The sequence below is a fragment of the Donghicola eburneus genome, assembly GCF_900115865.1.
Lineage (GTDB): Bacteria > Pseudomonadota > Alphaproteobacteria > Rhodobacterales > Rhodobacteraceae > Donghicola > Donghicola eburneus.
The window spans coordinates 1-57,671 of the sequence record NZ_FOXY01000016.1 but is presented as its reverse complement, the minus strand read 5'-3'; the positions used below and the strand labels follow the sequence as shown (position 1 = coordinate 57,671).

Genomic DNA, 57,671 nt, shown 5'->3' with positions numbered 1-57,671 from the left:
CGATCCTGATCATCAACCCGAACAGTTCGGGCGAGGTGACGGATGGCATTCGGGATGCGGTCGCCGCTCTGGGGTCGCATTTCGAAGTGGTCGATATCCCGCAAAACCCGGCAACCATCGCCAGTGACGAAGATGTCGCCCGCGCGGGGCTAGAGGTTCTGGCAACGGCCCGTGCACGGCCCGATGCGTCTGCCTACATCACCGCGTGTTTTTCTGATCCGGGTCTCGACCTTTTACGCGCTGAGGGCGTTAAAATCGCGATTGGCTGTCAGGAGGCGGGCATCCTGACAGCTTTTGCACGTGCTGACCGCTTTGGGATCATTGCCCTCTCCGAGCGCTCGATCCCGCGCCATCTGCGCAAGATGCGACAAATGGGTGTTTCCGAAAGGCTGGCAGGCGAGCTGGCCTTACCCGGCGTGTCCGCGGCGGCCTCGGGTCGCGACGAGGCCGTTTATGTCTTGGTCCGAGAGAAGGCCGAAGAGCTTGGCCGCATGGGCGCGGGCGCGATCGTTCTGGGGTGTGCGGGCATGGCACCCATCCGCGCGCGATTAGAACGCGACACCGGATTGGCGGTGATTGATCCCGTGATGGCTGCGGCGAGCATCGCGCTTGGCGCGGTCCTTGGCTGAGCCAGCGGTGAAAGGGCTGTAAAGAATGGCAAAAATCGAAGACATGCCTGATGTCTCCTTGCGGCTCCTAGAGATCTTTGCCGCGATGATGCGATGCTCCACAACGGTCGAAACGGCAGAGTTCCTCGGGGTGTCGCAGCCTGCTGTTTCCGCAGGGTTGCGCCAACTCGAAAACCAGTTGGGCATCACTCTGTTTGAACGCACCGGACGGCGCCTGCAGCCCACCGCCGAGGCCCGCGATCTGTTCGAAGAAATACGTCCGCTCTTCGGGCTGCTGCGGTCCTTTTCGACACGGGCGCGGGACATGCGCTCTGGCCGTGTGGGGCGACTGCGCGTCATTGCGACCCCGCCTCTGGGGTATTCGGTCGGTCCCAAAGCGCTACGCGCTTTCTTGGCCGACCGTCCAAACGTGACCGTCTCTTATGATGTGCGGCGCTTGTCCAACGTGCTCGAGGCGATCGAGACGGGACAGGCGGATGTTGGCCTCATCCTGAACGCAGAAAAGCTAGAGACAGTGAACTCCGAAATTGTTCAGCGCAGTCAGATGGTTGTTTTGTTGCCCGAGGACGATCCATTGGCCGAGCAGAGCACAATAGCTGCAGAGGACCTGAAGGGGCGGCAAATCGTCGGGATCGATCAGGCTTCGCAACTCGGGCGTCTTGTGGCCAAGGGGTTCGCACTGGGGTCAGCGCCGTATGAGCCGCAGATTGAGGTGCGGTATTGTCAGACAGCGGCGGCCTTGGTGGCGGACGGCATGGGATTGACCGTCGTGGACCCCTACTCCGCCCAACCCTATTTGCAGCGCGGTCTTGTTGCGCGGCCTTTTATGCCTGCCTGCGAAATCCGAGCCTCTGTTCTGACCCGCAAAGGTGTGCCGCATTCCAGCACGCTGCTTGGCTTCATGGAGGCGATCCGCGCTCATATAAACGCCTGATCGCAGGAAGATGCGCGCCGCTTGGTGCGCTCAGTGCATCGGTTGCCCTTTGGCCAGCGCAAGGTGATGTGCGGGGTGGTGATTGCCTGTGGCCATCAGCCCAAAGAACCCTAAACCACGTATTTGATCTTCGGCCCCTTCTGCGCTGACGGTCCAGATCAACGTATCGTCGTTCACCTGCACAATGCTGTTCCAACCGGTTTCCGAGGCCACCACAGGGCCGTGCGCAGGCACCATGCGCCACGCAGCCTCTGCACCGGGACTTTGGCGAGAGATTGTCATTTGCAGACCGCCTGGTACGGGCACCTCGACGACGCTGACGTTCAAGACGAGCTGGTTCATGTCCTGCAAGTGCTGGCGCAGGGCACCGATATCGACCTGCGACCAGTCTGTGTGCGGATCGGCAGACAGGAGGGCGACAATCTCGGCCAGCGCGGCAAAGGCACCTTGCCCGCCTTCGGTCGGCATGGCCTGCTGCATCGCGGCGCTATGACCGGAATGATCGTGCGTTTGGGCCATCGCCCCAACGGGCAAAAGGAGCATTGCGGCTATAAGGGTCTTCATCAGCGATCTTCCTCTTTGTCGTGTCCGCCACGGCGACCGTTTGTGCGTGCGGGCCGTAATGCCAAGGCTACGCTGACCGCAGGCACCTGTCGATGGCTCGATTTTTCGCAGATCAGCCCAAGCTCAAACCCCGCACGTCATAAGTTTTATGGAACCTTCCAGCGCAGGAAGGTCGTTTCTCCCTCAAACGCTCTATCGGTGTGATTGCGCTTGCCCCCGCCGCGGAGGCGACTGCAAAGGAGATTTCTGATGCCCAAAGACACTCAAACCGCAACGCTCTATCGCATGGTGATGCCAGAGCACGTGTGCCCCTATGGCCTGAAGTCCAAGGATCTACTCGAGCGCCAAGGTTACACCGTTGACGATCATCATCTGGAGACACGCGAAGAAACAGATGCGATTATGGAGAAGCACGGGGTCAAAACGACGCCGCAGACCTTTATCAACGGAGAGCGGATCGGCGGCTATGACGACCTGCGCGTACATTTCGATATTGATCCCCCGAAAGAAGAGCAGAGCGACACCAGCTATCAGCCTGTGATCGCAATCTTTTCGGTAGCTGCGCTGCTGGCGTTGGGCCTGTCATGGCACCAGTATGGCACGTTCCTCACCATGCGGGCCGTCGAGTGGTTTATCTCGTTGTCGATGGCCATCCTCGCGATCCAGAAACTGCAGGACATCGAGAGCTTTTCGACCATGTTCCTGAACTATGACCTCTTGGCACGACGTTGGGTTCGGTATGGCAAAGTCTACCCCTTTGGCGAGGCTTTGGCCGGTATCCTCATGACGGCGGGCGCGCTGACGTGGCTGTCGGTTCCAGTGGCCTTGGTCATCGGGACGATCGGGGCGGTGAGTGTGTTCAAAGCCGTCTATATCGACAAACGTGAGTTGAAATGCGCCTGCGTTGGCGGGTCGTCAAATGTGCCGCTCGGCTTTGTGTCCCTGACCGAAAATGTGATGATGGTGGCAATGGCTCTGTGGATGGGCGGCAAGGCTCTGTTCGGCTAAAGTGCCGATCCCGTGATGATGTGCGTCTTGACCCCGCAGTCCGGCTTGCTGCAATGTCATCCGCACACCTGAATGTGGAACCCGAATGCGTTTGATCATTGCACTCTTGCTGGCTGGCTTTATGGCCTTGTTCGCCCTACCCGGCGCGAGCATGGCGCATGGCATGGCCGACGAGATGACACTGACCAGCCACGCCCCCTGCCTTGAATGTCCAGACATGTCAAACGCCGCGACGGGTCCCCACGACTGCGCCCATATGGCGTCTTGCGCGGGTGCGGTGCTGCTAACGCAACCCATGGCCCTGCCTTTCGTTCGGAACACTATGCCTCGGCACGCGATGCCGCCATCCTGCATCTTGGCGAGCGCGCACAGGCAAATCGACCTGCCGCCGCCGCGTCCGCGCGCCTGACCTTATTCGCCGACTGCCCATGATCGGGCAGTGTGACAGGATCAGCGCCAAGTCGCGCGACGACAGGATACCATTGATGAACAAGAAGATGATCTTAGGGAGCGCCGCCCTCCTTATCGCTGCGGGGGTCTATGTGTCCCTGACCCAGACGCAAGCCCAAGAGGCCGCGACCGCCACCCCACCACAGGGCAACCCGATTGTCGAGGTGACGCTGCCCGAAACCCTCTCGGCCGAGGCGCAGATGGGCAAGCGCGCCTTTGATGCTATTTGCGCTGCGTGTCACGGCACCAACGCGGCCGGAAACAAGGCCGCTGGCCCGCCCTTGGTGCACAAGATCTACGAACCGAGCCACCACGGCGACATGTCCTTTGTGCTGGCCGTGCAACAGGGCGTGCGCGCACACCACTGGCGGTTCGGCAATATGCCACCCCAAGACGGGCTGACAAAAGCCGATGTTGCTGGGATTATCACTTACGTGCGTGAACTTCAGCGCGCCAATGGCATTCACTAGGGGCGCGGCATGAAGCTTACCCGCAGAACATTTTGCGCAGGTCTCGGCGGTGTTGCCGGACTGTCCTTTATCCGGCCCGCCACGGCGCAAACGCCTACGCTGACGGCCCGCAAGGCGACCGTCCAGCTGGCCCCCGAAGGTTACCCAGCCACCGACGTCTGGTCCTATGACGGGACCATCCCCGGCCCCATGATCCGTGTCCCCCAAGGGGGCCGCGTTCAGCAAACGCTGGTCAACGAATTAGACGTCCCGACCAGCGTGCACTGGCATGGCATTCGTATCGATAACGCGATGGACGGGGTTGCTGGTCTCACGCAGGACCCTGTCGCACCGGGCGAACGGTATGACTACGACTTTGTGGTGCCCGATGCAGGCACCTACTGGTATCACGCGCACACCAACTCGATGGAGCAAGTCGGACGCGGCCTATCTGGCCCCTTGATCATCGACGAGTCTACGCCGCCGGACGTGGACCGCGACGAGGTTCTGATGCTGAATGACTGGCTTCTGGACCCAGACACGGGCGCCTTTTCCGAACCCTTTGCCCATCCGATGATGATGAGCCACGGCGGGCGGACCGGAAATCTGATCGGGGTAAACGGGCAGTTTGCCTATGCGTTGACCGCGCGCACCGGAGAACGCCTGCGGCTGCGCCTGATCAACGCCGCCAACGCCCGCATCTTCGTCCTTCGCCTGCAAGGGATGGCGGGGTGGACCGTTGCGTTGGACGGTATGCCTTTGGACGCGCCCGAACCGGCCACGAGCGAGATCATCCTCGCCCCTGCGCAGCGCGTCGACCTGATCGTGGACGTGACCGCGACACCGGACGATCCAGCGGGCATACTAATGTCCCTGAACAACGACGGTTGGGAAGCGCTGGTCGAGATGACCGTCTCGGGCAGCACCGAGCGTCGTCCCGATGCGCCCGCCCCCTTGCCCGCCAACCCGAACACTGCGCGGCCTGACCTGAATGACGCGCAGCAGTTCGAGATGGTCATGGAAGGCGGCGCGATGGCGGGCATGGACAGCGCCATGTACCAAGGCGAAACGCTCGACTTCCGCGCGCTCATTGATCGTGGCCAGTTTTGGGCGCTGTCGGGTCAGGCTGGGATGTCCGAAACGCCCTTTGCTTCGCTGAACCAAGGCGCCGTGGCGCGTGTGACCCTGATCAACCGTACCGCCTTTGCGCACGCGATGCACCTGCACGGGATGCATTTCCGCGAGGTGCGGGCAGATGGCAGCCTTGGCCCGCTCAGAGACACGATCCTATCTTATCCAGAGCAACCCCTCGAGATCGCGTTCGTCGCGGACAATCCCGGAAAGTGGCTTTTCCATTGTCACATGCTGGCCCATGCGGCTTCCGGCATGAACACATGGATCGAAGTCGTCTAAATCCCAGAAAATACTGAAATTACCAGCAGGAACCAGACTATGAAAAAGACCATGACATTCGCGCTCATCGCGTTCGGCACCGCCGCGTTGGCCCATGGCGGCGTCAAAGACAAAGATGTTATGGCGCGGATGGAGGTTATGAAAGCCATCGGGGATCAGGTAAAGGTGATCGGCACCATGGCCAAGGGCGAACGCGCCTTTGACGCAGATGCCGCCAATGCTGCACTGGCCGAACTTGCCGTGCATTCGGCGCAGATTGCCCCTCTGTTCGAAACGCCCGCACAGGACCCCAAGTCCGAAGCTCTGCCCATAATCTGGGAACAGTGGGACGACTTTGCTGCCTTGGCAATGGACACAGAGCAAACCGCGAGCGCGCTGGCGGGGACAATCACCACCGAAGTGGACCTGCGCCCCGCGCTCGGCCGCATAGGCGGGACGTGCAAGGCGTGCCACTCGACCTATCGCGAATAATCCAGACTGCGCGTCGGGGCTGCTCGACAGCGCGCAACCAGCTCTGAAGCCTTAGCAAGCCTCCCTCGCGTCACTGCGAAGGGAGGCTTACGTCTTTCACTCAGAAAACGCCGCAACAAACGCGTCAACTGCGGCATCGCTGTCCGACTGCGCCCATGCTTCCAATCCAACGGGGCCAGTGTAGCCCATGCTTTTGAGACCAGCGGCGATGGCGAGATAATTGATCTCTCCTGTTCCCGGCTCAAACCGTCCAGGGTTGTCCGCGACCTGCACTTCGCCAATCCAAGGCAAGCACTTCTCGCACCAGCGCAGCAAATCACCCTCGCCGATCTGGGTGTGGTAGAGATCGAGGTTAATCCGCAATTGCGGGCGGTCAATGGACGACACCAGCGCCAAAACGTCTTCAGTCCGGCCAAACGGACAACCAGGGTGATCCAACAAGTTCAGGTTTTCGAGCGTAAAGACCACGCCCTCGTCCTCGGCCATATCGCAAATGCGGTTCAGCGTGTCCTTTGCCTTGATCCACATGGGACCAGTGACGACATCATGCTGCCACTCGGGAATGCCCCCCTCGCCAAGGCCTGTGCCGTGCAAATTTAGCCGATCCACTCCAAGCCGTTTGCCCACCTGCGCGGTTTCTCGCGCCGATGAGATCAGCGCATCCGAACCCGCGTCATCAGCCAGACGGCCAACCAAATAGCCATTCATGATGGTGTAGTTGGCACCCACAGCCTCGAGCTTCGCGAGGTCGTGATCTGGGTAATTCCACAGCCCCACGCCAAGGCCCCGCTCGGTCAGACGGGCAGCGCGCCATTCAATCGGTTTGTCGAGCCAGAGCATTTCTGCGCAGGCGGCCAGCTGAAAAATCTTGGACATCTCTGGTTTCCTCTTAGAACATATGTTCGACTTCGGGGGCTGGGACAAAGCGCCATTTGCGCAGGGGACCTGCCATGACGTTCAGGTAATACATTTCGAACCCATAGGGCGCGCCGCAGGGGTGATGGCCACGGGGGACGCAGACCACATCGCCATCTTTGACGGCCATGGTCTCATCCAGCTGCCCGTCATCGGTATAAACGCGCTGGATGCCAAACCCATCGGCGGGGTTCAGGCGGTGATAGTAGGTCTCTTCCAGATAGGTGATGCGCGGGAAGTCATCTTCATCATGCCGGTGGCTGGGGAAAGATGACCAATGGCCCGCAGGGGTGAACACTTCGGTCACCAAGAGGCTGTCGCAGTAGTCTTCGTTTTCCATCGCGATGTTGTTGATATAGCGGGTGTTCACGCCTTCGCCGCGCTGGGTCAGTTCGATCCCATCCGGCCCGATCCGGCGCGCTTCGTGGCCGCCGATGCCAGGGGCCGAGCAGACTGCGATCGTGCACTCGGTAGTGGCCGTCGCATCCCATTTGTCGTTATTGGGAACATACAGGCAGTGCGGGGGCGTCTTTTCAAAGACACTCATGCGCTCGCCAAGCTCGCCCCAATCTTTGCCTGCTGCAGAGATGGTCGCTTTGCCCTCGACCATCACCAGAATGACCTCGCGATCCCCCGTGACCTCGGACACGCTTTCACCCTCGCGCAGGCGATACAGCGAGAAGCCCACATACCGCCAGCCCGCCGACTCCGGAGTGATTTGGTGCACCTTGCCGTGGTCGCCAAAGGGTTTCTTTAAAAGATCAGCCATCATTCTTATCCTTGTCCTCATGGGCACGGCGATATCCAGGCCCCAGCAGCTTGAACGCCGCATAGGCCCCCGCCGCCCCAAACATCAGCGCCCATCCGGGCGATCCAGTGGCCACCTCGAACAGCGCCCACCCCAGGCACAGCGCGACAATCACAATGCGCCGCCACAGCGGGGCAAAGAACGGATCGGTCGGATCAATCATCCAGTCTCTCCTCTTGGAACTCTCTGCCCGCACAGTCAGGGATCGCTCCGGCCTGTGCAACCGGAACGCCTATACGCCTCAGATCAGACCCACCTCGCGGGAGATCCGCTTGAGCGTATGCAAGCCCAGAGTTTGATAGAGCAGAGGGTTGCGCAGCTCCGGATCCTGCTCGGCCTCGATTACGATCCAGCCGTCATAGCCTGCCTCCTTCAGGAGTTGCAGCAAGGGCGCGAAATCCACCGCCCCGTCCTGATCGCCGGGCACCGTAAAGGCCCCTGCCAGAACGCCCTGCAGGAATGACAGGTTCTCGGCACGGACCTTGGCGGTCACATCAGGACGGATATTCTTGGCATGGAAATGGGCCACGCGGTTCACGTGCTTGCGCAGCACGGCCTCGGGATCGCCGCCACCAAAGGTACAATGCCCCGCATCAAACAGAAGCTGCGTGGCCGGACCAGTTGCAGCCAGAAAGGCATCAATGTCTTCGGGGCTTTCAACCACGGTGCCCATGTGGTGGTGATAGGCCAAGGTGATGCCTTCGCCCGCCAAATAGGCCGCGAATTCTTCCATTTTGGCGCCAAACGTGCGCATCTCTTCGTCCGTCAGGCGCGGACGATCATTCACGGGCACGTCAGGGCTTCCATGCACGGTGTTCGAACACTCGCACACGATGCAGACCTTGCAGTCGTTGTGCTTGAGCTTGGCCAAATGCCCTTGAACGGCGGCGATTTCATCCTCGACCGAACGGGTCAGAAGCTCCGTCGAATACCAGCCCGACACAAAGACCATGCCGTAGTCGGCCAGCAGCGCGCGCAGCGCCTCGGGATCGTCCTGCGGCCACCTGTGCCCATTCTCGATCCCGTCAAAGCCGATCAAGCGGCCTGCCTCTTGCAGAATGCGCTGGGTCGGGATGTCTTTGCCGATGGATTGGTCATCATCGTTCGCCCACGCAATGGGATTAGTTCCGAACCTGATCATGGTCGTCTCTTTCTTCATCAATGGCTTGCGGCTTCATCTTGGGAGCAAATACCTCGGGGTGCGGGGCAGCGCCCCGCGTGTCCCACCATTTGCGTCAGTTCACGCCGGTCTGTTTTGCGATCTGTGTGATGTACTCGGCATAGCGGTTGCGCTGCTTCTCGCGGTCGCTGACCTCTGGCACGGCCACATCCCAGAAGTACCCGTGCGCGCCTGCGGAGGTTTCGAGGCCGGTGCCGGGGAAGTCCTTGGCGATGGTGTCGATCACGATCACCGTCGGGATGTTGCGCCCGCGTGCCGCCTTGATCTCGGCCTCCAGCGCGTCGGTGCCGCTGGCCTTGACCGCATGAGCGCCCATGCTTGCTGCGTGCGCCACATAGTCGATCTCGGGCTGCGCCTCGATGTTGCAATCCACGTACATGTTGTTGAACGGCTCGCCCCCGCAGCCCATGGTCTGCAGGCGGTTGATGCAGCCGTAGCCGCGATTGTCCGTCAGCACCACGGTAAACGGAATACGCCGCATCACCGCGCTCGCCAGTTCCGCGTTCGCCATCATGTAGCTGCCATCGCCCACAAAGCAGATCACTTCGCGCTCTGGACGCGCCAGCTTCAGACCCATGGCGCCCGCCACCTCGTAGCCCATGCAGGAATAACCGTATTCCATGTGATAGCCGCCTTGGCTCGGCTGCCACAGCAGTTTTAGCGCACCGGGCATGGTGCCCGCGGCACACATGGCAATGGCGCTCTCGCTGGTAGCGCGCTGCACGGCGCCGATCACCTGACCGTCGGTGGGCAGGGCGTCCTGATCCTCGGGACGGGCGCAATAGGCATCCACCGCCCGCAGCCAGTCCTCGCGGGCTGCCGGATCGCAGGCCTCAGCGCGGTAGTCCCCCAAGAGATCGGTCAGCAGCTCCAGCGCGACCTTGGCGTCCGCCACCAAGGCCTCTGCCCCGTGCTTGGCCGCGTCGTAACCGTGGATGTTCACCGAGACCAGCTTGGCCCCGTCTGCGAACATAGTCCGCGAGCCGGTGGTGAAGTCCTGGAACCGGGTGCCAACCCCGATCACCACATCGGCCGATGCCGACACGGCGTTCGCCGCCGCCGACCCATCCACGCCACTCGCACCAAAGCTCATGGGATGGCTCTGGGGCAGCGCCGATTTGCCCGCCTGGGTCTCGGCCACGGGGATGTTGTGCTTGGCCGCGAAGTCCGCCAGCGTCTCTTCGGCTTGGCTATAGATCACACCGCCGCCGGCGATGATCACGGGGTTCTTGGCGCCCTTGATCACCTCGGCCACGCGGGCCAACTCGCCGGCATCAGGGGCCGGACGGCGGATGTACCACACGCGGGGTTCAAAAAACTCTTCGGGCCAGTCATAGGCCTCGGCCTGCACGTCCTGACAGAAAGCAATGGTCGCCGGACCACAGTTCGCCGGATCGGTCATCACCCGCAGGGCACGCGGCAGCGCCGACAACAGATGCTCGGGGCGCGTGATGCGGTCAAAATACCGGCTCACGGGCTTGAAGCAGTCGTTGGCGCTGATGGTGCCGTCATCAAAATCCTCGACCTGCTGCAGGACCGGATCGGGCTTGCGGTTCGCAAACACATCGCCCGCCACAATGAGCAGAGGCAACCGGTTCACATGGGCGAGCGCCGCAGCCGTCACCACGTTCGTGGACCCCGGCCCAATGGAACTGGTCACCGCCATCGCCCGTGTGCGCTTCTTGCCCTTGGCATAGGCAATCGCCGCATGGGCCATGGTCTGCTCGTTCTGGCCGCGCCAGGTGGGGAACACATCGCGGTAAGCATGCAGCGCCTCGCCGATGCCCGCCACATTCCCGTGGCCAAAGATCGCCCACATGCCGTCAATGTACCGCTCACCCTCTTCGGTCAGCTGTACACTCAGCCACTTCACCATGGCCTGCGCCGCTGTCAGCCGGATCGTGCCCATCGTCTTCTCCCGCACAAAGGACCCCTCAACGCAGGCCCCTGCTTTCAACTTTGTCTCAAATACTCCGGGGGCGCGGGGGCTGGCCCCCGCACACGCCCGATCCATCCTCAGGCCGCGTTGCGCCGTGCGCTCTCGCGGGCCGTGTCCCAGACCTGACACAGGCGGGTGTAGCGCGCCGCCATCTGTTCGATCGCCGCCTCGTCCGACATCTCGCCCTTCATCCAGGCCCGTGCCGCATCGCCAAAGATCGTCCGGCCCACGGCAAACCCCTTCACCAGACCAAAGCCAGCCGCCACTTCGAAGGACGCCGCCAACTCTGCCTCGGGGGCATCCAGACCCAGAACCACGATCCCGCGGGTGTGCAGGTCATACTCCTCGATCGCGGCCACGGCCTTGGCCCAAGCGTCTGCGGTCTTCAGCGGCTCCAGCTTCCACCAATCGGGGTAGACACCGATCTCGTAGAACTGGCGGATCAGGGTCGGCGTGGTCTCGTCATCGATCGGGCCGACCTTGGACGGGATCACCTCGAGCAGGAACTCCAGACCATTGCGGCGCGACGCTTCGAACAGGCGCTTCACGGTGGCTTCCTGATCGGCGCGGGTGGCCGCATCGTCATCGGGGTGGCAGAAACACAAACACTTCACCACGTTCTCTTTGGCCCACTGGTTCAGACCGCCAAAGTCGGTCCCCAGTTCCGGCTCCAGCGTCAGCGGGCGCGAGCCTGGCCATTCGGTCGGACGTCCGATCCACAGACCCGAGCCAGACGCCGCATGCAAAGCAGAGCGGCCAATGCGGTTGTCGCACAGAATGCCGTAGCCATCGCGGCCATCCTGCACCTGAACGGCGGCCTTCATGCAGAGTTCCTTGAACTCGCCACCTTTGGCCAGCGTGTAGCCGTCCATCTCTTCGAGCTGCAGGCGGTGGTCAAACGCGAACACACGCATGGTCGACCAGTCGCCCGCATTGCGGGTGTAGCGCGTGGTGGACCAGTGGATCTGCTCCAGATCCGCGTCGTTGCGCAGGTCTTTCTGTTTGACGCCGCGCTCCAGGAAGTACTCTAGCTCGGTCAACGAAGGGTACGCCGGCGTGCAGCCGTGACGGCTGACCGCAAAGGCCCCGCAGGCATTGGCGTACTTCAGCGCCACAGGCCAACCGGCATCGTCCATCCAGCCCTTCAGAAGACCCGAGAAGAACCCGTCGCCCGCGCCCAAAACATTGAACACCTCGATGGGGAAGCCCTCGCCGGTCTGCCCGTCATCCAAGCTGTCCGGCACATCACCTTCGAACGCCACCGCGCCAAGGGCGCCGCGCTTGCAGACCAGTGTCGCGCCAGAGTTCTCGCGCACCGCGCGCAGGGCTTTGACCGTGTCTGTCGAGCCGCCCGCGATGTGGAATTCCTCTTCGGTGCCCACAATCAGGTCGAAATAATGCAAGGTCGACAGCAGCTTCTCGGTGACCTTGGCGCTTTCCACAAAGCGGCTCTCGCCATCCCCGTGGCCCGCAACGCCCCAAAGGTTCGGGCGGTAGTCGATGTCCAGCGCCGTCCGCAACCCGTGCTTGCGCGCCAGTTCCAGCGCCTTGATCACAGCCGCTTCGGTACGCGGATGGCTCAGGTGCGTGCCCGTCACCACGACCGCCCGCGCCCGCTTGATGAAACCCTCGTCAATGTCATCCTCGCACAGCGCCATGTCTGCACAGTTCTCGCGGTAGAAGATGAGGGGGAATTGCTCTTCGTCGCGAATGCCAAGGATCACCAAAGCCGTCAGACGCTCGGGGTCAGTCACTACACCATCGGTGCACACACCCTCACGCGCCAACTGCTCCAGAATGAAGCGCCCCATATGCTCGTCGCCCACACGGGAAATCAGAGCCGTCTTCAGACCCAAACGCGCCGTCCCACATGCAATGTTCGTCGGAGACCCGCCGATATACTTCTCAAAGGACCCCATGTCCTCGAGCCGCCCGCCAATCTGCGCCCCGTACAAATCAACGCCAGCCCGACCTATCGTGATTACGTCCAAATCGCTCATAACTCTCTCCCTGCCACTTCACTTTGGCAAAAATACTCCGGGGTCCGGGGCCGCGCCCCGGCGGCGCCTGACGCCCTTTTCCCATTCAAACCTTGTCTCACAGCGCCACCGCAGTTCCGTTCGAACGTGCCATTGCGTGAATGACGCGCTCGATCTCCAGCCCCGCCGCGAAATCCGGCCCGCAGGGTGCACCACCCGCAATCGCGCGGCACAGGTCCCGTGCTTCGATGACCTTTTGTTCGTTGAAACCGAAATTATGGCCCGGTGCAGGGCAGAACACCGCAAAATCTGGCTGATCCGGTCCGCTCAGGTGACGGACAAAGCCCGCGTCACCGGCGCGATGGACCCAGAGTTCATTCATGTTCTCTTGATCAAAAACCAAGGTTCCAAGCGAGCCATGCACTTCCCACTGCAAACGGCATTTCCGGCCCCGCGCGACGCGTGATGTGGCAAAGCTGCCTTGCGCGCCGGACGCAAACCGGAGCAGCGCGAGCGCGCTGTCTTCGTTTTCAACAGCTTTTGGACCCTCAGTGCTGTGGCGCGTTGGAACCGCGATTTGGGTTTGAGCTGTCACCTGCGCAACAGGCCCCATTAGCGCGATCATCTGGCTTACCAAATGACAGCCTAAGTCACCCAAAGCACCTAGTCCCCCGCCCTCGTCCGTCATGCGCCAGTGCCATGGCAGATTGGGGTCGGCGCTGTAATCCTCATCATACACCCCGCGAAAACTGAGCGGCGTGCCAATTTCGCCATTTGCGACCATCTGCACGGCGGCCTGAAAGGCAGGACTGCGGGTGTAATTATACCCAAGGATCGTCACTTGATCCGGACACTGCTGCGCCAAATCGGCCATCGCTTCAGCGTCTTCCATGGTCAGGGCCATAGGCTTTTCGAGCCAGACATGCTTGCCTGCGGTCAAAGCCGCTTCGGCCATCATACGGTGCATTCCATTGGGCGTGGTGATCGAGACCACATCCACGGCCGGATCCGCAACCGCCGCGCGCCAATCCGTGGTCGAACGGGCAAAGCCGAACTGAGCGGCATGGCGCTCGGCACTCTCTTGGGTCGCATCGCACAGAACCTCTAGCCGCGGATGCGCGCCGCCAAAGGTTGCTGCCACAGTCCGCCAAGCCAGAGCATGGCACTTACCCATAAAGCCAGTTCCGATCAGAGCGACGCCAAGTGGCTTCTCTGGCATGTTCCTGTCCATGAGATGTCCTCACTTCGAATTGGTGCAGAGGCCGCAGCCTCTGCGTGGCGGTCAGGGAGGTTAAATCGTCCCGCCAAGTGACCCTTCGAGTTGCGCCAGCTCCTGACCGCCGGCCATCAGATCCTGCAGCTCAGCCGAGGTGATCTCGCCCTTTGCGGCAGTCCCCAAGGTCTGGCCACGGTTCAGAACGGTAAAGCGATCACCCACGGCCATCGCGTGGCGCACGTTGTGCGAGATAAAGACCACGCCGACGCCCTGCTCGCGCACGCGCGCAATAGTGGACAGAACATTCGACGTCTGACGAACCCCCAAAGCGGATGTCGGCTCGTCAAGGATCAGGACCTTGGCCCCGAAATAAACCGCGCGGGCAATGGCCACCGTTTGGCGTTCGCCGCCCGACAGAGTGCCGACCGCTTGGTCCGGTGCACGTAGGTTGATGCCCATCTTGCGCATCTCTTCCATGCAGATCTCGTTCGCACGCTCCACGTCGAACCGCTTGAAGATGCCAGAGCCTTTTTGCGGCTCGCGACCCATGAAGAAATTGCGCGTTACGCTCATCAGCGGGATCATCGCCAAGTCTTGGAACACCGTTGCGATCCCCGCCTCCATGGCGTCACGCGGGCTGTTAAAGGACAGCGGCTTGCCTTCGAAGCTGATCGTGCCGTCGGTGGGTTTGTGCACACCAGACATGGTTTTGATGAATGTCGACTTGCCCGCACCGTTGTCGCCCAAAAGGCAGTGGCACTCGCCGGGTGTCACATCAAAGGTCACACCGTTCAGCGCAATCACGTTGCCGAAGTGCTTTTTGATGTTTTCCATGTGGATGATAGGCGCAGTCATATCAGCGTTCCCCCGTCACACGTTTGCGGATCACGTTGTTGAACACCACGGCCAAGAGCAGCATCCCGCCAAGGAAGACTTGGAACCAGTCCTGATCGAAATTGGTGTAGGTCAGACCAATGGTCACCATGCCAAAGATGATCGCGCCAAAGAACGCGCCGATCGCCGAACCGTAGCCGCCTGTCAGAAGGCATCCGCCTATGACGGCTGTGATGATCGCTTCGAATTCTTTCATGAAACCGCGGCGGGCGTCGGTCGAACCAGCGTCAATCACGGTGATGATCGCGACCAGCGCCGCAGCCATTGCCGTCAGCATGAACAAAGAGATTTTGACGCGCGTGACAGGGACACCCGAGTTTTTCGCCGCGTTGCTGTCACCGCCAGTCGCAAAGATCCAGTTGCCCGCAGAGGTGCGCAGCAGCACATAGGTCGCAACCAACGCCAGCGCGATGAACCACAGGATTTCAACCGGGATGCCAGGCACTTTGGGCGCGCCGGATTTAAAGGTTTCGATCAGACCCATTTGGGCCAGCCACGAAAACAAGAAGCCGAACGCCTCGCCCGAGAAGATGGGCGCCAGCATATCGCCCTCGACCGCATCGCGCACACCGCGCAGCTGGGTGGAGCCGCCGGTAAAGAGCTTGAGACCGACCAGAGATGCGCCGCGCAGAATGAACAGCCCCGCAAGCGTCACGATAAAGGACGGCAGGCCGGTCCGGATCACAATCATCCCGTTCACGGCACCGATGGCGGCAGCGAATGCCAAGGTAAAGGGAATGGCCACGATCAGCGGCAGACCAAGGTTCACGGTGAACACACCGAAAATCATACCGGCAAAGGCGACCATAGAGCCGATCGAGAGGTCAAATTCACCGCCAATCATCAGCATCGCCGCAGCGATCCCGAGAATGCCAAGCTGCGCCGCTGGCGTCATAAAGTTCATGATCCCCGACAGGGTGAACATCGCGCTGTCAGCTGTGATCAAAAAGAAAACGGTGACAAGGATCACACCGCCGATTGCTCCCAATTCAGGGCGCTTCATCATTCTAGTTGTAAAGGACTCGGATTTGATCCGTTCGTCCGCCGAAATGCTGGCGTCCGTTGGCATGGTTTCCTCCCGGTATGAAAGACCGGGCCGCGACTATACCGCAGCCCGGCAAAAAGTGAATTAGCGGATGCCCTGCGCGGACAGGTCGATTACCTGCGCCGCAGCATCTTGGGTCACAAGGTTCGGACCCGAGGGCACGTCGCCGCCGGGCACCAGACCGTATTCCGCGTTCATCGCAAGGAAGACGACAGGCAAATAACCCTGCAGGAATTGCTGCTGGTCAATCGCGAATGCGGCGTTACCTTCGGACACGGCCTCAAGAAAGCCTGCCGACAGATCGAAAGACGCGACCAGAACGTCGTCACGGCCAATCGCCTGAACCGCAGCGACTGCAGGCTCACCAACAAGGCTCGCACCCAGACCCAGAACGGTGTCGACATCTTCATCTGCTTCCAGAGCCGCGCGGACTTTAGATTCAACTTCGGTCGGATCGTTCATGGTGGGGATGACGGTAACCTCTTGGCCGAAGCCCTCTGCGAAACCTTCGCAGCGCAGGTCGAGCGAGACGTTGCCCACTTCTTGGTTCACACAGATGCCTTTGGTGCCGCCCATTTCGGCCAGCTTCTTGCCCGCGGCAAGACCCGCGTCAAATTCGGATTGACCAACGTGCAGCAGCGCACCCAGTTCTTCGGCCACGTCCGAGCCAGAGTTCATCGAGATCACAGGGATGCCTGCCTCGACTGCGCGCTTGATCGACGGCCCAAGCGCATCCGCGTCGGGGATCGATACGACAAGCCCATCAGGCTCTTGGTTCACAGCGGCGTCGATCAGCTGGCTCATCTGGACCATGTCGAAGGTCTCGGGAGAGCGGAAATCAACATTGGCACCCGTGTGCTCGGCCGCCTTTTCCACACCGTTTTTGACCACTGACCAGAACGGGTCATTTGCCTGACCGTGGGCGACGACGATAATGTCGGTCGCCATCGCGGGCGCTGCGATCAGGGTCGCTGCGGTCGCAACAGATGCAAGTAGCTTGTTCATGTTATTCCTCCCAAATGGTGATATGGCGCATATTTCGCCGATATTCCGCACGGGTGTCTCCGTGCCGAATTCCATGGCCCACCAGCCCCCTCCTTTGGGCTGGCAGACGAATTCTCTGACTTAGTAGGTCACCTCGACAGCTTGACCGGATTTCGCGGACTCGGTTGCGGCCTCGGCCATAGCGAGCGCCGCGATGCCGTCCTCGAGCGTGACAGGCATTGGTGCGCCATCAAGCACGGCCGCGACAAACGCCTCCCACTCCACCGCATAAGCAGGCATGTACCGCTCTAAGAAAAAGTAGGTAGGTTTGGCCGACGCAACACCAGCGGTGGTCGATTTGACCACGGTGTTTTCCAACATGTTTTCTGCCTGCAGCAAGCCTTCGGACCCCAGCAGTTCAACACGCTGATCGTAGCCGTAGACCGCACGGCGGCTGTTCTTGATCACAGCAATTTTGCCGTCCGCGTAAGTCATGGTGACAACGGCTGTGTCAACGTCGCCCGCCTCGCCAATCTCGGGGTCGACAATCGAACTACCGACAGCGCGAATGGACACTGGCCGGTCGCCCATCACAAAATTCGCCATGTCAAAGTCATGGATCATCATATCGCGGAAAAGGCCGCCAGAGACCTTGATGTAGCTAACGGGCGGCGGCGCGGGGTCGAAGGATGTGATCGACAACAGCTCTGCTTTGCCAATTTCGCCCGCAGCAGAGGCGGCTTTGAGCGCGCCAAAGTTCGGATCAAAGCGGCGATTGAAGCCGATCATGACAGGCTTGCCCGTTTGCGCTGCGGCCTCAAGGCATGCTTTTGCCCGCTCTAGAGACAGATCGACAGGCTTTTCACACAGCACGGCTTTGCCCGCTGCGGTCGCCGCTTCGATCAGATCGGAATGGGTATCGGTCGAGGAGGCAATCAGGACCGCGTCAATGTCCGGATCGTTCAGCACGTCATTGACCGAGCGGGCTTCTGCACCGTATTTCGCTGCCAAAATCTCTGCTGCTTCGGGATAGACGTCCGCGACCGCCACCAGTGTCGAGCGCAGATTTCCCGCAATATTCACAGCATGCACCTGACCAATACGGCCAGCGCCGAGCAAACCAACTTTCAGCATATTTTCCTCCCGTGTGCGACTCGACGCCGCGCCTTGCTGACCAGTAGTCATACACGCCTTGCACCCGTGTGCAAACTGTTTTTGCACACGCGTGCATTTTTTTGCCAATTGCGAGCACGCGTGACCGATCTGCCGCATGCACCCCCACACTTTGCCCACTATTTTTCTGCGCCAAACTGCATTACACGCGTTTTCAATCGGCGAAGGGATGAGCATTGAAGAAGCAAGGACTGCCCGAAAACATCACTGCAGACGACGTTGCTGCCGCGGCGGGTGTGTCGCGTTGGACCGTCAATCGCGCGTTCAAACGGGATGCGTCCATCTCGCCCAAAACCCGTGAAAAAGTGATGAAGGCTGCGACGGAAATGGGCTACCTGCCGGACCTGCGGGCTGCGTCGCTCGCCTCGGATCGGTCGAACCTTGCCGCGTTGCTGATCGACGATTTCGCCAACCCACACAAGCTGGTCATGCTCGAGCGGATTACGCGTATTATGCGCAAACGGGGGTGGGACAGCTTGCTGGTAAACACCCTTGATCGTGCCGACGCCGGATCCGCGCTGCTCAATGCCAGCCAGCGGCGCGTGGACGCGACGATCCTGATTGGTATCCAGTTCGACGACGAGGTACTTTCGGCCGCTCAATCGGCGCGGCGCTTTAGAAAGCTCATCATTTTTGCGCGCACATCGAATTCGCCGGACACAATCTCTATCGCCGTCGATGACGAAGCCGCTACAACCGAGATCGCGCATTACGTCGAGAGCAAAGGCTACAAGCGCCCCCTGTATCTGGCGGGTCCCCGCACCTATTCGGCCCATCTGCGCCGCAAAGAAACCTTCTGCTGCTTTTGGAAAGAACGTCAGAACTACGCGCCAGAGGTCTTTTCCGTCAGCAAATATGACCCGATGCTATCTTCGGAAATCGTCCGCCAAGCGCTGTGCAATAGGCCCAAGGATACGCTGCCGGATATCATTGTCTGCGAAAACGACGCCTTGGCTATCGGCGCGATTGATACCATACGGCATACTCTGAAGCTACGTGTTCCCGAAGACATAGCGGTCATCGGTTTTGACGATGTTCCGTTGGCTGAGACCCTGAATTACAGGCTCACGACCTACCGCCAGCCAATCACTGAAATGGCAGAATATCTGGTTGACGTCTTGGAGAGCGAACAGGACACAAATCTTGATAAAACTTTTTTGGGGCAGCTGGTCGTTCGCGATACCGCGTGATCGATTTGGGCAACGGGTTTTGCTAGAATACTTGTTTGGCAGTTACATCTCGGGCCGGGTGACCGAGACAGGGCATTCCTGCTAGCGCTCCCGTTTCTTTCGTTGAATTCTCGACAATTCACAAATGCTTCTTGTAATAAGCACATGGAAGGCCCATGTCAGAGATGCTGAGGTTACTTCTCTTCGCTTTACCGCCGCCACAACCTTGGTTTCGGTTGATCGACTTGGATCGACGACGCCAAGCTGTCGCAGTGTAGCGGGCAGCGATATTATAGGAGAACACGGATATGGCCAATGGCACCGTGAAATGGTTCAACACCACCAAAGGCTTCGGCTTCATTCAGCCCGAACATGGAAGCAAAGACGTGTTCTTGCATATTTCTGCGGTTGAACGCGCAGGAATCAGCCACATCGAAGACAATCAGGCTGTGACCTTTGACATCGAGACCGGCCGTGATGGTCGCGAATCCGCGTCTAACTTAGCACTTGCGTGAACTCGACGTTTAAAGACCTTCTAGCAAGTGTTCCGGCGCAAGGAGGAAACGGTGGGATGCCTTTGGCACCCAGCGTTTCTGCGTCCAAGGCCAAAACGGCTGCGCCTGTCTCTGCGCTCGACAAGACTGCAGAGACTGCCAAACGGCTTCTGAACGATGAAGAGCAAGCCAGCGCCGAAAAACGTCGCGGCTGAAGGTTGCCCGCGAAAAACGCGATCAGGCCACCATGGACTGACCACGTTCACCTTGGTCTGTCCGCGACACGACCCGTACAACATTTCTAAATGTGTCCGTGCGGGAATTCCCAAACGACATAAGGAGACGGAAATGGGCTATTCCCAGCCGAAGAAGCAGCTTGATCTCAAGGATTTTCTGAGTACGCCTGCAAAAAAACGGCCTACCCGTGGCAAGTTCGGAGATTTGAAGCGCCAAGCTGTAGTGTCCGAGCAGACACCTGCATCCGAAACAAAATCGGACAAGAAAGCAACCTAGTCTGCAAATTATCGCTCCATGTGTAGACCGATGAAGCAAAGACTCCGGTGCCGTTATCGCGTGCCGACAGCCAAGCCGGATGTGACAGGGTGAACTCAACCCTGTATTCGGCACACCAGTCCTCATCATCTTGGATGACACGCAGGCTGCCCCAGCAGGCAAGCCGAAGGGGATCGTTCCATAGACCAAGGACTTGACTATGATTGAAATACAATGGGGCACCCCGATCGCCCTGCAAATTCACGATGAAAACGACTTTGAACGGTTAAGCACGATTGAAAAAGCGCGCCATTGGCTGCGCAGAAAATGGCCCGTCGCCGACGACGCGCGCCAAGTTGCGCTGGAGAAGATCGAAGCAGCGATGGAATGCATGAGTTCCGTGACCGAAGCCCGCAGAGCTTTTGTGGTTGCGGCTAAGTCAGCTGGCTACGTTCCAACCGTCGCGCCCTAAGGCGCACGCCGTTTTAACTGTGTGCGAATTTCTGCGGTCGAAGCCCACACTCGAACGCTCCTCGAGGGCGTCGGTGTGCCGCCCAAAGAGGATGCATGCGGAGCAAAGCTGCTCTGCCGCACCCGTGGTCGGACCACTGAAACAACCTCTGTCGAGGTGATTGAAAGGACTGTCTATGACTCTGGACGCGCACTTAGACCAAAGCACAAACAACACAGCGGCGTTGCGCATGCATATCGGTTGCAGGATCTCCCATACTTTGACTCAACCGACCCCGCTGATCGCTCTTCTGAACGTGCACTATTCGCGTTTCGGAGATCTGGAACGTGCAGACCATCTGGGGACTGAGCCAAGCGTCCCGATCGAAAGCTTTCGCGATGGGTTCGGCAATTGGTGCACCCGCATGATGGCTCCTGCTGGCGAGTTCACGCTAACCACGGACGGTATCTTTCGCGACAACGGCCTACCTGATCCCTATCGGCCGGACGCACAGCAGAACGCAGTTGAAGATCTGCCCTCGGACACACTCGTTTTCCTCTTGGGCAGTCGCTATTGCGACACTGACCTGCTGTCGGAATTGGCTTGGGATACGTTCGAAGAATTCGCCCCCGGCTGGGAGCGTGTTCAGGCCATCAGCGACTACGTGCACAATACGATCATCTTTGACTACATGAAGGCCGATGCGACCCGCACGGCCTCGCAAACGCTGGCTGGAGGCTACGGTGTTTGCCGCGATTTCACCCACCTCGGGATCGCTCTCTGTCGTTGCATGAACATTCCAGCCAGATATTGTACCGGCTACCTTAGTGAAATCGGGGAACCTCTGCCTCACGCTCCGGATGACTTCGCTGCATGGATGGAGGTCTATCTAAACGGCCAGTGGTGGGTCTTTGATCCGCGCAATAACAAACGGCGCATCGGACGCATTCTGGTGGCGCGCGGCAGGGACGCAGCAGATGTTCCGCTGACGCATATGTTCGGCCCGGGCAAGCTGTCTGGCTTCGAGGTCTGGACCAGAGACATCTCTTTATCGTTTGGCGTCTAACTACAAAAATTCACGTCAAAAATCACGGGCTTTGTTGCGCGACGCTAGCGCTAAGAAGCCTTGGGGCAGACGAAAGCCAGTCCCGTTTCTTCCCTTTGTTCATAGAGATACAAAATGATCCATCCACTCAATACTACCACAATACGCAGCATAGCAGCGGCGTATATCGCGACCACCTCCGCCATTTCGCACGACACCGTGGAGGGTTGCACGAAATCTGTTACGCCCAAGCGCCGTACTAAGGAACGCTCCGATGTCTATGTTGAGCGAATGCTAGCCGACCCCATGACACAGCTCGTTATGCGGGCCGACGGTGTTTCTGAGAGCGAAATCAGGACACTATATCGTGCCCGTTCTGCGATCAAACTGACCTCTCGCGCAATATGCGCACCTGAGACTGGACCCCAGCCAGGCAGTCCTCGTCCGGGTATCGGTGAATGAAGTCTGCCGATACGCTTAACTTCTATGGTGGCGCTGAAACGCAGCCAATTTCGAGGGACAAAGTAAACGATGGCAGCACCTGGCGCGACGGCAATGCTACGAAGCGGGCGCGACCAGACACCCCCGCCGAACGCCATTGCCTCAGCTGTAAAAGACCCTTTGCCAGCGAAGGCTTCGGAAATCGCATCTGCACGCGATGCAAAGGGTCGAGCGTCTGGCGCGGCGCTGTTACGGAAGGTATTTCGACGGGACGCCAACGCGGATCCAGAACTTCCTAGCCATAATCGGTTGATGTTTCCCAACAGCAACTAGGCGTTGACACATGCCCTTTCTCTGAAATAGGGCGGATCGTGCCCGCGATGGCGTCGCGATGCGCTTTTTTCAGTCAGTCCTGCACGCCCGGATCTTGAGCCGCAGCACATTCTGCGGCGAAGGAGTTCGAGATGTCTCAATTAGATCAGGCGCATCTGCGCCAACCTTCTGCGTCCTTTGTCGGCATGGGTGTCATGGCTGTTGCCATGTTTCTTTTGCCAATGGGCGATGCGATCTCGAAATATCTGACCCAGTTTCTTGCCCCCGCGCAAATCGCAGCGATCCGCGCCGTCGTTCAGACTATCTTTTTGGCGGGTGCGTTCGCCTTTCTACGCCACCGCCTGAGCGGCTCTGCGTTTTCTCTCTGGTCCTTTGTGTCCGGCCAATGCGTCGCTGTCGTAAGCCTGTGCCTAATTGCGGCCTTCAAAGCTATGCCCATCGCAACGGCGATCGCTATCTTCTTTGTGGAGCCGCTGCTCCTCACCTTGCTGGCGGGGTTCATGCTTGGGGAAAAGCCCGGCCCTCATCGCTATGCGGCGATCGGAATTGGTATGTTGGGTGTGCTATTGATCCTGAGACCGAATTTTGCGGTCTTTGGTCCTGCAGTCTTCCTGCCGATTATAGCGGCATTTGGCTATGCGCTGAACATGATCGCCACACGCCGAGCGACCCGGCAGACATCGGCTCTGACATTCCAGCTGGGGTCTTCGCTGTATGCCTGCCTCACGTTGCTGGTGACCATGCTGATCACAACAGACCTTGGCGCGATGCAAGCTGCGATGACGCCGCAAATGACGCTTGGACTTATCGGGGCAGGCGCGCTGGCAGCGGCGACGTTCCTGCTCATTGCCTATGCGTTCAGCCAGACAGAGGCGAGCATTCTCGCCCCCTTCCAGTATCTTGAAATCCTTGGAGCGATCTTCATCGGGTTTTTCATGTTTGGCGACGTACCGGATCAGCTAACGCTCTTGGGCACGATCGTGATCTTCGGGGCAGGTTTGTACATCTTTCATCGCGAACGCCGTGCAAAACTGCCTATCCGGCGCACCTAAGCGCGACAGGACCGCTAATGGAGCGCGGTTCTTGAGATGAGTTCAATACATGGACCCAGCTCCCTGCGTCGCATGGAGATGCGTTTCTAGGTGCAGCGTCATAGCTGTAGCTACCAAAGTTCCTGCCCACGTGCATTGTCCGTGTGCCTCCGTTGAGAGCCGACTTAGCGATTTGAGAAGTTAGTTTTAGGGCACTCATTATGTAGTGTCTCAGCAACTTTTCCAACGCCGAGTTGTTTATCCGCCGAATACACTCCGAGGCGCCGACCTTAGTCTATGTCGAATTCACATTTTCAGCCGCAATAACTTTAGCGCCTGCTTCAGGCATAAAGCGGCAGTTATCCAAGATCTGTTTAAGCCAATAATTTAAACACTCGCGGCAGAGATGCAGAACCGTAGCTTCAAAAAAGCTCGAAGCTTAGCTCACTATCCGCCGAACTCCATTGGCTGTCCGAGGCATTTCCACTTTCAATGTGCACTCGGCGCTGTGAATACATCACGTACTTCTGCGACAGCTTCTGGATCAGATTGTCCACACCAGCGCGGATATCGGCATTCAGGTCCGTGTCCTTGATAAACCGGTTCATTTCCTGAAGCATTTCGTCAATGGTTTCGGCTTGCTGTCGGATCACATCGCCGGACTGAGCGCTGGATATCGCAGAGCGGATCGAGTCCTCGATGTTCTCTTGGGTGGCTTTCTTCTCTTGCTGTTGCTGCATGTTCAACTTCAGTAAGTCCTGATAACTGGTTGTCATTTCTGACAGATTACTAACGGCAGCGCCCAAGGTTTCTTGCTGAACCGACAGGCTGTCCAAGATGTCTTCTTGACTTGTTGTCTCTTTTTCTTCGCCTTCGGCCACGGCTGCATGAACCGTCAGCTCTCTCAGCGCACTCTGTATCAAGGGTTCGAGGCGGTTGGTCACGCTCTCGGTCTCTGATGCCAAACGGCGCACCTCGGACGAGATGACTGAAAACTCACGGCCAGCTGTGCCGGCGCGGGCGGAAGCAATTGATGCATTAACAGCTATCATCTTGATTTCACGACTAAAATTTTCTATCTCGCGCAGCTCTTGGCGCACCCCGTCAATCGACTCCGCGATTGAGGCCATAGCACTGCGTGTTGTGCGGATCTCTTCGCTCACGAACTGGCCAACTTCGATGGCTTTCTGCAAGTCAGCCTCAAGGCGGCGCTTGTCCACTTCGTGCTCTTCCATGGCGTCTTCTAGGCCGCCAAGATGGCGAATGGCTTCATTGCACTTGTCGCGCTCTGCGATCAAAGTGCCTTCGATCTCTGTCAGGTGCGTCATGAACTGGATCGAGGACTCGTTCGTCTCGTGGGCGATGTTCTTGGTCAGATCACTCAGCAGATCCACAAAGCGCGGCAGATGCTGGACGTAGGATTGCCCTTGGACCAGATTCTTCTCCAGTTCGAATGAATTATACGTGGTCATCTCCCGTTCCTTTCACCTTAGCCGTTGGGCAGTAGTTTTTGCAGCGCGGTTTCGAGCTGCTTGTGATCAACTGGCTTGGTCAGCCAGCCGGTGGCGCCTGCCTTTTTGGCCTGGTCGCGGCGGTCCTGTTGGGAGTCCGTGGTCAACACCAGCATGGGCGTAAAGCGATGTGCGGGGTGCTGGCGCAAAAAGCCGATCAGTTCGATCCCGCTTTTGCCCGGCATGTGAAGGTCGGTGATCAGCATCTTGGGCTCTTCACCGCCGCGAAGTTTGTCCACCGCGTCTTCGGCGGTATTCGCGCTGACGACCGTGTGCCCGAACCGTTGCAGCAAGCTTTCCATGCTCATCAATACGGTGGGGCTGTCATCTACGATCATGACGTGTGCCATAAATTAAGTCCTCTTTTTTGCGTAAAACTGACGGTCTGCCAGCAGATACTGGCGCCAATCTGTGGTGTCTGCGGCCCCTTGGATCGATGCCCCGCAAGCGATCAGAACCTGCACCACAGCGGTGTGCGCGCCGGTGCAGTCTGTGACATCGACAGGGGTTTCGGGGTGGTCTTGCAACCAAGGATACAGCGCGTCCACCTCGGTGATATCGATGTAGCCATCCAGCACTGCGGCCTCGGAGGTTAGTGATATTGGCATTCGATGATCTCCCTCAGGTTTAGAGCCAGCAGGATCGAGCCATCGCCCAAGAGAGCGGTGCCCGAATAGCAGGGGTAATTGCTGAGAACGCCGGTCATGGGCTTGATGATGGCGTCGACGCCGGGGTGGAATTTGTCGACCACAAGGCCGGATTCCCGTCCGTCCACATCCACGACCATCACGCTCAGGATGTCATCGGCGTCGCTGCTATCGCAGGCAAACAGCTTGCGCATCCGCACCAAAGGAATGAGCCTGTCACGCATGACCACCATCTCGGCATCGCGGTGTCTGCGAATGTTCGAGGACTTGATTTTCTGGCTTTCGACCACCCGGTCGATGGGCACGCCGTAAAGGCCGTCGCCAACCTCGACCATCATCAGGCGTTGCACGGCCATAGACAGCGGAAGCTTCATGGTGATCTTGGTGCCGCGCCCTTTTTCACTGGAAATGGCGATGGTGCCGCCAAGGCGGCGCACCATGCTGGCGACCGCATCCATGCCGACCCCGCGACCGGACAGGTCCGAGACAGCGTCCTTGGTCGACAGACCGGCCAAGAAGATCAGTTGCAGCGCCTCGGCGTGGGACATGTTGGCGACTTTTTCCTGATCTACCAAGCCGCGCTCCAGAGCTTTGGCGACCACGGTGTCGACGTCGATTCCCTTACCGTCGTCAATGACCTCGAGCGCGACGCTTTCCTCGTGCTGATAGGCTTTGACATGAATGGTTCCCATGCGCTGTTTCCCGCAGGCCTCGCGCATCGCGGGGTCTTCGAGGCCGTGGTCAATCGAGTTGCGGATCAAGTGAACGATGGGTTCGGCCAATTCGTCGACGATGGCTTTGTCCGCTTCGGTATCCTCGCCCTCGACAACGTACTGAATTTCCTTGCCAAGTTTGCGCGACATGTCACGAACCAGACGGTTGAAGCGGGACAGGATCGTGCTCATCGGGACCATGCGAATCTGCATGATCGCGGACTGAAGCTCTTCGGAGATGCGGTTGATCGTGTTGTGCTGCGCTTTGATTTCACGCACCAGTTCGCCGGTTTCGTCGATGGCCTCGGCCTTTTGCGCAAGGAAAGGCATGGCGTTCTTGGCGACGATCAACTCACCGGCCAAGTTCATCAGGGTGTCGATGCGCTCACTGCTGACCCGCAGGTGAGAGTTCGCTCGTGTGGGTGTCGCGGATTGCTTGGCGGGTTCTGGTCCGTCGTCGACAGCCTCTTCTGGTGCGGCCTCGACTGGCTTGGCCGCCGCGACGGGCGCGGGCTTGATCAGCGCAGGCTGCAACAGCGCCATCCACGCATCCAGCGTCGCGCGTGGGTTGTTCGGATCTAGATCCGGCGTCAGCGTCACCCCGATAGAGCGCGCGATGCGCCGCAGGACCACGCCCGCGCTGGCCGTGCAGTGCTCTTCGGCGGGGCTAGCCTGATCCGATGCCAGCAGCTCTCTTTGCGAGGCCAAAAGCGCGCTGGCCATCGCCCGCAGCGGCTCGTCAAGCGCTGGCGCGTCAGAGGCCGCGGCAATCGCCTCGAACGTGACTTCGTCGCTGACATACGAGAAATGCTCTTCGACCTCTTGCGGGGGCGCATCGCTCACGATGTCGAAGGAAATCGCCAACATGAACGGGTCGATTTCACCCGAGACGGGCCAGTCTTCGGGGGGCACGATGCGCGACCAGACCAAGCCCGGCGTGCTCTGCACCGTCCGCAAAGGGTCGTCGCCCGTGAAAAACGCGTTTTCAGAGGGCGTGTAGCGCACCAGCGTCACGGCGCCGTTGACGTCAAGCTCGGGGATATCCTCGGGCCACGACAGCGCGACTTCCTCGGCCTCGGGGGCGTCGTCGGTTAGGGCAGCCCCAGCAACGGGGGTGTCGATCAGCGCCCGCAGGCGATCGCTCAGGGCCTCTCCGATCGTGGCGGCATTGTCGTTCAGCGCCTCATTCTCTTCGACCTGATCTAACCACTCGACGCAGCGATCCAGCATCTCTAGCAGGACATCCGCAATCTCGGAGGTGAACGCCACATCACCCGCGCGAATGGTGTCCAGCAAATCCTCGCCCGCGTGAACAGTCTTGGTCAGGGGCTGGAATTCGAACAGGCCCGAGGCCCCCTTGATCGTGTGGACCGCGCGGAACAGCTGGTCGATCTGATCCTTGTCGTTGGCGTTCTGTTCAAGGTCGAGCAGTGCCTTGGACGCAGTTTCGATCAGGTCGCGGCTTTCCGCAACGAATTGGGTCAGAAGCGCGTTCAATGGACCTCTCCTTCCACAGCAAGAAGCGTTAGCAGAGTGGTAATGTCCGCAGGGGTTGCAGGCTTCACGAGGTAGTGGTTCGCGCCAGCGGCAAAGGCTTTGTCCTTGTCTACCAGCTGTGCCTCGGTCGAAATCATGACCACGGGGATCTGGCCCAAGGTCTCGGAGGTTCTGAGGGCTTTGATGAACGAATAGCCGTCCATCACAGGCATGTTGACGTCCACAAGGATGAGGTCGATCTCGAATTCCAGCGCTTTTTCAAGCGCTTCGACGCCGTTCTCAGCTTCTAGCGCGACCCAGCCAGCCTGCTCTACCAGCGACCGGTGATACATGCGGACGGTGGTTGCATCGTCAATAATCAAGGCAGTGTTGTGCATGGTCATGTCAGGGGCCTTTGATAAACGATCGACTGGGGGAAGCGGCGCACCTCGAACATCGAGGTCATGCGGCTGATGCTTTCGGAATGCCCAAGGAACAGAAACCCACCGGGGTTCAGGGCATCGAAAAGCGTGTTGATGGCTTGCTGCCGTGACTTGTCGTCAAAGTAGATCAGCAGGTTGCGGCAAAAGATCAGGTCAAAGCGCCGTAGCTTGCGCGCGCTTTCACGGTCGGACAGGTTCACCTGAAACAGGTGCACCGCCTCGCGAATATCGTCCGAGATCTGGAACCGCCCGCCGGGAAGCGTGTCGAAATGCCGGTTCAGCACGTCTTGGGGCAGATATTGCACACTGCGCCGATTATAGACCCCTTCTCTGGCCTTCTCGAGCACCTCGGTGTCGATGTCGGCCCCTTCGAGTTCTACGTCGTAATGCTCGAGATCACGCCAGTTCTCGATCAGTTGCAGGGCGATGGAATAGGGTTCTTCGCCGGTGGAACTGGGCAGAGACAGGATGCGCAGAGGGTCCTTGCGGGGACGGTCGCGGGCGACGATCTCGGGCAGAACATCTTGGGTCATGGTGTGGAACTGATGGTCCTCGCGGTAGAAATAGGTCTCGTTCACCGTCATCACATTGACGATGTTCTGGAATTCTTTCTGGCTGGACTCGAACCGGACCGAGATAAAGTAGTCGCGGAAGGATCGCGCGCCCGTTTCCTCGATCCGCTTCAGCAGCCGTTTATCGACGAAATATCGTTTACTATCATCGAATTCGATGCCGGTCTTCTTGTAGAAGAATTCCCGGAAGACATCGAAATCTTCTTTGCTCAGGACTGCGGTGCTCAAATCGGCTCCTCCGCATCAAGGCAGATGATCCGCTTCATCGCCAGATCGATCGAGAACTGCAGATAGGGATCATCGGCAAAGCGTTCTTTGGTTTGTTCCAGCGTGGGCAGATCCTCGATGCTGCCAATTTCACAGAGCCGGTCCACGGTGACGCCGACCACGTTGGGTTGATCCTCTTTCTGCAGCAGTTCGCGCAGCCAGATCGCCGCGTTCGAAATGGTCAGCATTCGCACCACGTCCACCGCCATGATCCGCACATCGGGTTCACTGTCATGGAGCAAGGCTTTGACTTTCTCCGCAGATTGCTCTGGCATCTGTTGCAGCGCGTAGACGGCTTCGTTCCGGCGGTTCGCTTCGTCCCCGCGCAGCTGCTCGATAAAAAAGTCGATCACATCACCGGACCCGACAGACAGCAGCGTCGCGATTGCGGCCTCTCTGACTTCGGGGCGCGCTTCAGTTTGCAGAAGGTCGATCAGCGGCGTGACTGCGCCCTCTGCCCCATGCAGAGCGACGGCGGCCTCGCGGCGGCGCGCGGCATCGGGATGGCCCAAGTCCTCGATCGCCTGATCCACAGACAGCTCTGCGATCGCGACGTCGCTAGATTGCTTTTTCTTCAAGAGCATTGCCGTCTCCTTGCGCTAGAAAGAGAACTGGTCCAGCGACACAGTTCGGCTGCGATTTCATGCACAGGCAGCACCACCGAGGCGCCATCCTTTTCGATCAGCTGTCCGGGCATGCCAAAGACAGCGGCGGTCTCTTGGGACTCAGCGATGGTTGAACCGCCCTGCTTGTGGATTTCTGCCATCTCGTCGGACCCGTCATCGCCCATGCCGGTCAACATTACGCCCATCAGGCGGTTTGCGGGCACGTGGTCCAAGGCACTGGCGACCATCCGTGACACACTGGGATGCCAGACGAATTGCGGGTCAGAGGTGGCAGGCTCCGCCACAAGGCGGTTCAACTTTTTGCGCACGACAACATCGCCGCCGCCTGCCGCCAGATAGACGACACCCGCATGAAGGGGGCGCGTCTCCGACACCTCGACCACCTCTACGTTGCAGGTGTCGTTCAGGCGCTTGGCAAAGGCCGCGGTGAACTTTGGCGGCATGTGTTGTGCAATCAGGATGGGTGCGGGGAAATCCGCAGGGATGCCCTCGAGCAGCGTCTGAAGCGACCCCGGCCCGCCCGTCGAACTGCCGATCAGCAGCAGATCTGGCACATAGGTGCGCGTGGCCTTGCGCCGTGTGTCAGCGGCCGGAGCAATCGACCGTGGACGCGGCGCTGGGGTGCGTGCGCGCCGTGTGGGGCGCGCCGTGCGTGCACTGCGCCCAGAGGCGGCCGAGCGGATCTTCCGCTTCAGCTCGCCCATGACGCTTTCCAGATTGACCGATACGGTGCCGTCGGGCTTGGCCACAAAATCGACTGCGCCCAATTCCAGCGCCTCAAAGGTCGCGACCGCCCCTTTGTCTGTTAGCGAAGACAGCATAATCACGGGGCACGGGCGTTGCTCCATGATGTGGGCCAGACAGGTAAGGCCGTCCATCTTAGGCATGTTGATATCCAGCGTGATCACGTCCGGCTCAAAGCTTTCCAGCTTCTCCAGCGCATCCTCGCCATCCCGGGCAAAAGCCAAGTCCAGGTCGTCCTGATCGGCGAAGTTTTCGCGCAGGACACGCCGCATCAATGCAGAATCCTCGACGATCAGTAGTTTCATGCCTCCACGACCTCCTCGGCGGCAGCTTCCAATTCTGCGGGATCGACCATGTCAAAGGCACCGCTATCCAGAACCAACACCATGCGTTTGCCGCCATGGGTTTTGGCGACGTTCTGCACGTATCTAGCGGCTTCGGTGTTCAGGGTCGGGGGCGGTGTCAGATCAGCTGCGGTGACGGTCAGGACTTCGGTCACGCTATCCACGATATAGCCCGTCAGCATGCCTTGGACGTTCAAAACGACAATGCGCTGACGCTCGCTGCGGTCGCAGGAAGCAAGGTTAAAGTAGCGGCGCATGTCGATCACCGGCATCACCATACCGCGCAGATTAATCAGGCCTTCGATTTCACCAGCCGCGTTCGGCACTGCGACAAAGCTTTCTGGCAGTCGGATGATTTCCTGAACCGAATGAATGCTGATCCCGAAGTTTTCGTCGTCCAACTTAAACACAACCAGCTGTTCGTCGTCGGTCCCATGTTCGTCCGTTACGTCCTGCATGTCCTCTTCCTCTGAACGTTCCATCTCGACCTCGAGGGTAGACGCGGCCAGCGCCTCGTCCGCCTCGCCGAGTTTCAAGCCGCAAAAGATCTCGCGGGCGGACAGGACCGAGATCAGTCGTTTGCCCCCCTCGAGCTTGCAGATGCATTCGATATCGTTTGAGCCGTGGCGCCTGATGCCCTCGGGGACCTCTTCGACATAGTCCTCTGAGATCCGCAGAACCTCGCGGGCGCGGTCCACGATCACGCCGAACCGGCGCACCACGCCGGTGCCATCGGGAATTTGCAGGACCACAACACGGTTGCTGTCGTTCGCCTCTTCCCGCGCGACGCCAAGGCAGGCCCGAAGGCTGATCAGCGGCAGAACGCGGTCCCGCAGGCTGGTCAGGCCCACCACGGTCTCGGGCGCATTTGGAACTTCGGACACGATTTCTGGCACGCGCACGATCTCGTCCACATCGGCCAGATTGAAGGCGTATTCCTCGTTGCCAATCGACAGAGACACGATCTGAAGCACGTTTTCATCCGCGCTCTCTGCGCTGACGCCAGCCCCGTCCATTCCGGCCGCCGACATCCCGCCAGAGCCGAACAGGGCGGCTGCCTCGGCATCATGGTTCGCAATCTCTAGGTCCGCAAAATCCGGCAGGCGGCTGGGATCAAACAGCTGCACCAAATCGTGGTTGCCAAGGTTCTTGACCACGCCCTTCAGCAGGTTCGAGGCGACGGTTTTCTCGATTGCGTCCGCATCCTCGATCCTGTCTTCGGGCACGTTCAGCACCTGCGCCACGCGGTCCACGACCAGCCCGACCTTGAACTTGTCCTCGACCACAATCACCCGAGAGGCATCGCTGGTCTCTGGCGCGGCCACCCCTAGCATTTTTCGCAGGTCGAACACGGGCAGGATCTCACCGCGCAGGTTGGCCAGCCCCAGCATCGTCGGCGGGGTCATGGGCACGCGCGCCAGTTCCGGTACACGAATGATCTCTTGCACCATCTCGATCCCGAAACCGAACAATTCGTCCCGTATCAGAAAGCTCACGTATTGCAGAACAGACCCAAGCTGTTCTTCGTCATTGTCCAACTCTGAAAAGCTGTTTTGGTTTTGCTGACCCATGTCGCGCCTCCGGTATCGAAACCAACCAGCAAGCGGCCCAAGTGGCCGCCTGCCCTGTCAGATGCTTAGCCAAGCTGCAGTTCGTCAGCGCTTGCGGCGATGTTGTCGATGGCGATCGACAGCTCCTCTGCGCCTTTGCTCTGCTCGGTGGCTGCGACCGAAGCCTGATTTGCGGCGGTCTGCGCCTCTTCGGCGGCGGCGGCAATCTGCTCCATCCCTTGCTTGGCGGTCGAAACCGCCTCAAGGATTTCGTCCGAGGAATTCAGGATGTCCTGGTTGCCGGTCAGCACGATTTTCATGTCCGCGGCGACAGTTTCCAGCAAAGTCGTTGTGGTTTTGGCGCGCTCCACTTCCAGCAGGGCGCTTTCAGCGGTCTCGGTCAGGTCGGTGCGCACGATGGCGATCTGGTCCTGAATGCCTTTGACCATGTCTTTGATGTCGTCAGCATTCTTCTGAGCGTCTTCGGCCAGGTTCTGGATGTCCGTGGATACCACAGCAAAGCCTTTGCCATATTCACCCGCGCGGGCCGCTTCGACGGCGCCATTCACGGCCAGCATGTTGGTCTGGATGGCCACGTTTGCGATGGCATCGACGATTTTGTCGATACGGCGGCTAACAACGTCCAGTTCCTGAATTTCGGCTACAGATTGCTGGCCAGCGGTCATGGCATCGCTAACGCCCGAGATGATGTTCTCGATCGCGGTGCGGTTCTCAATCAGTAAGCCACTGATCAAGTTGCTCTTCTCAAGCGCACCACTCGCATTTTCCTTCGAGACCTTGGAGTTCGTTTCGATCTGCGTGATGCCCGCGACCCCCTCTTCAACGGCAGAGGCTTGCAGGGTTGCGGTGTCCAGAATTTCAGAAATCGCGGTGTTGATCTCGTCGCTGGCGCGGTTCAGCTCTTCGATGGTGGCGGCCAGTTCTTCGGATGCGGCGGCCATCTCTTCCGAGGCTTTACCGATGTCGCTTGCGGTGCTCAGCTCTTCTGCGATCTCGACCAGCTCTGTCGCGGCGCGTTCCGCTTCGCTCAGCGCTTGGTTTTGGGTTTCAACGGTTTTGGCAGCTTGCTCAGCACCCGCGGACTGCTCTTCGGCGGCGGCTGCGATCTGCTCTGCCCCTTTCAGCGCTTGCTCGGCGGCGGCGCCCATCTCGTTCGCGTTTTTCGACAGAATGTCAGCGCCCTGCGCGATGACCTCCATGTCGTCGCGGATTTGCACCAGATTGTCGGTGACCGTGCGGCACTTCTCGACCTCGTCCGCTGCTGTGCTGGCCGCGTCGCCCACGTTATTGGACAGGACGCCCGCCTTTTCTTGAATGTTGCGCACCAGACCATCGATGTCCGTGGCATTCCGTTCAGAGGCTTCGGCCAGTTTGCGTACGGTGTCCGCCACGACCGCAAAGCCCTTGCCGTGCTTGCCAGCACGGGCGGCCTCGATCGCTGCGTTCAAGGCCAGCAGATTGGTCTGATCTGCAATGCGGATGACTTGGTTGACGGCTTCGATGACGTTCTGGGCCTGATTTTCCAGATCCTTCATCAACTCGACAGAGGCGAACTGACGCTTGGCGCTCTGGTCCACATTCCCGATCAGGTTGTTCACGCCGGTGTCGGCTTCCGCGATCAAGGCCTGCAGCTTTTCCGTGACCTCAAGCGACTTCTTGGCCGTCTCGGCCTGCAACGCGACACGGCGGTTCACTTGGGTCATGGACGCCGCGCTCTCTTCACTCGCCGAGGCTGCCTCGACCGCGCCGGTCGAAATTTGCTTCATCGCGCCGGACAGCTGCTGGGTCGCTGCGCTGGCCTCTTGGATGCCAGCACTCAGTTCTGCGCAGGCCGCGGCGATGGCATCTGCGGTTTGCTTGCGTTTCGCGACAGTGCGCGCCCGTTGACGCTTTTGATCAACGCCTGTTGCTGGGGCCTTGGCCCGCGATGTCGAGGCGGCATCTGCCCCGTTAGAATTTCCAGAGCGGTTCGATGCGGTCGCGGACTTCGATTTTACCAGCGCCATCAGCTTTCCCCTTTTGCGTGTCATCTAGTCGTAGCGGGGGCGAAGTGATGGTTCCGTTGCCTCCTGCTGTGGAGTCAAACGTCGCGCAATGTTGCGAATTTACAAATATATCTTTCTATTCTGTAGCATACCTTGGGTTAGCACGTTCAGAAGGAGTGGCATACCTATTTCCCAGGAACCATTAACCTGTTGTTTATTTGTCCAAAAATAGCTTTCAGCATACAAAAAACGGAGCGACCCAAATTTTTCTCACCTATTTAACTTGAACTGATTTCGGGCCGATCTTTGGCGCAGAGAAAACACGCAAGACGGCCGAGAACACATGTCCTATGGGCCAAAATATCATACGCTACCATTCAATCTTTTGCACATTTAACGCAAAGGCTATCTGTAGATATTCCAGTGTGTTAGCTGATTCATCGACTTTCAAATTCCGCCAAACGCGCCCAATCGAATTCAAGGCCAATGCCGGGCGCGTCTAGGGCGACGGCCTGCTGTCCCTAGAAACCGCGTGAGCCGATCCGACAATCAGCTCATATACACCGATATTAGTACGAGGCGCGCAGCACTACATAACCGACCGATATCTCAAAAGGTGCTCATCAAGGCTACGATGATCAGTTAGAGTAGAGGTGAAAAGGAATAGGCCACTACATTTACCGTCAGGCGTATTATGCGTCCTGCTTGTTGAAGGCTGAATTACTTGAAATCTTAGTTTTCAGCTGCTTGAGCAGCCCCATCTGACTTGACTGGAACGGATGATATTCGTCAGCCACATTAGGGCTTTGGCAAGTGCCGCCACATCGCGGTCATCGTGCTTGTGCTTTCACATAGAGACGGACGTAGAGCGGCGACATCAATCGAGGTTTATGTCTATTCTCCTGGCAGAAGCGACTGGTGTGAAGTGCCCCGAACGGGCTTCCATCATGCCCACGCACGTACGAAATGAGGCTAGAAAGTCCAATAGCCGATACCGCTGGAACAGTTAGCGAAACGCAACTGCACCTACCCGTCTAGCTCGGCACGATTGTTAGTGGCCGTGCCTTTTTGAGCACCCAGAACTTCTGTGCCTATCCGATGCGCGTCTCTTCACCTAGTTCAGACATCGCAACAGCAGGTTGGTCGAAAGGCAGCTCACCCTAACAGCTCAAAAATAAAGGGCCGAAGCTTACTTCGACCCTTACAATCAGTGAGCGGCTTTTCTGTATTGCTGCTTTTGCGTATCAGTAGGGCAGAAATGAGAAAAGTATATAAATCGATTGATAATCTATGGCGAAACGTCGGGTGCGCCGGCTTTGCCTTGACCATTTTAGTCGCTGGTTTAGGCGGCTGGTGAAATCTGAACACTAGGGATAACTGGATTTTCCGCGCCACAGCGACATGCTGCTGCGAGCGCTTGAAAGACCCATGGCAGGATGCCCGAGGCAGAAAGATCTGCTGATTTCGCATCAAGTCAGTGTCATGCTGGACTTCTCGCGACCAAGGAAGCTGACCGATTATGGCGCCATCTTACGTCGCCGAAACTGTTCTCCGAACAGTTTTCTCTTTGCTCTTCACCTTGATCAGTAACCTAGGGTCTGAATGGCTTAAACCACACTAATCTAAGGGCCTCGCAGGTGAGGGTCGGTTAAGTGGATATTCTGGCGTTCAATCTCATAACGACAACAGATCGCACAGTACTATTGGGTACAAGAAAATGAGCGCCCTGCTCTTACCCAATGATGCAACCAGTCCGTCATCGTGATCCAAAGTCCGACACTCTAGCCTCGGGTGGCCCCAAAATTCGCAAGAACAGTACCAGACAAGTCAGTACTATGTGGGTCAATTGAGATCTGGGGTGCAGGTCTCTTTGCTTTTATCGTGCACTTTGCGCAAAGCCTCAATGCGTCACAATAAAGCTCAGAGCTAGGTTCTTAAATGGAATTCACGAGAGGAATGAAGCTCCCCGCATCGCATCAAAAATCGTTTCTAGATGCAGGCGCATGGCTATAGCTGCCTCGTCCCCTGCCCGACGAGCAATACAATCGACAACCCGGGCGTGTTGCTCGCAATGAAGCGAGGTAAAGGTCGAAACCCCAAGGCGGCGGTAGGTCTGCTCCCATTCCCTTTGCCAAGCAGCATGGCGGCGCACGTCCGCCAGATAATCAAGCAATCCCAGGAGGATCGGGTTGCCTGTGACCTCGGCAATCCCGCGATGGAAGGCGGCATCCAGCTGTTCGCATTCAGATCTCGTGGTTGCCGCACGTCCGCGGGCGATGACGTCCTTGAGCCAAGCAACTTGCGTGGCTGACGCCAAAGTAGCGGCCTCGGACGCGACCGATGGCTCGATGGTCAGCCGTGCCTGCATCAGTTGCATCGGCGATGCCCCTTGGACAAGGATCGCCTCGCGCACGGGATGCCCCGGCGGGCGCACGCCTAGAAAAGTGCCTTGGCCCACATGCCGCCACAGCTCTCCGCGTATTTCCAGTGCTGCCAGCGCGCGCCGCAAGGTTTCGCGGCTGCAGCCCAAAACCCGAGACAACTCGCGCTCGGGCGGCAGCTTGTCCCCAGGTTGCAACCCCGCCTTGGCAAGATATCGCGTCAGAGCCTCTTCGATTTGTTGTAAGCGCGCTGCCATTTGATCCTCCGTCCAGACCAATTTGCAGACCAATCTGCAGATGTGCAACTGACCGTTCAGTTCAAAGGAATACAATCATGCTGACATATGTCGTACTGGCCGTTGCAGGTTTGGGAGCCGGAATGCTGAACGCAATCGCAGGGGGCGGGACGTTTCTGTCTTTCCCGGCACTCGTGTGGGCAGGTGTGCCGCCAATCGTAGCGAATGCAACGGCGACATTTGCCGCTTTGCCCGGCTATGCCAGTAGCGCTTGGGCCTACCGCGCTGACATCGCGGGCGACAGCAATCCCTCCTTGATGCAGTTGATTGCTGTGGCTGTGGTGGGTGGACTGCTTGGGGCGGGACTGCTTCTGGTGACGTCCGAAGACCTATTTTCAGGTGTTGTGCCGTGGTTGCTTTTGATTGCCACCGTCGCCTTTGCCGTTGGTCCAAGGATTTTGCGGTATCTCACGCAAAAGGGCAGGCAGGCTTCTCTTCCCACAGCCCTGACGATTGTGTTCGGGGTGTCGGTCTATGGCGGCTACTTCAACGGGGGGCTAGGCATCATGCTGCTCGCAGCCTTTGGGTTAATTGGCATGACCAACTTGCATCACATGAACGGGCTAAAGAACCTGATGTCGTTCGTGCTCTCGGTCGTTTCAGTCGCAACATATACTGCCGCAGGACTGATTGATTGGAATTCCCTCGCGATTGTAGGCGTATCCTGCGCGATCGGAGGCTATGTCGGCGCGACTTTCGCACGCCGTATCAAGAATACAGCGCTCTTACGGGGATTTATCATCGCGATTGGTTTCTTCATGGCAGCTGTCTTTTTTATGCAGCGAGCGGGATGAGACCGAGCAATTGTTAAATGTTCTCGGTTGCCGCCCTTTGCCGAGGCGAACGTCGGTCAGAACACAGAGATTTAACGTCGGGGAAGCTGTAGTTGCTGGATGCACCCAGATCTTGACGCACACGCGATGATTGCGTTACGCGTGACAGCTCCCTGATTTCGGTGCCCGCTCTGCGCGTTAATAAAGGCGCTGATGACAAACATGAGCACGAACTGAAATGACAGAGTCATCGGTCCTGCGGGATCTTTCTGTCATTCTCGGCCTGAAAATTTACACAAGGAGGAAACGTGCCCCCCAAACAGAAGACGCGCTTCATTTTGCTGGAGCAGCATCTAGACAGCTTTCCAACCGTCAATTTTGTATTTGTTCACCGCTTCAAAGCAGTCGAGGAATTGGATCGCCTTGAAAGTGTTTATCGTCAGATGGATGTCGACGAAATTGAACGTAGCGAGCTGACTTTGGAAGTGCATCTCGCCGACGGAGATGAGATCAGCTTCAACATCGAACCCTACACGTCGGACAGATACTGACGCTTCTTCCGGTTCGCACTTCATTCGATTTCTGAGGTGAATGCCTTAATATTTTGTTTTTTATAATTTTCCCTATTCAAATGCATGCGGCATATTCCTCGGTATAACTCTGTCGGCCGCGACGCACTCGCCAGGGCAGAGGCGCATCCAACGCAGAGCAAGAACGTTTTCGGTTATGCCGGCTGACAAGAGCGCTGCTGAACTTTCCAGTTACAGGGGACCCCAGCTTTGAACTGCTCCTCAACGCATTTGGAAGAGCTATGCCCCGATCGCATTGCGGCATTGCAGAATTGGCTTTTGTGGCAGCATTCGATCTTGGCTATGTATGAAGTGTAGATGATGTCTCTCCTCCTCCCTGACATCATCTTGGAAATTCGGGCGACACACATCTCCTCCCTAGTGTGTCGCCCTTTTCTTTTCCCAAGATTTGTATTGTCGAATAGAAGATCTTGCTGCTTTCTCGAAGCGACATTGTCCGCTTCGATCAGTTGGCACCAAGCGCCAGAAGCCCCAACAACATCACACCGAGCAGAGCACCGAAATCGCCTTCGCTGTCGTCGTCGGCATCTCCGTCGCTGTTATCCGTTTCCGCCTCGAATTGAACGTCGGGCAGGTCTTCGTGTGTGAGTAGCCAGCTGGCATCAATGACCGCATTAACATCTGCTGCCTGTAGTTCGTCGTACGCTTCTTCGTCGATCTCAAGAGGATCGCTGTTTGACCATTCCGCAATGTCGCTTGCACCAGTTTCTGTGCGGGCAAAGACCAATCGGATAATCTCGTCTGGATGGCTAAACGACATGGTCAGCATGTTTCCGGCTTGAGTCAGATCAACCGTTTCGCGGATGCCTTCGGCGTAGCTCAGGCTTTCGGGGGTTTGATCCACTCCTTCAACATCAGGAATGCCGTACATCGCCTGCCAATCCTCTGGCACTTCGGCGCGTAGACCTTCAGCCCACACACTTTGAACGGAACCGATTGTGCGTAGGTCAATGCTGACCGTCATGTCGTCCTGAAGTGTTTTTGGCCCGCCAAGAAACAGGACAAGCTTGTCTTCGCTGTCAAAGGCATAGGCCGTTCCAGCCTCGCGGTCGGTGTGATCATTGGCGTCATGCCAGTTCAGGACCCGCGTGCCCGCCAAGCTCTCGGCCATCATGTCCTGGACTTGCCCGCCGACAAACAGATGTGACGTGCCGTCTACCTCGGTGTAGCTAGACGCCGCTGTATGCGTCAGGTCCCAACCATAGACGCCAGCAGCTTCGGCGCCGATGGCATGGTAATCTGCAAATGTCTGAAGGATCGTTTCTGCGTGCTGCATCCCCAAGGGTCGGATCGCCAGCATGTTCTGATAGTGCTGTTCGAACGCCTGGTGGCTCCGGCCCTCAAGGTCCAAATCCTCGAGCGTTAGGCCCGCATTTTCGGGGTCGGACAAGAAATCTTCTGCAGCTTCGATGCGCGATAGGGACGCTGCATTGTAGGCCGACAGGTATAGGCCGGGTGCCTTACCCCCCAGGTCTTCGGCACTGTCCGCCCACAGGTCTTTGGCGATCCCTACGATATCGATGCCCCGATCTGCCGCGGCGGGTGAGCACGTGAACCGATGGACCGACAACATATCCGGCAGGGTAATCGCATCGTCACTCATGTGTTCGATCAAGCTAACGTTGCCGTCCTCGGTCCGGCCCAACTGAATGCTGTATTCTATGTTGTCGGGATGAATGTCGTAGCTGTCCTCGAGGTCATGGAGAACCTCGGCATAGGTGTTGACGACATCGGCATAATGGCTGGCTTGCTCTGCCTCGGTCGCACCATCGAAATGGCTGTAGAATTCATTTCCAAACTCAAGCACCAGTTTGTCCGGCAAGTCCCCGAATTTGCCGCTGAAGAGATCGCTGAAGAAGCCTGATGCATCGGCCCGAAGCCCCTCTAGATCATATTCATAGCGGGCTGTCGGCAAGACGATAGAGAGCGAGAGATGTTCATCCCGCGCAACGTCCATCAAATCGCTTAGACCCGGACGGTCATAGTCCCCGCTATAGAGGTCTTGGAATTCAATGCCGTAGCGGTCGTCGTCATTCTCGGCCAAGGAGCCGCCGGGCCAAACCACCATGCCGATATCGGTCTGGCCGATCTGCTCCATGAATCTGTCAAAGCCCCGAAGAGAGACATAGCGCGCACCAAAGCTATCCGCTTCGATGGGCTGCGCATCGGGATCGAAGGTCATCGCAAAGTTGTGCTGGAACGACATGGGCGCGTGTACTCGGGAGTATGAAAATGGAACCGGACAGCACTGGCACAAAACAGCTAATATGATCGGCGATCCCGAAAGCAAGGTCGAGCTACCCATACGGACTACGCGCTATCCTTGTAGGTATGTCATTGGCTCTGACCCAATGCGTGGCCACGCTGCGCCTTTTCGGCGTGTTTTCTCGGTGTCGGCGCGGGCTTCTGACCGGGCATGAACCACCGCAGGCCGACTAACTCAGCAGTCGCGCAGAGGACCTCTGCATTTGTCTAGGTTTTTCGGTGAGCACGAAACTGGCACACTACGCTCATAAGGAATACGGAGTCAGCCATGCAACACCAGATCCGGCCAATCGCGACGCAAGGTGTCCACCACGTCACGCTAAAGGGCGCGAACCGTCAGACATCGATTGACTTCTGGGAAGGTGTCTTGGGAATGCCCTTTGTCTTTGAGCAGCCAAACAGAGACGCGCCATCCGAAAGCCATCTGTATTTTGACCCCGGTGACGGTCGGTTGATCACCATCTTCACCAGCGAAGATCGCATGCGAGACGATGCCGCCGTGACAGAGGATATCGGCTCCGTACATCACCTTGCCTTTGCGGTGAGCCAAGCAACATTCTCGCAAATTCCAGACAGGCTTGATGCAAGAGGTATCAAGCATTCAGGTCCAGTGGATCGCGGGTTTATGGACTCCATCTATTTCCGCGACCCTCTCGGCCTGCGCATCGAACTGGCGTCCTATCGCTTTGTACCGCCCGAAGGGTATCGCGTCGCGGATGTTATGATTACCGCTCACAGAATTCGCGTGCGTGCAGGCGACTTCGCGATCGAGATGAGCCATATCGCAGAGGCGCTTGAAACGCTGACACTCTCTCGCGACAGCCTGAGCCGCTCTGAATAGAGCGGCCTGCGCGCGCAGGTCATGTGTGACCCGTTAAACAGGTCACGCCATGCAGATCAGAGCAAGAAGTCATCCTCTCCAATAGAGCCAATCTTCTTTACCAAGATTTCAAAATCCGCGTTCCCGTCACCGTCCACATCGGCGGATACCAAAAAGTGCTTGCCCGTGTCGCGCAGCCAAACGCTGTTGCCTGCCGCGCTCCCCGAGAAGTCAAAGCTCTGATTGCCGCTGGTGCGAATGTCGGCGTCGATGCCACTTAAATCGATGTAATCCTCTGCGCTATCGAACTGGATAATCATGTCACGCTGACGTCCTGTCGCGCTGTCATCGGCGCTTTCAAAGACGAATGTATCAGCATCGCCATCCTTGCCTGCGTACAGCTTGTCGCGACCGCTGCCCCCGATAATTGTATCCGCGCCGCCCCCGCCTTTCAGGACATCACCGCCAGCGCCGCCGCGCAAAATATTGTCGGCGGTGTTCCCTGTGAGCTTGTCGTTGTTCGACCCACCAATCAGGTTCTCGACACTCACCGCTTGGAGCCAGCCTTTGCCTTCCAAGTCATCCGCAGCGCGCGGCGCGGCAAAATTTTGCGCCGCGCCTTTCTGCGCCAGAGAAAAGATCAGCTTGGTGTCAAAGGACGACAGGTCAATCGTGTCTGACCCCGACTGCCCGCGCACGGATAGCAGGTAATTCGGGTCGGTCTCTGACACCTTGATGACATCGTCGCCCCGTCCCAAAGACGCGTTAGCGATACCCCCCTGCCCCATGGTCACCAGATCCGCGCCATCGCCGGTGCGGATGTAATCCACATACCCGCTGCCAGTGGTGACAGTGTCGTCCGCACTCGACAGGTTTACCGTGCCAGCGCCACTCGCGCCCAATGTCAGATCAACTTTGGCCTCGTTATGGATTTGAAGAGAACCGAGCCATCCGTCAACGTGGATATCATGGGCATTAATCGAGTCTCCAGTCAGGAGAATTTGGCCCACACCGCCACTGCCGATCGACATTGTCATGTTGGTGTCGTAGCCATGGATCGTCTCGATCATGCCTTTGTCCGCAGTGATAAGTTGGTCGCCGCGATAGGCTTTTATGCTGTAAATCTGGCTGGTGTCCTGCACATCAATCTCAGAGTCGCCCTCAATCTCGACATAATTCAATCGAGAGTCGCGTTTCACAGTAATATCCGCGAAGTCAGAGCTGCTGACCGTCCCGAGCCGCGCGGTATTGGTGAGCATTACGCTGTCGTCACCCTCACGCAGGCGCAGGGTACCTAACCAAGCATCGTCCAGCGTCACACTATCATCGCTTGATCCCAGAGAGGCCTGCTGGATCGTGCTGTTTGTACTTTCTAGCGTGGTCGCCCCATCACGATACACCGTCAAGCCACCGATGTTGCTTTCGTTCACGCTGATGGTATGGGTTCCGGTTCTCAGCGTGACTTGGTCAATGCCGCCGTCGTTAATCTCGATCGTATTGCGGGAGTCTCGGAACGATGCCACCGATGTCACGTAGCCCGAGTTTACCGTGACCGAGTTCACGCCATCCCCAACCTTGATCAGGCCTGCGCCGCCCGTCCCGACCACGACCGTGTCGTCGCCACGCAGGTTCATATCGCCGACATAGCCCGACCCGGTCGTCACTCGATTCACCGCCGCGTCGAGAGAGATCGACTTGGTGTCTGCCGACCCCAGCGTAATATCATGCAAATCTCCATCATAGCCTTCGATGAACCGCACGCGGGTCGAGATCAGCTCAACCTCGGAGTTATCGCCGAGCTTCAGATAGTGGATGTTCCGCCCCTCGCCATCATCGGTGTCTTGGAGAATGGCGGTGTTTTCGGTCTCTGCACCGAACCGCAGCGCCGCGATTGTCCAATTCTCGCCGCTGAAATTCGCCGTCGTGACCAGATGGTTGCCCACCGTCTCGTCAAAGATACTCAGGTAGCCTTTCCAGCCGCCCTGATCCCAGCTGTCTGTCCCCCACAGCGTGTCAAAGTCGCTGCTCCCATCCAGGTTGAGTTCGAGTGTGTTGATCGGCATTGGAGTCCCCTTCGACGTAACGTTCAAAGGGTAACCTTGTGGGCCGCACCCTCAATCACAGGCAGAGGGGGCAGAGGTATGTTGCGGGCTGCCATTTTATCCTGTGGATCACGGGTGGTCACATCACTATGGGTGGGTCTGTACGGGTTGCCGTAAAACCACCCTAGTTAAGCCCTTGTATTTTCGGCGCTTGAGCGGCCTACCCGATGTGGTAGGCGCGGCGATCTTTCAGATCGAAAACAAACCAGACGGTCAGATTTCGCAAGAATATGGCCGTGTTTTGAAGCCTCTGGTTGCACCGTAGCTTGGCCGCGAATGCCCGCGGTTTTGTTCGGGCGCCATGCTTCATGCTGCTCTGAGAGTAAACTCCATGCTACAACGTATTTCGCTCGATTTCTTGACCAAGGCTTTCTCGTCGCTGGTCCTGTCAGCGCTTCTGCTTTGCACATCATTTGTAGGTCAGGCGCAGGCGTTTACCGGGGTTAGTCCGTCGTCGGGATCCACGTTGAGCACCTCTGTGAATGGTACGACGCTCACTTTCACACGTAGTATCGACTCTCTAGACTATGACGGCACCTATGTCTCGGCGCGTGATCCTTGGATGGGGGGCCGGATCATTGTCACATTCTCCGAAGATGTAGATATTTCCGAGATCACCTACCGTGATGATTGGTTCGACGGCATTGAAGTCGAAGGGTATAATAGTTCGAACAATCGCATTGCGACAGCTTCGAATCCGATATCGGATTTCGGTAGTGACACAAATTTAAGTTCGCGAGTGTCTCTGACAGCTTTCACGAGCGTACGGCGAATTGAAATCTACAACTATCGTGGAGATTTCGATGTTAATGAAATCCATCTCAAGAACATCACCTTCACCGCATCTTCCACCCAGGACAGTGACGGTGACCTGACGGCTTCGGCCACGGTGACAGAACCTGTCGGGATCGACACAACCATCGACACAGTCGGCGAAGCGGTTGATATCTTTGACTTCACCCTGTCCGATGGCGGATCAAGTGACGGACTATCTTTGGACGTCAGCCAGATCGTGGTCAACGTGACGGGCACCTCGACCGACAGCGACCGCGGCAAAGTCACTTGGCGCTTGAATGGCAACGACGCTAGCAATGTGACGGGCACGTACAATTCGAGTGCTGACACGATCACGTTCTCTAGCCTGTCGATTTCGGTCGCGGATGGTGCCAGCGAGACCTACACAATCAACGCGTATTACAATGACAACTCGGGCCTGACCGAAGACCGCACGTTCATTCTGTCCGTTGATGGCGACACTGATCTGACTGTCGGAGGCAGCGGCACCCAGATGGGCAGCACATCAGCAGTGACGAATGGTGTAGGCTCCACAATCGACGTGACGGCGACGGCTCTGTCTTTTGGCACAGCGCCCGCAGGATCGGTCAGCGGATCGGCTCTGACAACGCAACCGGTTGTCAAAGCGATCGATGCCTTTGGCAACACCGACGTCGATTTCACCGAGACTGTAACTCTGACAGAGGCCTCTTCCGGTACTTTGAGCGGCGCTTCGGTGACAGCCATCAGCGGCGTCGCCACTTTTACCGCGCTCACTTACACAGCAACGGCGGACGGCGAAAGCTTTACCCTGACCGCTGATGATCAAGCGGGCGTCGGAAGTGACCTGCCGAGCGTGGATGCCAGCAGCCTCACCTCTGACGTTGTTGCGAACGCATTGGTGTTTAGCACCCAGCCCGCGGGGTCCGTCAGCGGCGAAGCTTTGACCACACAGCCCGTTGTCAAAGCTGTGGATGGTGATGGTACCACCGACACCGACTTTACCGAGACCATCACATTGATCGAAGCCTCTGCCGGCACCTTAACCAACAACACTGCGACAGCCGCCAGCGGTGTGGCGACCTTTAGTGGTCTCAGCTATACGGCAACGGCAGATGGGCAATCCTTTACCCTGACTGCAAATGATCAGGACGGCGTCGGGTCCAACCTGCCGACCACGGATGCGAACAGCGTCACCTCTGACGTTGTTGCAACCAAACTGATTTTCACCACATCTCCTGCCGGATCGGTGAGTGGATCTGCCCTGAGCACGCAACCCGTCGTTGCAGCGGTGGACGCGAACAACATCACCGACACCGACTTTACTGAAACGGTGACCCTGACCGAAGCCTCTGCGGGTACGCTGAGTGGGGATAGCGTTTCAGCAGTGAGCGGCGTGGCGACCTTTACGGCGCTGACCTACACGGCGACGGCAGACCAACAATCGTTCACGCTGACGGCGAACGACCAAGACGGTGTCGACACGGACCTGACGTCTGTTGCAGCAGGGAGTCTGACCTCTGACGTTGTGGCCACGAAACTGGTGTTCAACACACAGCCCGCACCACTTACCGTGCGCTCTGCAACGGCGATGACCCTAACCACCGTTCCCGTGGTCCAAGCGGTCGATGGCAATGATCTGGTCGATACCGGCTATAGTACGGATGTCACCCTGTCCGAAGTAAACGGCGCGGGGTCTGCCACAATGACGGCCACTGGCGATACCGATGGCAACGGCGCGACCGTCTCGATCACGCCTAGTTCCGGCGTTGCGACGTTCACGTCGATGCAGTTGACCTACACAGCATCGGGCACCGCGAATGAAACCTTTAATCTGCGTGCTTCGTCCGGCGCACTTTCGACTGCCGATAGCTCGCAAATGACGGCGACCAGCGCGCCGATCATCACTGGTGTCACCTCCAGCACTTCGGATGGATCGTACAATCAGGGCGGCGCAATCAGTATTCAGGTCAGCTTTGACCAAGCAGTGACTGTGACTGGCACCCCCCAGCTGACCTTGGAAACGGGCAGCACTGATGCCGTGGTCGATTACGCATCCGGTTCCGGCACCACCACGCTGACCTTCGACTACACTATTGGCTCAGGCGAGACGGCGTCGGATTTGGACTATAATTCGACCAGTGCACTTGCCTTGAATGGCGGCACTATCCAGAACAGCGGCGGCAACAATGCAGACCTGACGCTACCCTCTCCTGCCGCATCGGGATCGCTCGGCGCGAACAAGGCGTTGGTCGTCGACACCACAGCGCCAGGCCTGACGGTCACGAGCGTACTCGGGACATTGAAGGAGAGTGAAACAACCACCCTCACCTTTACCTTTGACGAGGCGCCGACTGGGTTTGAAGAAGCCGATGTGACGGCGTCAAACGGAACGCTCTCTGCCTTTGGCGTGACGGGCGATACCAAGGTTTACACGGCAACCTTCACACCCTCTGACGACACAGAGGCAACAGCGTCTATTAGCGTTAGCGCAGGGGCGTATACTGATACCGCAGGCAACTCAGGTGGCGCGGGCAGCACAACCATCGGTATCGACACTTTGGCCCCGACCTTGACCATCAGCAGCAGCGTGTCCGAAGTCAAATCCGGCGAAACTGCTGTGATCACGTTTACCTTCAGCGAGGCCCCTGCCGGATTCACGGATTCCGACGTCAGCGCCACCAACGGCACGATGTCCAGCGTTGCCGTAACCAGTGACTCGAGCGTCTACACAGCGACCTTCACGCCCTCGACCAACACCGAAGGTTCGGCATCAATCAGCGTATCCTCTGGCGATTACCTTGATGCCGCAGGCAATAGCGGCACCGGACACAGCGCGAGCCTTGATGTGGACACCCAAGCGCCGTCATTGACCATCGCAACGGCAAGCTCGTCGCTCAAAGCGGGCGAGACCACGTCCGTGACCTTTACCTTCGACGAAGCGCCTTCTGGTTTCACCAACGACGAGGTCACCGTCACCAAAGGGACTCTCTCGACCGTCACCGTGACCTCTGATCCGATGGTCTACACCGCCACGTTCACGCCAAGTGCGAGCACAACGGATACCGCGACAATCACGGTCGCAACCGGAGCCTATAGCGATGACGCTGGAAACGACGGCACAGGCGACAGCACGACCATCAGCATTGATACGTTGATCCCGACTGTGACCATCACAGCCGCGGCCTCTGCGCTGAAGTCCGGCGAGACGACTGTTCTGACTTTTGCCTTCAACAAGACTCCGGTCGGGTTTGTGGACAGCAACATCTCTGTCAGCGCAGGCAGCCTTTCGACCTTGGTAAATGTGGGGTCGGATACATACACCGCGACCTACACGCCGCCGACCGCCACCACGGTAACCACCACGATCGCCATTTCAGATGGCGCGTTCAGCGATGGGGTTGGCAACTCGGGCACCGGTGACAGCATTGATATCTCGGTGGACGCAACGCCTCCTACCTTGGTTATCACATCTGGCGCATCAACCTTGCTGTCGGGCGAAACGACCCTTGTGACCTTTACCTTCACCGAAGCACCGACTGGCTTCGCCGATGCGGATGTCACAGTCACGAACGGCAGCCTGTCTGGTGTGACGGTAGATGGATCGAACGCGGCCCTATATACTGCGACCTTTACGCCGACCTCAGACACCGCTGGCGCTGCGGCAATTGCCGTCGCCTCGGGCAGCTACACTGACGGCGCAGGAAATGCGGGCGGGTCCGCGAGCCTGAGCCTGACCATCGACACCACCACGCCGAGCGTGACAATCACGTCGGACGCAGCGTCCTTGTCTTCTGGCGAGACAGCGCTCGTGACCTTTACCTTCAGCGAGGCACCTACGGGTTTTGAGGACGCGGACATTGCTGTAACCAATGGCAGCCTGTCGTCGATCGCAGTCGATGGCACCGACGCCAAAATCTATACGGCGACCTTCACGCCGGACACTGGAACCGCTGCAGCATCAGCAATTTCTATCGCATCTGGCAGCTACACCGATGCGTCCGGCAACGCTGGCGGTGCGGGCAGCTTGACGCTGGCCATCGATACCGAGGCACCAAGTGTGAACATCACAGCGGATACCTCTTCAATTGCTGCAGGTGAAACGGCGCTGGTAACATTTAAGTTCAGCGAGGCGCCAAACGGTTTTGCAGACGAAGATATTGCGGTCACAAACGGGACCCTGTCTTCGATCACAGTCGATAGCAGCAACGCCAAGGTTTACACCGCCACCTTTACTCCTGACACCGAAACTGCAACGTCGGCGATGCTCTCTGTTGCAGCAGGCAGCTATACCGATAGCGTTGGCAACAACGGCAGCGCAGGCACGCTGAGCCTGACCCTAGATACCGCCGCACCGAGTCTCAGTATCACGGCTGCGGCCACGGCACTCGTCTCTGGGGAAACGACTGTGATCACCTTTGATTTCAGCGAAGCGCCGATGGGCTTTGCTGATGCGGACATCACTGTCACCAATGGCAGCTTGTCATCAGTCTCGGTCGATAATAGCGATGCTACGCTTTACACAGCGACCTTTACGCCCGATGCAGACTCTACTGGCACCGCCGCAATCTCTGTCGCAGCTGGCAGCTACACTGATGCCCTGGGCAACGCTGGCACGGCAGCCGCGCTGACCCTGACGCTAGACACCATCACACCGACCGTCGCGGTGAACGTCCTCTCCCCCAGCCTCAAAGCGGGAGAGACGTCTATGGTGTCCTTCACCTTCAGCGAAGCCCCAAAGAAGTTCACGAGCAACGACATCTGGGCAACCAGTGGTTCGCTCTCAGGGATCACACAGGACGGGAGCAATCCGCTTGTGTATTGGGCAGAGTTTACTCCGTCGGGCAATGCTAGCGAGACTGTCGAAATCGGCATCAGCGACGCGGTCTACCGTGATGCGGCAGGCAATTGGGGAACGGGTGACAGCATGATGGTGTCGGTAGACACTGCCGCACCAACGCTCACCATTAGTTCTGGCAGAACCGCTCTCAAGGCAGGTGAAACCGCGAGGATCACCTTCACTTTCAGTGAGGCACCAACCGGATTTGCCAAGCGCGACATCATCGTCCGCAACGGTACTCTTGGAAAACTGCGCACGGATAGCGACCCCAAGGTCTACACTGCTAAATTCACACCGGATGCGGCTGGGGATGGCACTGCGAAGATCCGGGTCAAAGCGGGCGAGTACACCGATGCAATGGGGAATGCAGGCGCCGCAGCAGTTTTGACGCTCGATTACGACACTGTCGTTCCCGATGTTGTTCTGACTGGCCCGACGTCTTTGGTGACCGGTGCATTTGAAGTCACCGCCACCTTCACAGAAAACGTCACGGGTTTCGCCGCCAAAGATATCTCTGTCACCAATGGTGAGGTGGTCTCGGGCAGTTTCTCGGGATCCGGCGTATCCTATACCTTCGAGGTAGACCCGAAACTGGGATCGGACGTCTCCATACAGATTGCCTCCGGCGTTGCCAAAGACGCGGGCGGAAACCGCAACACTGCGTCCAACACACTCACCGTCAGCGCTGGATCGCCGGAAAGCGCCATGGAAACCCGCACCAAAGAGGTGAAATCCAACCTGCGCACTTCGATGAGCCAGAACCTGCGCAGCCAGCTGTCGACCAATATTCGTCTGACCCGCGATGCCAGCACCCGCTTCATTCAAAGCCGTCAACTGATGAGTGGACGCGCCCTAAGCTTTGTCGGGCAAAACTATATTCCGTTCAACGTCGATGGGTCTGTCGAAGCATCGCGCGGATCATTCGAAACCGACGGTCGTTTCTTCAGCCAAGTCGGGTCCGATGATGGTCGTTTCCGCCGTGTGTTCTTCGGGGATTTCGATGTCCAAGCCAAGGACGACGAGCAACTGAAACTTAGCCTGAACGCGCGTGTCGCATGGGAACATATGGTGCGCGAAGATCTGATGCTTGGTTACTTCATCGGCGGTGCAGCGGACCGATCTGAACTTTCCGGAACGTATGAGGGCACACTCTCGGGACTGGAAGCCAGCATCGGTGCTTATGCCTTGAAATCCTTCGGCGAGAGCCTTTTTGCAGATGGCTTTATGTCGTTTGGTCTCGGGCGTACACAGATGGCCATCAGCGATGACGTTCTGAATCTGGAAGGTGACTATTGGACCCGAACAGCGACTGTTGGTGCTGCGCTGACGGGGACGATTGGGTTCGAACGCTTCGACTTCTGGCCCGAAATCTCGGCGACCTATGCCCATAGTTCGCGGCCTGATGCAAAAGTCACAGGACGTGCTTACGGAATCACCGACACAGGCCTTGTGCTCAAGGGCGATGAAGTCTCTATCGCGACAGTTCGCCTCCGTCCGCAAATTCGGGTGCCTGTCCTCGCTGATGCCGGAACACGTATGAATTCGATCGTGACAATGGCCCCTACCCTCTCATGCGAGCGCGTTATGTCAGGCGGGACCACTGAAAGTTGCGGCAACGGGATGGAGCTTGGTCTGTCTAGCATATCACGCGACGGAAACAGCGTGTTCGAGCTGCGGTTTAACGTAGATCGCACCGACGAGAACGTGCAGCGGGGCATGCGTCTTGCTGTGGAACACAAGTTCTAAACTTTTGAAGGTGGCGGTGTCCAACTAGGCAACTTGCGAACGGATGCCGCCACAAACGCTCACCAACAACACGTGCCTTCCATTCTGGGGACGACGCAGACAAAGCCTTCAGGTCCGATATCTGCTGCAAGGTGCTGCACAATAGTGTCTGTTACACCCCTGAGCAGGCCTAGTTCATATTGATCAGAGACCGTAGCCAGGGCCTGGGGAAAGGTCTCTCAAGCCGCCGAAGCTTTCATCGGCCTTGCCGACGCAGTGTTTCACCTGATGAGCGTTCATCGGTTTTTTAAAACACCGCCCGAGCAAGCTGCGCCGCAAATACAGGGCATAAACTGCGCCCACGTAAGAAATTCTTCCATTGCAAAGAGGGATTTGGACGAGAACGAGCCATGCCTTAGCGTAGGTTCTATCGGGTGACTGGATACTCGGCTCTGGCAGATTATCGGCCGGTACCAGATCAAAGACTGTGTCATCGGAAATCTGACATGGAATGATCCCGGCTTTCACGGGCAGGCCTGCAGTTCTAATCGGAAGATGGCTCATGGTCGCGAAGCCCGATCACGGACGGCCGGCGGTCTGACCGCGAGTTCTTTGCACAATCAGAGCCATAAATTATCAACCGGCGGATCTGCAGAAGCCTTTGATCCCTTTTGCATTTGCTCCTTTATAATCGCGGGGATCACGGAGCCATAGATCATCAGCAGACGATCGGCACTGCCCGCTTTGTTATCATACGCCCACGATATCCTCCCACGGCCCAACCAGAGGCCAACCTCAGAACTGCTGATAGAATATCGAACAGTTGCTGAACTACTCGGTCTGCTCAGGCCAAAGGACACCATTTCAGTACATCCCGCATATCCCATCACGAATAAGGCGTTCATCGATCTGCATGCGCCTATTGGGCTAAAGCCAGTCCATATCAACCTTTCAAGGGATGCCCTATCCTCTTCCATCATCAGGTCAAGGCCAAGCTTGACTACTTGAAGATACCGACTTGAAGCGCCATCAGCGCGCTCTCAGACGCAACTGTTTCGACACGGCCTAGCGGCTAACGAAGTGTCAGTCTGAATTTTCGAGTTTTTAAATGAGGCATCGCGTCTTGGGTCCGCTTGTGTGAGAAACCTAGGATCTGTTTTTAGTTCCAGGACTTAAGAGCGCCATGGTATAACTTTTTTACGGCAAGATCTGCCTCACTGAACCCGCCATTTTGCATATCAAGCTTGGTCTCCTCGGACCATCTTTCAGTTGGCAAGATGCATCACTTGAGTGTCTCAAGAGGTAGAAGCACCTATTTCCCTCACGCCAAGATATCTGGGAAACTTTCTAGCGCCTGTGAAAAATAGGTTCGAGAAAACTAGCTTCCTCAAAAGTTAATCACTCGCACCCCATTATTCTTCAACATGCAGATACGAAAAATAGCTCGTGCTTGAGCACCTATTGTATCCGAATCACATTGAAGACCTCGGTTCGATTTCATTTCCCATATGAGCATCTCCTCCATATTCTGCTAGAAAATTAAATATCCTCGCAAAGTACAGATAAGTTTAGCATTACATGAAATTCACTTTCTTATTTACCTATACATGAACGCAAAAATTTTTGTTTGACGGACGCATCCATTTAGTCAATCCATCGGGCATTAAAGCTTATAAAGGAGCGAAAATGACTAACACCAAACGCAAACAGGCAAAGATCAAGATCAAACCCATCCTTTTTCATTGCCCTGGGCTAGATGGAAGAATGACAGCAAACAAATCCATTGAAGCAGCTCAGCGAAAACTTAAAGGCGATATTGATATCAGTGACGAGATATGGTGGCTGAGTAAGCGAAGATCCGAATTGTATATGGTTATTTATTCGGGAACCAAATGGGAGAAAAAAAAGAAGCGGGTTTCGCCAGAGGAGGCTGTGATGCTTGAGAGAGCCTTTGAAAGTAATAATATAAGCATGCGTCTCTTTGCCAAGTTTGCTCTATGTGGGGATTTATAGCGCCTGACAGAAAAGCTTCGCTCCAGTTTGGGGCGAAGCTCTTGTTTTAACGAAAAATTAAAGTGGTGGGACATAAATATAGATGACAACTTAATTATCACAAAGGAAAATTTATATGGTGGAACAAGAAGCTATCAAGGCGATAACTGGGGAGTACAAGAATTTCGATCTGGTTGCTTTCTATGAAAGTCGAAGGATTTCTCGAGCTGATTTTGCAAACGCGATAGACGTCAGCGAACGAACGCTGCGGCGTTGGGAGGCGGACCCATTGCGAAAACTGGATTTTCGAACGAGCATAATGCTTCACCTACTTCAAAGAAAGTTCCCGTTAACGCACACCTTGTGTAAGGAGCAGGAGAGCACAACATGAAGGAGACAGCGTTCTTTATCCCGATGACTAAATGCCAACGCAACCTAGTGCCAACTTTCTTTACAATACTCTCACTAGATGATGGTGCCATTTCTGTTCGCCTTACCTGCGATGGACCGTTTAAATCGGCTAGGATCGGCGCTTCAGATGTTGGAATTCAGGCCAAAAGTGCACAGCTTCAGAGTAGATCAGATATAAGTGTCTTTGCAGGAAGTGCGCAGCACAACGAGAAATCGATACAGATAATGTTCTGGATCCAGGAGCACAGTGTCCATTGTCGAGCATGGTGTTCTTTTCAAGAGGATGGAAAGAAGATATATTTTCAAGACCATACGACATAGCATCTTTTTCATTCCGAAACTGGGAGGAATAATGGTTTACCGGAAGCTATAGGTAATTGCTGGATTGGCTTGATGGCAATTTAGCCTCCTAGTCCATCCACAGAAGTTTAAGGATAGGCTTAAGTAAGTGGCATTTCTGCTCTTAAGTCATACCGGATACGTATCGCCATCATTGCTGATCAGCGGCTTGCCAGCGGCAGATTTGACCGAAACCGTGTATAATGTGGGAGCGTTGCGTCCTGCGTGTTCCGATAATCCGACCCCCGATATCAGAAACACAGATGTAAATTCGTACTCGAAGCCCTCCTCGGCCTCTTGTTCGCATCGTCGACCCAGCCTTCGATTTCGGACGGTGTCAGATCGTAGGCCCGGCTGGCCTCCGCCGCGGTAGTTTTGCCCTGAATGATCGCGATAACCAGCGCGGTTTTTCGCTTCGCTATCCAGCGCTTGACTGTCTCGTCAATACTCTTACTCATGGCTGCCTGCTCTCTTTATAGCATGAGCAGGAAATCTGTGGGTCAGTACATGCCTTTGCAGCGCCGTCCGTAGCGGTCTGGAAACAGGTAGTGCGACGCAACCCGCTGAACAGCGTGACCCGCACCCGTGTCCCAGAGGTGGTCGCGGGATTTCGGACCAGGTGTTAAGCGCCTGAGGAAGAACGCACAGAAATGACCAAACGGAAACGCTATTCGGCGGAGTTCAAAGCGAAGGTGGCTCTGGAAGCCATCCGCGAGGAGCTGACGACGGCCGAGTTGGCCAAGAAGTATGACATCCACCCCACCATGATCAGCGGCTGGAGTGAGGAGGAATAGAAAACAGCGTGGGGCGCTGTTTTCCTGACGAACACCGCGATTGAGCACATGGCACAGGCCTTCAGTGGCCAGGCGACCGCTGAACCGATGATATCGGCGGCAGAGGTCGAAAAGCTGCACGCCAAGATCGGCCAGTTGGTCGTGGAACGGGATGCTCCGCAGCGCTTTCGCGGCCCCACTGGGGCCACGGTCGCTGCTACGATGTCGGAAGCCTCCAGTCTCATCCTCGGCACTGGAGGCAAAAAGCGGTGAAGAAAGAGCATCCTGATCTCAGCGTCCGGCGGCAATGCAGCCTGCTGTCGTTGGCACGCTCGACCCTTTACTACCAGCCACACGGAGAAAGCGCCGAGAACCTGAAGTTCATGGAAATCATCGACCGTCAGTTTCTGGAGACGCCGTGGTATGGGGCCCGGCAAATGGCCCGCCATATGCAGCGGCAGGGACATAAATGCGGGCGGCATCGGGTCAGGCGCCTGATGAAACTCATGCGTTTGGTGCCGATATTTCAGGAGCCAAAGACCAGCAAGAAGCACCCGGAGCACAAGATATACCCATATCTTCTGAAAGACTTACCCATCACCCGACCCAATCAGGTCTGGTGTGCTGACATCAGCTACATCCCCATGCGCCGGGGATTTCTCTATCTCATGGCTATCATGGACTGGCACAGCCGGAAGGTGCTGAGCTGGCGGCTCTCGAACAGCATGGACGCGGGGTTCTGCGTCGAGGCATTGAAAGACGCGTTGGCCCGATACGGCACGCCCGAGATATTCAATACCCACCAAGGTTCGCAATTCACCAGCACCGATTTCACAGACGTGTCGCGCGATGCGAAGGTCAAAATCTCGATGGATGGTTGGGGGCGCTGGATCGACAACCGAATGATCGAGCGGCTGTGGCGATCACTCAAATACGAATGCATCTACCTGAATGCTTTCAAAACCGGCTCCGAAGCCCGGAACGGGATCGGCAACTGGATCACATATTACAACGAAAGACGTCCGCACTTATCACATGGGATCATGACGCCGGGCGAGGCCTATGATAGACGATCTCCGGACTTGAAGGTTGCCGCCTGAAATGAAACCAATGCTATAGCTTAGCACGGTGACAAACTGGTCGAATTTCTAGGACCACCTCTGTTGTCGCCCCACTTGTGCCGATGGACCAAAGCCCACCACCCACCTCACCCCGATGATCACGCTGGATGACAGGCAGTTCGTGATGATCGTCTAGTCCAGGGCTGCTGTGCGCACCTCGGCGCTCGGCCCTGCGGTGGGTGACCTGTCGGGCCACCAGGACGAAATCACACGGGCGGTGGATATGGTTTTTCAGGGGTTTAAATCATCCAACAAGCCAAGAGCATAACGCTCTCGGCAAAGCTCTTTTAGTAGAGGTCGTTCACTTGACTTCGACTTCGGCGCCAGCCCCTTCAAGCTCAGCCTTAATTTGTTCAGCTTCTTCCTTAGAAACTTTCTGGGTATCCGCTGCGGTATCTTTTCCTGCTTTAAACTTTACGGTGACCTTATCAGCGATTTGAATTTCCGTCTTCGTCTCGGCCTTGAGAGGCGCAGTGAACGCAATAGTGCAAAGAGCTACAGCAGTGATTTTCTTCAACATTTTTTTACCATAAGTTGATAATTCTAACAAAATAGAGGGTTACTGCTCGGGTACAGCCCTAACAACTCTGGAATTCCATACCAACTAACACCTTGCTATATATACCCTAGTCCCACGTAATGTACTCTGAAGTACAAGTGCATCTGCACAATCTGACCACCCAGAACGGCTTTTCATCGTCAATCTGACTTGGGCGTCAGTTTGACGATTCTGAACCAGAACGCTTCGATTTTCTGCACAACATGAATGAACTCCGAAGATCTCACCGGTTTGGCGACGAAACAATTTGCGTGCAGATCATAGCTCTTGATGCGATCAATATCCGCGCTGGACGAAGTAAGAACAACCACCGGAATCCTCATTAGTGTTTTGTTGCTCTTTATCGTTTTTAGAACTTCAAACCCGTCTGTTTTGGGCAAGTTCAAATCGAGAAGGATTAAATCTGGCGTTGCAGCGTCCTCAAAGCCATTACGCTTGAACAGCACGTCCAAAGCCTCGTCCCCATCGCGGGCAACCATCATATGGTTGACCAGTTTCGCTTGGCGCATCGCATATTCCGTAATGACGATGTCACCTTCATTGTCCTCGACCAAAAGAATGACCGCGTGCTCTGGATGATCCATCCCTAATTGCTCCAATTTCAGCCTTGTGTCTCGAGATCCGCATCACCAACGTTATCATTCTCGCAAGCAACTTCCAACGCAGCCTACAAAACGTTCAAGCCAAGCCGATGGGTTCAATATCGAGCACAATCTTACTCACAGCCACATTAATCTTTCGAAGTAGTCGGCATCGAACAACGCGCTCAGGCGGTTTGAGGCCCTGTATTTTGGAGTTCTTGCCAGAGAAGTTCCACCAGTACCTAGGTGATTATGGCGCGATAAAGCGCCCTGAGGTGGGCGAGTATCTTGCGAATGTAGTGACCGCAGCCGCACAGCACGGCGAAGATCGCGTCGCCAGAAATTCCTTTCAGGGGGCAGCGGACGAGACGACCATCGACATTCATGTGTCCGGTTTCCGGCTCGATTGCGCGGCGCCGTCGCAGTAGGGTCTTAGTGATGGTGTCAGGCCGCGACGCTGGCGAGATATCAGAACCATGCTTTTCTCGATGCCATGCCCGCGATAGCCGCGGTCGACCACGGCCAGGTCCGGACGCTGATCGGTGAGCGTTTCAACCTGCTCAAGCGCCTCGTTCAAGGTGTGCCCGTCTTGTGGGTTGCCCGACATTGCGCGAATGCCAACCATGAAACCCTCAGCGATGGTCGTCGCAATGCTGACCTTTGTGCCGAATTCGTAGCGGACCCGTGCCTTGCCCTTGGAGATACAGTCCACCTCAGGCGCGTGCACAGCGTAGATCTTGCCCTTGGATTTCGGCGTCTGGTGCAACAGCTGAGAGACCAGAACCAGCAAATCAAGGACCCGCTCCCGAGTAAGCGCCGCGCGATCGTCCTCGTAGATGTTGTTTTCTGTTTCTTTGAGAAGGAGCCGTCCAGATATGGAGGGTTTTTATGGATAATACGGTACAAAATTACGTAACTTGTCA

47 protein-coding genes and 2 pseudogenes (1 of these 49 running past the window's edge) are annotated in these 57,671 nt (G+C 57.3%); 20 read left to right on the top strand and 29 right to left on the bottom strand.

All coding sequences use genetic code 11. The features are described 5' to 3' along the window. Positions 1-629: the 3' portion of an aspartate/glutamate racemase family protein gene (locus tag BM225_RS19270; protein ID WP_092465251.1), read on the top strand. 10 nt of this gene lie to the left of the window's left edge; only the last 629 of its 639 coding nucleotides appear in the window; its start codon lies beyond the left edge, outside the window; the stop codon is at positions 627-629. 25 nt (positions 630-654) lie between these two features. Further along, positions 655-1,563 (top strand): LysR family transcriptional regulator, encoded by a 909-nt coding sequence (locus BM225_RS19265; RefSeq protein ID WP_245780552.1) that lies wholly within the window; start codon positions 655-657, stop codon positions 1,561-1,563. 30 nt (positions 1,564-1,593) lie between these two features. On the opposite strand, the gene BM225_RS19260 is transcribed toward BM225_RS19265, so the two are convergent. Further along, complete coding sequence (locus BM225_RS19260; RefSeq protein WP_092465250.1) at positions 1,594-2,127, bottom strand: hypothetical protein; 534 nt, start codon at positions 2,125-2,127, stop codon at positions 1,594-1,596. A 249-nt stretch (positions 2,128-2,376) separates the two neighbouring features. On the opposite strand from BM225_RS19260, the gene BM225_RS19255 reads away from it, so the two are divergent. From BM225_RS19255 to BM225_RS19235, 5 genes are all read left to right on the top strand, one after another. Further along, complete coding sequence (locus BM225_RS19255) at positions 2,377-3,135, top strand: glutaredoxin family protein (RefSeq protein WP_177218662.1); 759 nt, start codon at positions 2,377-2,379, stop codon at positions 3,133-3,135. 85 nt (positions 3,136-3,220) lie between these two features. Beyond that, positions 3,221-3,544 carry a hypothetical protein gene (locus tag BM225_RS19250; RefSeq protein WP_092465249.1) on the top strand — a complete coding sequence of 108 codons (324 nt, stop codon included), beginning with the start codon at positions 3,221-3,223 and terminating at the stop codon, positions 3,542-3,544. A 76-nt stretch (positions 3,545-3,620) separates the two neighbouring features. Continuing rightward, on the top strand, positions 3,621-4,055 hold the full coding sequence (locus BM225_RS19245; protein WP_092465248.1) for a c-type cytochrome: 435 nt from the start codon (positions 3,621-3,623) through the stop codon (positions 4,053-4,055). Between the two features lie 9 nt (positions 4,056-4,064). Continuing rightward, on the top strand, positions 4,065-5,447 hold the full coding sequence (locus BM225_RS19240) for a multicopper oxidase family protein (RefSeq protein ID WP_092465247.1): 1,383 nt from the start codon (positions 4,065-4,067) through the stop codon (positions 5,445-5,447). A gap of 39 nt (positions 5,448-5,486) precedes the next feature. Further along, positions 5,487-5,918: a c-type cytochrome gene (locus BM225_RS19235; RefSeq protein WP_092465246.1), complete on the top strand. Its 432-nt coding sequence runs from the start codon at positions 5,487-5,489 to the stop codon at positions 5,916-5,918. 96 nt (positions 5,919-6,014) lie between these two features. Here the strand turns inward: BM225_RS19235 and BM225_RS19230 are convergent, their stop codons facing one another. From BM225_RS19230 to iolG, 11 genes are all read right to left on the bottom strand, one after another. Next, positions 6,015-6,794 carry a TIM barrel protein gene (locus BM225_RS19230; protein WP_092465245.1) on the bottom strand — a complete coding sequence of 260 codons (780 nt, stop codon included), beginning with the start codon at positions 6,792-6,794 and terminating at the stop codon, positions 6,015-6,017. A 13-nt stretch (positions 6,795-6,807) separates the two neighbouring features. After that, on the bottom strand, positions 6,808-7,602 hold the full coding sequence (iolB, locus tag BM225_RS19225) for a 5-deoxy-glucuronate isomerase (RefSeq protein WP_092465244.1): 795 nt from the start codon (positions 7,600-7,602) through the stop codon (positions 6,808-6,810). Further along, complete coding sequence (locus tag BM225_RS19220; protein ID WP_072704254.1) at positions 7,595-7,804, bottom strand: hypothetical protein; 210 nt, start codon at positions 7,802-7,804, stop codon at positions 7,595-7,597. Before BM225_RS19220 ends, iolB begins: the two co-directional genes overlap by 8 nt. Before the next feature lie 78 nt (positions 7,805-7,882). Beyond that, positions 7,883-8,782 carry a myo-inosose-2 dehydratase gene (gene iolE, locus BM225_RS19215; RefSeq protein ID WP_092465243.1) on the bottom strand — a complete coding sequence of 300 codons (900 nt, stop codon included), beginning with the start codon at positions 8,780-8,782 and terminating at the stop codon, positions 7,883-7,885. Positions 8,783-8,876: 94 nt separating this feature from the next. Further along, a complete protein-coding gene (iolD, locus tag BM225_RS19210; protein ID WP_092465242.1) occupies positions 8,877-10,730 on the bottom strand; it encodes a 3D-(3,5/4)-trihydroxycyclohexane-1,2-dione acylhydrolase (decyclizing) in 1,854 nt (617 codons plus the stop codon). Positions 10,731-10,837: 107 nt separating this feature from the next. Next, complete coding sequence (locus BM225_RS19205) at positions 10,838-12,760, bottom strand: bifunctional 5-dehydro-2-deoxygluconokinase/5-dehydro-2-deoxyphosphogluconate aldolase (RefSeq protein ID WP_092465241.1); 1,923 nt, start codon at positions 12,758-12,760, stop codon at positions 10,838-10,840. A 97-nt stretch (positions 12,761-12,857) separates the two neighbouring features. Beyond that, positions 12,858-13,970 (bottom strand): Gfo/Idh/MocA family protein, encoded by a 1,113-nt coding sequence (locus BM225_RS19200; protein ID WP_092465240.1) that lies wholly within the window; start codon positions 13,968-13,970, stop codon positions 12,858-12,860. 60 nt (positions 13,971-14,030) lie between these two features. Next, positions 14,031-14,810, bottom strand: coding sequence for an ATP-binding cassette domain-containing protein (locus BM225_RS19195; RefSeq protein ID WP_092465239.1), 780 nt, complete (start codon positions 14,808-14,810; stop codon positions 14,031-14,033). 1 nt (position 14,811) lies between these two features. Next, on the bottom strand, positions 14,812-15,918 hold the full coding sequence (locus BM225_RS19190; protein WP_092465238.1) for an ABC transporter permease: 1,107 nt from the start codon (positions 15,916-15,918) through the stop codon (positions 14,812-14,814). A 60-nt stretch (positions 15,919-15,978) separates the two neighbouring features. Beyond that, entirely contained in the window at positions 15,979-16,899 is a 921-nt protein-coding gene (locus BM225_RS19185; RefSeq protein WP_092465237.1) for a sugar ABC transporter substrate-binding protein, read from the bottom strand. Between the two features lie 120 nt (positions 16,900-17,019). Then, a complete protein-coding gene (gene iolG, locus BM225_RS19180) occupies positions 17,020-18,012 on the bottom strand; it encodes an inositol 2-dehydrogenase (RefSeq protein WP_092465236.1) in 993 nt (330 codons plus the stop codon). A 215-nt stretch (positions 18,013-18,227) separates the two neighbouring features. Between iolG and BM225_RS19175 the strand changes: the two genes are divergently transcribed. From BM225_RS19175 to BM225_RS19150, 7 genes are all read left to right on the top strand, one after another. Then, the gene (locus BM225_RS19175) at positions 18,228-19,241 is read left to right on the top strand and encodes a LacI family DNA-binding transcriptional regulator (protein ID WP_092465235.1); all 1,014 of its coding nucleotides are present in this window, start codon (positions 18,228-18,230) and stop codon (positions 19,239-19,241) included. Between the two features lie 287 nt (positions 19,242-19,528). Beyond that, on the top strand, positions 19,529-19,735 hold the full coding sequence (locus BM225_RS19170) for a cold-shock protein (RefSeq protein ID WP_092465234.1): 207 nt from the start codon (positions 19,529-19,531) through the stop codon (positions 19,733-19,735). A gap of 56 nt (positions 19,736-19,791) precedes the next feature. Next, positions 19,792-19,929, top strand: coding sequence for a hypothetical protein (locus BM225_RS22225; protein ID WP_245780551.1), 138 nt, complete (start codon positions 19,792-19,794; stop codon positions 19,927-19,929). A 133-nt stretch (positions 19,930-20,062) separates the two neighbouring features. Then, entirely contained in the window at positions 20,063-20,227 is a 165-nt protein-coding gene (locus BM225_RS21890; RefSeq protein WP_177218661.1) for a hypothetical protein, read from the top strand. A 199-nt stretch (positions 20,228-20,426) separates the two neighbouring features. Beyond that, positions 20,427-20,678 carry a DUF982 domain-containing protein gene (locus BM225_RS19160; protein WP_092465233.1) on the top strand — a complete coding sequence of 84 codons (252 nt, stop codon included), beginning with the start codon at positions 20,427-20,429 and terminating at the stop codon, positions 20,676-20,678. Positions 20,679-20,901: 223 nt separating this feature from the next. Beyond that, positions 20,902-21,723, top strand: a complete 822-nt coding sequence (locus BM225_RS19155; RefSeq protein WP_177218663.1) for a transglutaminase-like domain-containing protein — start codon at positions 20,902-20,904, stop codon at positions 21,721-21,723. An 884-nt stretch (positions 21,724-22,607) separates the two neighbouring features. Next, positions 22,608-23,528, top strand: coding sequence for a DMT family transporter (locus tag BM225_RS19150; protein ID WP_092465231.1), 921 nt, complete (start codon positions 22,608-22,610; stop codon positions 23,526-23,528). 401 nt (positions 23,529-23,929) lie between these two features. Here the strand turns inward: BM225_RS19150 and BM225_RS19145 are convergent, their stop codons facing one another. From BM225_RS19145 to BM225_RS19095, 11 genes are all read right to left on the bottom strand, one after another. Next, positions 23,930-24,979, bottom strand: a complete 1,050-nt coding sequence (locus tag BM225_RS19145) for a methyl-accepting chemotaxis protein (RefSeq protein ID WP_092465230.1) — start codon at positions 24,977-24,979, stop codon at positions 23,930-23,932. 17 nt (positions 24,980-24,996) lie between these two features. Then, positions 24,997-25,368, bottom strand: a complete 372-nt coding sequence (locus BM225_RS19140) for a response regulator (protein WP_092465229.1) — start codon at positions 25,366-25,368, stop codon at positions 24,997-24,999. A gap of 3 nt (positions 25,369-25,371) precedes the next feature. Continuing rightward, on the bottom strand, positions 25,372-25,626 hold the full coding sequence (locus BM225_RS19135; RefSeq protein WP_143095421.1) for a hypothetical protein: 255 nt from the start codon (positions 25,624-25,626) through the stop codon (positions 25,372-25,374). Next, positions 25,611-27,875, bottom strand: a complete 2,265-nt coding sequence (locus tag BM225_RS19130) for a chemotaxis protein CheA (protein WP_092465227.1) — start codon at positions 27,873-27,875, stop codon at positions 25,611-25,613. The genes BM225_RS19135 and BM225_RS19130 overlap by 16 nt, the downstream gene beginning before the upstream one ends. Continuing rightward, positions 27,872-28,258 carry a response regulator gene (locus BM225_RS19125; protein ID WP_218157083.1) on the bottom strand — a complete coding sequence of 129 codons (387 nt, stop codon included), beginning with the start codon at positions 28,256-28,258 and terminating at the stop codon, positions 27,872-27,874. The genes BM225_RS19130 and BM225_RS19125 overlap by 4 nt, the downstream gene beginning before the upstream one ends. Next, positions 28,255-29,097 carry a CheR family methyltransferase gene (locus BM225_RS19120; RefSeq protein WP_092465226.1) on the bottom strand — a complete coding sequence of 281 codons (843 nt, stop codon included), beginning with the start codon at positions 29,095-29,097 and terminating at the stop codon, positions 28,255-28,257. Before BM225_RS19120 ends, BM225_RS19125 begins: the two co-directional genes overlap by 4 nt. Further along, a complete protein-coding gene (locus BM225_RS19115; RefSeq protein ID WP_092465225.1) occupies positions 29,094-29,720 on the bottom strand; it encodes a HEAT repeat domain-containing protein in 627 nt (208 codons plus the stop codon). Before BM225_RS19115 ends, BM225_RS19120 begins: the two co-directional genes overlap by 4 nt. Beyond that, a complete protein-coding gene (cheB, locus tag BM225_RS19110) occupies positions 29,711-30,811 on the bottom strand; it encodes a chemotaxis-specific protein-glutamate methyltransferase CheB (RefSeq protein ID WP_092465224.1) in 1,101 nt (366 codons plus the stop codon). Before cheB ends, BM225_RS19115 begins: the two co-directional genes overlap by 10 nt. Next, complete coding sequence (locus tag BM225_RS19105) at positions 30,808-32,421, bottom strand: chemotaxis protein CheW (RefSeq protein WP_092465223.1); 1,614 nt, start codon at positions 32,419-32,421, stop codon at positions 30,808-30,810. The genes cheB and BM225_RS19105 overlap by 4 nt, the downstream gene beginning before the upstream one ends. Before the next feature lie 65 nt (positions 32,422-32,486). Beyond that, on the bottom strand, positions 32,487-34,427 hold the full coding sequence (locus tag BM225_RS19100) for a methyl-accepting chemotaxis protein (protein ID WP_092465222.1): 1,941 nt from the start codon (positions 34,425-34,427) through the stop codon (positions 32,487-32,489). A gap of 1,924 nt (positions 34,428-36,351) precedes the next feature. Then, complete coding sequence (locus tag BM225_RS19095; protein ID WP_092465221.1) at positions 36,352-37,044, bottom strand: FadR/GntR family transcriptional regulator; 693 nt, start codon at positions 37,042-37,044, stop codon at positions 36,352-36,354. Between the two features lie 77 nt (positions 37,045-37,121). Here BM225_RS19095 and BM225_RS19090 point away from each other — a divergent pair, with 77 nt between their 5' ends. Both BM225_RS19090 and BM225_RS19085 read left to right on the top strand, forming a co-directional pair. Next, positions 37,122-37,877, top strand: coding sequence for a sulfite exporter TauE/SafE family protein (locus BM225_RS19090; RefSeq protein WP_092465220.1), 756 nt, complete (start codon positions 37,122-37,124; stop codon positions 37,875-37,877). Between the two features lie 287 nt (positions 37,878-38,164). Continuing rightward, positions 38,165-38,407 (top strand): hypothetical protein, encoded by a 243-nt coding sequence (locus BM225_RS19085; protein WP_092465219.1) that lies wholly within the window; start codon positions 38,165-38,167, stop codon positions 38,405-38,407. A gap of 484 nt (positions 38,408-38,891) precedes the next feature. Here the strand turns inward: BM225_RS19085 and BM225_RS19080 are convergent, their stop codons facing one another. Beyond that, positions 38,892-40,652, bottom strand: a complete 1,761-nt coding sequence (locus BM225_RS19080; protein ID WP_092465218.1) for a hypothetical protein — start codon at positions 40,650-40,652, stop codon at positions 38,892-38,894. A gap of 339 nt (positions 40,653-40,991) precedes the next feature. Between BM225_RS19080 and BM225_RS19075 the strand changes: the two genes are divergently transcribed. Beyond that, positions 40,992-41,552 (top strand): VOC family protein, encoded by a 561-nt coding sequence (locus BM225_RS19075; RefSeq protein ID WP_092465260.1) that lies wholly within the window; start codon positions 40,992-40,994, stop codon positions 41,550-41,552. A gap of 56 nt (positions 41,553-41,608) precedes the next feature. Here the strand turns inward: BM225_RS19075 and BM225_RS19070 are convergent, their stop codons facing one another. Then, on the bottom strand, positions 41,609-43,594 hold the full coding sequence (locus BM225_RS19070; RefSeq protein ID WP_092465217.1) for a calcium-binding protein: 1,986 nt from the start codon (positions 43,592-43,594) through the stop codon (positions 41,609-41,611). Between the two features lie 370 nt (positions 43,595-43,964). Between BM225_RS19070 and BM225_RS19065 the strand changes: the two genes are divergently transcribed. Next, on the top strand, positions 43,965-50,993 hold the full coding sequence (locus BM225_RS19065) for an Ig-like domain-containing protein (RefSeq protein WP_092465216.1): 7,029 nt from the start codon (positions 43,965-43,967) through the stop codon (positions 50,991-50,993). A 1,665-nt stretch (positions 50,994-52,658) separates the two neighbouring features. Then, positions 52,659-52,985, top strand: a complete 327-nt coding sequence (locus BM225_RS19060) for a hypothetical protein (RefSeq protein WP_092465215.1) — start codon at positions 52,659-52,661, stop codon at positions 52,983-52,985. A gap of 980 nt (positions 52,986-53,965) precedes the next feature. Here BM225_RS19060 and BM225_RS19045 read toward each other — a convergent pair. After that, positions 53,966-54,172 carry a DUF1153 domain-containing protein gene (locus tag BM225_RS19045; protein WP_092465212.1) on the bottom strand — a complete coding sequence of 69 codons (207 nt, stop codon included), beginning with the start codon at positions 54,170-54,172 and terminating at the stop codon, positions 53,966-53,968. A 192-nt stretch (positions 54,173-54,364) separates the two neighbouring features. Here BM225_RS19045 and BM225_RS19040 point away from each other — a divergent pair. Then, positions 54,365-55,587: pseudogene (locus BM225_RS19040) on the top strand (IS3 family transposase). A gap of 322 nt (positions 55,588-55,909) precedes the next feature. On the opposite strand, the gene BM225_RS21980 reads toward BM225_RS19040, so the two are convergent. The 3 genes and pseudogenes from BM225_RS21980 to BM225_RS19025 form a co-directional block, all read right to left on the bottom strand. After that, a complete protein-coding gene (locus BM225_RS21980) occupies positions 55,910-56,128 on the bottom strand; it encodes a ribosomal protein L7/L12 (RefSeq protein ID WP_092465211.1) in 219 nt (72 codons plus the stop codon). Between the two features lie 179 nt (positions 56,129-56,307). Beyond that, positions 56,308-56,751 carry a response regulator gene (locus BM225_RS19030; protein WP_092465210.1) on the bottom strand — a complete coding sequence of 148 codons (444 nt, stop codon included), beginning with the start codon at positions 56,749-56,751 and terminating at the stop codon, positions 56,308-56,310. Positions 56,752-56,990: 239 nt separating this feature from the next. Next, a pseudogene (locus BM225_RS19025) lies at positions 56,991-57,556 on the bottom strand (transposase); the annotation flags it as partial. Positions 57,557-57,671: the final 115 nt, after the last annotated feature.

What these genes read in the sequence shown, in the direction of transcription:
- BM225_RS19150 (WP_092465231.1), top strand. Translation starts at nt 22,608, where the DNA reads ATGTCTCAATTAGATCAGGCGCATCTGCGCCAACCTTCTGCGTCCTTT.
- iolD (WP_092465242.1), bottom strand. Translation starts at nt 10,730, where the DNA reads ATGGGCACGATCCGGCTGACAGCGGCGCAGGCCATGGTGAAGTGGCTG.
- BM225_RS19240 (WP_092465247.1), top strand. Translation starts at nt 4,065, where the DNA reads ATGAAGCTTACCCGCAGAACATTTTGCGCAGGTCTCGGCGGTGTTGCC.
- BM225_RS19125 (WP_218157083.1), bottom strand. Translation starts at nt 28,258, where the DNA reads ATGACCATGCACAACACTGCCTTGATTATTGACGATGCAACCACCGTC.
- iolE (WP_092465243.1), bottom strand. Translation starts at nt 8,782, where the DNA reads ATGATCAGGTTCGGAACTAATCCCATTGCGTGGGCGAACGATGATGAC.
- BM225_RS22225 (WP_245780551.1), top strand. Translation starts at nt 19,792, where the DNA reads ATGCCTTTGGCACCCAGCGTTTCTGCGTCCAAGGCCAAAACGGCTGCG.
- BM225_RS19265 (WP_245780552.1), top strand. Translation starts at nt 655, where the DNA reads ATGGCAAAAATCGAAGACATGCCTGATGTCTCCTTGCGGCTCCTAGAG.
- BM225_RS21980 (WP_092465211.1), bottom strand. Translation starts at nt 56,128, where the DNA reads ATGTTGAAGAAAATCACTGCTGTAGCTCTTTGCACTATTGCGTTCACT.
- BM225_RS19195 (WP_092465239.1), bottom strand. Translation starts at nt 14,810, where the DNA reads ATGACTGCGCCTATCATCCACATGGAAAACATCAAAAAGCACTTCGGC.
- BM225_RS19140 (WP_092465229.1), bottom strand. Translation starts at nt 25,368, where the DNA reads ATGGCACACGTCATGATCGTAGATGACAGCCCCACCGTATTGATGAGC.
- BM225_RS19190 (WP_092465238.1), bottom strand. Translation starts at nt 15,918, where the DNA reads ATGCCAACGGACGCCAGCATTTCGGCGGACGAACGGATCAAATCCGAG.
- BM225_RS19030 (WP_092465210.1), bottom strand. Translation starts at nt 56,751, where the DNA reads ATGGATCATCCAGAGCACGCGGTCATTCTTTTGGTCGAGGACAATGAA.
- BM225_RS19145 (WP_092465230.1), bottom strand. Translation starts at nt 24,979, where the DNA reads ATGACCACGTATAATTCATTCGAACTGGAGAAGAATCTGGTCCAAGGG.
- BM225_RS19045 (WP_092465212.1), bottom strand. Translation starts at nt 54,172, where the DNA reads ATGAGTAAGAGTATTGACGAGACAGTCAAGCGCTGGATAGCGAAGCGA.
- BM225_RS19065 (WP_092465216.1), top strand. Translation starts at nt 43,965, where the DNA reads ATGCTACAACGTATTTCGCTCGATTTCTTGACCAAGGCTTTCTCGTCG.
- BM225_RS19230 (WP_092465245.1), bottom strand. Translation starts at nt 6,794, where the DNA reads ATGTCCAAGATTTTTCAGCTGGCCGCCTGCGCAGAAATGCTCTGGCTC.
- BM225_RS19080 (WP_092465218.1), bottom strand. Translation starts at nt 40,652, where the DNA reads ATGTCGTTCCAGCACAACTTTGCGATGACCTTCGATCCCGATGCGCAG.
- iolB (WP_092465244.1), bottom strand. Translation starts at nt 7,602, where the DNA reads ATGGCTGATCTTTTAAAGAAACCCTTTGGCGACCACGGCAAGGTGCAC.
- BM225_RS19250 (WP_092465249.1), top strand. Translation starts at nt 3,221, where the DNA reads ATGCGTTTGATCATTGCACTCTTGCTGGCTGGCTTTATGGCCTTGTTC.
- BM225_RS19160 (WP_092465233.1), top strand. Translation starts at nt 20,427, where the DNA reads ATGATTGAAATACAATGGGGCACCCCGATCGCCCTGCAAATTCACGAT.
- BM225_RS19200 (WP_092465240.1), bottom strand. Translation starts at nt 13,970, where the DNA reads ATGGACAGGAACATGCCAGAGAAGCCACTTGGCGTCGCTCTGATCGGA.
- BM225_RS19060 (WP_092465215.1), top strand. Translation starts at nt 52,659, where the DNA reads ATGACTAACACCAAACGCAAACAGGCAAAGATCAAGATCAAACCCATC.
- BM225_RS19070 (WP_092465217.1), bottom strand. Translation starts at nt 43,594, where the DNA reads ATGCCGATCAACACACTCGAACTCAACCTGGATGGGAGCAGCGACTTT.
- BM225_RS19095 (WP_092465221.1), bottom strand. Translation starts at nt 37,044, where the DNA reads ATGGCAGCGCGCTTACAACAAATCGAAGAGGCTCTGACGCGATATCTT.
- BM225_RS19245 (WP_092465248.1), top strand. Translation starts at nt 3,621, where the DNA reads ATGAACAAGAAGATGATCTTAGGGAGCGCCGCCCTCCTTATCGCTGCG.
- BM225_RS19135 (WP_143095421.1), bottom strand. Translation starts at nt 25,626, where the DNA reads ATGCCAATATCACTAACCTCCGAGGCCGCAGTGCTGGATGGCTACATC.
- BM225_RS19170 (WP_092465234.1), top strand. Translation starts at nt 19,529, where the DNA reads ATGGCCAATGGCACCGTGAAATGGTTCAACACCACCAAAGGCTTCGGC.
- cheB (WP_092465224.1), bottom strand. Translation starts at nt 30,811, where the DNA reads ATGAAACTACTGATCGTCGAGGATTCTGCATTGATGCGGCGTGTCCTG.
- BM225_RS19235 (WP_092465246.1), top strand. Translation starts at nt 5,487, where the DNA reads ATGAAAAAGACCATGACATTCGCGCTCATCGCGTTCGGCACCGCCGCG.
- BM225_RS21890 (WP_177218661.1), top strand. Translation starts at nt 20,063, where the DNA reads ATGGGCTATTCCCAGCCGAAGAAGCAGCTTGATCTCAAGGATTTTCTG.
- BM225_RS19205 (WP_092465241.1), bottom strand. Translation starts at nt 12,760, where the DNA reads ATGAGCGATTTGGACGTAATCACGATAGGTCGGGCTGGCGTTGATTTG.
- BM225_RS19100 (WP_092465222.1), bottom strand. Translation starts at nt 34,427, where the DNA reads ATGGCGCTGGTAAAATCGAAGTCCGCGACCGCATCGAACCGCTCTGGA.
- iolG (WP_092465236.1), bottom strand. Translation starts at nt 18,012, where the DNA reads ATGCTGAAAGTTGGTTTGCTCGGCGCTGGCCGTATTGGTCAGGTGCAT.
- BM225_RS19105 (WP_092465223.1), bottom strand. Translation starts at nt 32,421, where the DNA reads ATGGGTCAGCAAAACCAAAACAGCTTTTCAGAGTTGGACAATGACGAA.
- BM225_RS19090 (WP_092465220.1), top strand. Translation starts at nt 37,122, where the DNA reads ATGCTGACATATGTCGTACTGGCCGTTGCAGGTTTGGGAGCCGGAATG.
- BM225_RS19220 (WP_072704254.1), bottom strand. Translation starts at nt 7,804, where the DNA reads ATGATTGATCCGACCGATCCGTTCTTTGCCCCGCTGTGGCGGCGCATT.
- BM225_RS19255 (WP_177218662.1), top strand. Translation starts at nt 2,377, where the DNA reads ATGCCCAAAGACACTCAAACCGCAACGCTCTATCGCATGGTGATGCCA.
- BM225_RS19115 (WP_092465225.1), bottom strand. Translation starts at nt 29,720, where the DNA reads ATGCTCTTGAAGAAAAAGCAATCTAGCGACGTCGCGATCGCAGAGCTG.
- BM225_RS19185 (WP_092465237.1), bottom strand. Translation starts at nt 16,899, where the DNA reads ATGAACAAGCTACTTGCATCTGTTGCGACCGCAGCGACCCTGATCGCA.
- BM225_RS19260 (WP_092465250.1), bottom strand. Translation starts at nt 2,127, where the DNA reads ATGAAGACCCTTATAGCCGCAATGCTCCTTTTGCCCGTTGGGGCGATG.